The sequence below is a fragment of the Ruminococcus sp. XPD3002 genome (assembly GCA_900119535.1).
Taxonomy (GTDB): domain Bacteria; phylum Bacillota; class Clostridia; order Oscillospirales; family Ruminococcaceae; genus Ruminococcus; species Ruminococcus flavefaciens_H.
In genome coordinates, this window is the sequence record FPJT01000007.1 from 926 (window position 1) to 58596 (window position 57671).

37 protein-coding genes (1 of these 37 cut by a window edge) are annotated in these 57671 nt (G+C 45.7%); 26 read left to right on the forward strand and 11 right to left on the reverse strand.

The window, feature by feature from the left end; genetic code table 11:
* Nucleotides 1–9746, reverse strand: a 9746-nt coding sequence (locus BT127_RS07535) for a SpaA isopeptide-forming pilin-related protein (RefSeq protein WP_075424417.1), incomplete at its 3' end; no start/stop codon positions are given.
* A gap of 737 nt (nucleotides 9747–10483) precedes the next feature.
* Between BT127_RS07535 and BT127_RS07540 the strand changes: the two genes are divergently transcribed.
* From BT127_RS07540 to BT127_RS07560, 5 genes are all read left to right on the forward strand, one after another.
* Nucleotides 10484–11029 carry a cupin domain-containing protein gene (locus tag BT127_RS07540; RefSeq protein ID WP_075424418.1) on the forward strand — a complete coding sequence of 182 codons (546 nt, stop codon included), beginning with the start codon at nucleotides 10484–10486 and terminating at the stop codon, nucleotides 11027–11029.
* Between the two features lie 39 nt (nucleotides 11030–11068).
* On the forward strand, nucleotides 11069–12736 hold the full coding sequence (locus tag BT127_RS07545; RefSeq protein WP_175541933.1) for an AMP-binding protein: 1668 nt from the start codon (nucleotides 11069–11071) through the stop codon (nucleotides 12734–12736).
* 209 nt (nucleotides 12737–12945) lie between these two features.
* A complete protein-coding gene (locus BT127_RS07550) occupies nucleotides 12946–13668 on the forward strand; it encodes a sigma-70 family RNA polymerase sigma factor (RefSeq protein WP_075424420.1) in 723 nt (240 codons plus the stop codon).
* Complete coding sequence (locus BT127_RS07555) at nucleotides 13665–14762, forward strand: anti-sigma-I factor RsgI family protein (RefSeq protein WP_075424421.1); 1098 nt, start codon at nucleotides 13665–13667, stop codon at nucleotides 14760–14762. Before BT127_RS07550 ends, BT127_RS07555 begins: the two co-directional genes overlap by 4 nt.
* Before the next feature lie 148 nt (nucleotides 14763–14910).
* Complete coding sequence (locus tag BT127_RS07560) at nucleotides 14911–15849, forward strand: DMT family transporter (RefSeq protein WP_075424422.1); 939 nt, start codon at nucleotides 14911–14913, stop codon at nucleotides 15847–15849.
* Between the two features lie 59 nt (nucleotides 15850–15908).
* Here BT127_RS07560 and BT127_RS07565 read toward each other — a convergent pair whose 3' ends face one another.
* Nucleotides 15909–16688 (reverse strand): ZIP family metal transporter, encoded by a 780-nt coding sequence (locus tag BT127_RS07565; RefSeq protein ID WP_075424423.1) that lies wholly within the window; start codon nucleotides 16686–16688, stop codon nucleotides 15909–15911.
* A gap of 243 nt (nucleotides 16689–16931) precedes the next feature.
* On the opposite strand from BT127_RS07565, the gene BT127_RS07570 reads away from it, so the two are divergent.
* Complete coding sequence (locus BT127_RS07570) at nucleotides 16932–17924, forward strand: tyrosine recombinase XerC (RefSeq protein WP_075424424.1); 993 nt, start codon at nucleotides 16932–16934, stop codon at nucleotides 17922–17924.
* 43 nt (nucleotides 17925–17967) lie between these two features.
* Here the strand turns inward: BT127_RS07570 and BT127_RS07575 are convergent, their stop codons facing one another.
* Together BT127_RS07575 and BT127_RS07580 are read right to left on the reverse strand one after the other, a co-directional pair.
* A complete protein-coding gene (locus BT127_RS07575) occupies nucleotides 17968–19437 on the reverse strand; it encodes a PH domain-containing protein (RefSeq protein ID WP_075424425.1) in 1470 nt (489 codons plus the stop codon).
* Between the two features lie 3 nt (nucleotides 19438–19440).
* On the reverse strand, nucleotides 19441–19881 hold the full coding sequence (locus BT127_RS07580; RefSeq protein WP_075424426.1) for a PH domain-containing protein: 441 nt from the start codon (nucleotides 19879–19881) through the stop codon (nucleotides 19441–19443).
* Nucleotides 19882–20004: 123 nt separating this feature from the next.
* Here BT127_RS07580 and BT127_RS07585 point away from each other — a divergent pair, with 123 nt between their 5' ends.
* Nucleotides 20005–21252: an alanine/glycine:cation symporter family protein gene (locus BT127_RS07585; RefSeq protein WP_075424427.1), complete on the forward strand. Its 1248-nt coding sequence runs from the start codon at nucleotides 20005–20007 to the stop codon at nucleotides 21250–21252.
* 244 nt (nucleotides 21253–21496) lie between these two features.
* Here the strand turns inward: BT127_RS07585 and BT127_RS16775 are convergent, their stop codons facing one another.
* On the reverse strand, nucleotides 21497–21655 hold the full coding sequence (locus BT127_RS16775) for a hypothetical protein (protein ID WP_175541934.1): 159 nt from the start codon (nucleotides 21653–21655) through the stop codon (nucleotides 21497–21499).
* A gap of 168 nt (nucleotides 21656–21823) precedes the next feature.
* On the opposite strand from BT127_RS16775, the gene BT127_RS07590 reads away from it, so the two are divergent.
* From BT127_RS07590 to BT127_RS07625, 8 genes are all read left to right on the forward strand, one after another.
* Entirely contained in the window at nucleotides 21824–23674 is a 1851-nt protein-coding gene (locus BT127_RS07590; protein WP_075424428.1) for a ribonuclease J, read from the forward strand.
* A gap of 50 nt (nucleotides 23675–23724) precedes the next feature.
* Entirely contained in the window at nucleotides 23725–25701 is a 1977-nt protein-coding gene (locus BT127_RS07595; RefSeq protein WP_082334949.1) for a DHH family phosphoesterase, read from the forward strand.
* A gap of 18 nt (nucleotides 25702–25719) precedes the next feature.
* Nucleotides 25720–26166 (forward strand): 50S ribosomal protein L9, encoded by a 447-nt coding sequence (rplI, locus tag BT127_RS07600; protein WP_075424430.1) that lies wholly within the window; start codon nucleotides 25720–25722, stop codon nucleotides 26164–26166.
* Between the two features lie 7 nt (nucleotides 26167–26173).
* Nucleotides 26174–27526 carry a replicative DNA helicase gene (gene dnaB, locus BT127_RS07605; protein ID WP_075424431.1) on the forward strand — a complete coding sequence of 451 codons (1353 nt, stop codon included), beginning with the start codon at nucleotides 26174–26176 and terminating at the stop codon, nucleotides 27524–27526.
* A 3-nt stretch (nucleotides 27527–27529) separates the two neighbouring features.
* Entirely contained in the window at nucleotides 27530–28864 is a 1335-nt protein-coding gene (gene tilS, locus BT127_RS07610) for a tRNA lysidine(34) synthetase TilS (protein ID WP_075424432.1), read from the forward strand.
* Between the two features lie 23 nt (nucleotides 28865–28887).
* Nucleotides 28888–30801, forward strand: coding sequence for an ATP-dependent zinc metalloprotease FtsH (ftsH, locus tag BT127_RS07615; protein WP_075424433.1), 1914 nt, complete (start codon nucleotides 28888–28890; stop codon nucleotides 30799–30801).
* Between the two features lie 169 nt (nucleotides 30802–30970).
* On the forward strand, nucleotides 30971–31381 hold the full coding sequence (locus BT127_RS07620; RefSeq protein WP_075424434.1) for a PH domain-containing protein: 411 nt from the start codon (nucleotides 30971–30973) through the stop codon (nucleotides 31379–31381).
* Nucleotides 31382–31399: 18 nt separating this feature from the next.
* On the forward strand, nucleotides 31400–32467 hold the full coding sequence (locus BT127_RS07625) for an FkbM family methyltransferase (protein ID WP_075424435.1): 1068 nt from the start codon (nucleotides 31400–31402) through the stop codon (nucleotides 32465–32467).
* An 89-nt stretch (nucleotides 32468–32556) separates the two neighbouring features.
* On the opposite strand, the gene nadE is transcribed toward BT127_RS07625, so the two are convergent.
* Complete coding sequence (gene nadE, locus BT127_RS07630) at nucleotides 32557–33309, reverse strand: NAD(+) synthase (RefSeq protein ID WP_075424436.1); 753 nt, start codon at nucleotides 33307–33309, stop codon at nucleotides 32557–32559.
* Nucleotides 33310–33327: 18 nt separating this feature from the next.
* Nucleotides 33328–33849 carry a cysteine hydrolase family protein gene (locus BT127_RS07635; protein ID WP_075424437.1) on the reverse strand — a complete coding sequence of 174 codons (522 nt, stop codon included), beginning with the start codon at nucleotides 33847–33849 and terminating at the stop codon, nucleotides 33328–33330.
* A 399-nt stretch (nucleotides 33850–34248) separates the two neighbouring features.
* Between BT127_RS07635 and BT127_RS07640 the strand changes: the two genes are divergently transcribed.
* From BT127_RS07640 to BT127_RS07650, 3 genes are all read left to right on the forward strand, one after another.
* Entirely contained in the window at nucleotides 34249–35646 is a 1398-nt protein-coding gene (locus tag BT127_RS07640; protein ID WP_075424438.1) for an MATE family efflux transporter, read from the forward strand.
* A gap of 104 nt (nucleotides 35647–35750) precedes the next feature.
* Nucleotides 35751–36596: an amino acid ABC transporter substrate-binding protein gene (locus BT127_RS07645; RefSeq protein ID WP_075424439.1), complete on the forward strand. Its 846-nt coding sequence runs from the start codon at nucleotides 35751–35753 to the stop codon at nucleotides 36594–36596.
* A gap of 150 nt (nucleotides 36597–36746) precedes the next feature.
* Nucleotides 36747–37697: an alpha/beta fold hydrolase gene (locus BT127_RS07650; RefSeq protein ID WP_075424440.1), complete on the forward strand. Its 951-nt coding sequence runs from the start codon at nucleotides 36747–36749 to the stop codon at nucleotides 37695–37697.
* A gap of 121 nt (nucleotides 37698–37818) precedes the next feature.
* On the opposite strand, the gene BT127_RS07655 is transcribed toward BT127_RS07650, so the two are convergent.
* Nucleotides 37819–38922, reverse strand: coding sequence for a dockerin type I repeat-containing protein (locus tag BT127_RS07655; protein WP_175541935.1), 1104 nt, complete (start codon nucleotides 38920–38922; stop codon nucleotides 37819–37821).
* Nucleotides 38923–39066: 144 nt separating this feature from the next.
* Nucleotides 39067–39813: a hypothetical protein gene (locus BT127_RS07660; protein ID WP_075424441.1), complete on the reverse strand. Its 747-nt coding sequence runs from the start codon at nucleotides 39811–39813 to the stop codon at nucleotides 39067–39069.
* A 345-nt stretch (nucleotides 39814–40158) separates the two neighbouring features.
* Here BT127_RS07660 and BT127_RS07665 point away from each other — a divergent pair, with 345 nt between their 5' ends.
* From BT127_RS07665 to BT127_RS07680, 4 genes are all read left to right on the forward strand, one after another.
* The gene (locus BT127_RS07665) at nucleotides 40159–40686 is read left to right on the forward strand and encodes a nitroreductase (RefSeq protein ID WP_075424442.1); all 528 of its coding nucleotides are present in this window, start codon (nucleotides 40159–40161) and stop codon (nucleotides 40684–40686) included.
* A gap of 14 nt (nucleotides 40687–40700) precedes the next feature.
* Complete coding sequence (locus tag BT127_RS07670; RefSeq protein WP_075424443.1) at nucleotides 40701–41393, forward strand: hypothetical protein; 693 nt, start codon at nucleotides 40701–40703, stop codon at nucleotides 41391–41393.
* A gap of 12 nt (nucleotides 41394–41405) precedes the next feature.
* Nucleotides 41406–42224: a TrmH family RNA methyltransferase gene (locus BT127_RS07675; RefSeq protein ID WP_075424444.1), complete on the forward strand. Its 819-nt coding sequence runs from the start codon at nucleotides 41406–41408 to the stop codon at nucleotides 42222–42224.
* A 298-nt stretch (nucleotides 42225–42522) separates the two neighbouring features.
* Entirely contained in the window at nucleotides 42523–44928 is a 2406-nt protein-coding gene (locus BT127_RS07680) for a dockerin type I domain-containing protein (protein ID WP_075424445.1), read from the forward strand.
* Between the two features lie 267 nt (nucleotides 44929–45195).
* Here BT127_RS07680 and BT127_RS07685 read toward each other — a convergent pair whose 3' ends face one another.
* Complete coding sequence (locus tag BT127_RS07685) at nucleotides 45196–47856, reverse strand: DUF6055 domain-containing protein (RefSeq protein ID WP_075424446.1); 2661 nt, start codon at nucleotides 47854–47856, stop codon at nucleotides 45196–45198.
* 241 nt (nucleotides 47857–48097) lie between these two features.
* A complete protein-coding gene (locus BT127_RS07690; RefSeq protein WP_075424447.1) occupies nucleotides 48098–49468 on the reverse strand; it encodes an MATE family efflux transporter in 1371 nt (456 codons plus the stop codon).
* Nucleotides 49469–49608: 140 nt separating this feature from the next.
* Between BT127_RS07690 and BT127_RS07695 the strand changes: the two genes are divergently transcribed.
* The 4 genes from BT127_RS07695 to abc-f form a co-directional block, all read left to right on the forward strand.
* Entirely contained in the window at nucleotides 49609–50355 is a 747-nt protein-coding gene (locus BT127_RS07695) for an AraC family transcriptional regulator (RefSeq protein ID WP_075424448.1), read from the forward strand.
* Between the two features lie 198 nt (nucleotides 50356–50553).
* Complete coding sequence (locus BT127_RS07700) at nucleotides 50554–52365, forward strand: glycoside hydrolase family 11 protein (RefSeq protein ID WP_075424449.1); 1812 nt, start codon at nucleotides 50554–50556, stop codon at nucleotides 52363–52365.
* Nucleotides 52366–52568: 203 nt separating this feature from the next.
* On the forward strand, nucleotides 52569–55784 hold the full coding sequence (locus BT127_RS07705; RefSeq protein WP_075424450.1) for a glycoside hydrolase family 9 protein: 3216 nt from the start codon (nucleotides 52569–52571) through the stop codon (nucleotides 55782–55784).
* 377 nt (nucleotides 55785–56161) lie between these two features.
* Nucleotides 56162–57671, forward strand: partial view of a ribosomal protection-like ABC-F family protein gene (gene abc-f, locus BT127_RS07710; RefSeq protein WP_075424451.1) — the 5' portion only. The gene runs 26 nt beyond the window's last position; 1510 of the gene's 1536 nt are visible here — the first part of the coding sequence; its start codon is at nucleotides 56162–56164; its stop codon lies off the right edge, out of view.

Consider the following 57671-nt stretch of genomic DNA (forward strand, 5'->3'; position numbering starts at 1 on the left):
CTTGTTGTTGTGGACTTCGACGATGTACTTGCCTTTGTAGTAGTTGTGCTTGTTGTTGTGGACATCGACGATGTACTTGCCTTTGTAGTTGTAGTTGATGTTGTAGATGTTGTTGTGGTCGACGTTGTCGTAGTTGATGTTGTAGTTGTTGATGTGGTAGTAGTCGATGTTGTGGTTGTTGTCGATGTACTTGTTGTTGTAGTCGACGTTGTTGTTGTCGATGTGGTTGTAGTTGTCGACGTTGTTGTGGTAGTTGTTGATGTGGTAGTAGTTGCGGAAGTATCAGTTGAATCTGTTGTGTCAACTGTAGAAGTTACCGCTGTTGTACTTGTTGTTGTAGTAGAAGTTGTTGTAGTTGAGGATGTGCTTGTAGTAGAAGTAGTTGTATTAGCCTTAGCATCATTTACAACTATTTCATTCTTGGACTTATCTGCAAGATAGTAGCCTTCCTCTGAATCAGCATCTGCCGACTCCTTAAGGGCATCGCCCTCAACCCTTACAAGCTTTCCGCCCTTGATCTCGAATTCAAGATCAGATGATACTATTGTGTATCTTACCTTGCCGGACTCGAAATCATCGCCTGTCTCTCTGAGTACATATGTACCGTCGATGAGTCCCTTGACGATCTTTGCAACGTCACCAGATGTCCAGCGGATTCCCACTGTCTTGCCGTCCTCATTGATAACTCTTATCTTGTTATCGCCTTCAGCCGTATCATCTGCGTTGGCATTGACAATATCGGTCCAGTCTATATCGGGATTTCTTATTTCAAGCTTAGCGCCTGAAACTTCTGTCTTTCCTGTGATGTCTCTCTTGTCGATAGAAAGCTCACTGTAATCATCCTTAACGATGAGTCCAGTGCCGTTCTCGTTCACTGCATAGTGACCTGTTGTATCTGCTTCGATGAGAGATACCTTTCCGCCGTCTACCTTGAACTTGAACTTGCTTACAATTGTAAATCCGTTAGGAGCGGTCTTTTCTTCCAGTGTATAGACACCGTTCTTAAGACCTGAAAGTTCTGTGCTGTTGCTTGTGAATTCTGCTGTATTACCGCTTGTAACAGTGGTCTTGTTCTTGCCGTCATTAATGATAACGCCTTCAAGCGTACCCTCATCAGCAGTAAGTATGAAAGTTGCCTTTCCTGCTGCTTCGGGGATATTTCCGCCTGTAATGGTCTTCTTATCGATAGTGATGGTATCCTTCTGTCTGTCCTCTACTACCAGATGTCCTGTAACTTCATCGATGTAAGCATTGCCGTTTGTAACAGCTGTTATGCTCTCCTTATCGACCTTGCCGTTCCTGATAGTAAATTCAAACTCTGTCACTGTTTCATATCCCTCGGGAGCAGCATTCTCCTTAAGGATATATGTTCCGTTCTTAAGACCTGTGAACTCAGCGCTGTTGCCTGAGAATTCAACTGTCTTCTTGTCAGATGTAAGAGCCTCGCCATTCTTGCCGAGAACAACTCCGCCAAGGTCTGTGTCCTTTGCAGTAAGTGTGAACTGTGCCTTACCTGCTTCTTCAGGTATCTCCTTTGCACCGAGTGCCTTCTTATCAACAGTCAGTACAGATCTTGCGTCCTTTACAACGATCTTATCGCCGTCAGCAGAAACGTCACCGTCAGTTACAGCTGTTATGCTCTCCTTGACAACATGACCTTCCTTAACCTCAAACGTGAATGTAGTTACTGTTGTATAGCCGTCTGGAGCAGCAGTTTCCTCCAGTGAGTACTTACCGTCCTGAAGTCCGTTGAATACTGCCTTGTTACCGTCAAATGCAACGAATTCCTTATCGGATGCATCATCAGTTTCAGCCTTGACCTTTTCGCCCTTTACCTTTACGTCAGCGAAGGACTGACCTTCATCAGCGTAGAGCTTGAATTTAGCGATATTGCCTTCTTCAAGAGCTTCTCCGCCAAGTGTTGCCTTGTCGAACTCTACAGTTGATAATGCATCCTTTACGATGACCTTACCGTCCTTGAATTCAACACTGCCGTTTGTGATAGTTGAAACACTGCCGTCAACGAGCTTGCCGTCCTTGACCTCGAATGTGAAGGAGGATGTTACTGTCTCTCCTGCAACATTATTGATCTTTGTGCAGCCGTTAGGAGCAACTGTTTCTTCAAGTGTGTATGTACCGTTCTTAAGTCCTCTGAATACAGCATCGTTTCCTTCAAATGTAACTGAAGAAAGACCTGTTGCCGCATCCTTTTCAGCAGCTATTGCCTTTCCGTCAATAGTAACTCCGCTAAGGTCTGAACCTGTAAGTCTGAATGAAGCCTTGTTGTCCTCTGCAAGCTTCTCGCCTGCTCCGAGGAGTTCCTTGGATATTTCAACTGTAGACTTCTTATCCAGTACAGTAAGTGTCTTGCCGTCATCCGAAAGCTTTACATCGCCGTCGGTAGAAACTGTTGTGCTGTCCTTCTTGACTACACCGTTCTCTACCTCGAAACCGATATTTGTAACTGTGATGAATCCGTCAGGAGCAGCTGTTTCTGTAAGAGTGTACTTGCCGTCCTTAAGTCCTGTTATCTTTATTGAATTGCCCTCGATGTCAATGGACTTCTGACCTGCTTTGCCCTTTACATTGCCGTCACCGAACGAAACGCCCTCAAATGTTGCATCGCCTTCGGAAGTGAGTGTGAACTTTGCAGTTCCCGATGTTATCTCTTCAACCTTTGTATCGTCCGAGCCGAGGCCCTTCTTGTCGATGTTGATAACCGAGATATCATCTGTGATGGTGATAGAATCACCGCTTTCCGACTTAACGACCTTCTGTGCACCTGTAGTCGCTGCATCGACCTTGGTTACCTTATCTCCGCTCACGTTGAATGTGAATGCAGATACTACGGTATAACCGTCGGGAGCTGCTGTTTCTTCAAGTGTGTATTTGCCGTCAGTCAGACCTGTTACGTCTGTCTTTATGCCTGTGAATTCGATATACTTTCTGCCGCTTTCCGCATCAGTCTTTACCTCTGCCGAAACTCCGCCTACAGTTACCTTATCAAGTGACTGAGCCTCATCCGCATACAATCTGAATGAAGCTGCTGCATCTGAACCGTCCTCGCTGTCGGATACTACCTTCTTGTTGATAGTTATCTTCTTAGCTTCGGGTACTATAGCATCGTTGACTTCGATAGTGCTTTCGTCAGTGATGTAAGCAGTCAGGTTTTTATCGTTTGTTTCGTAGCTTCCGTCTGTAAGGGAAGTCTCACCCTTCTTGACGATAACTCCGTTGTCAATGGTGAACTTAACGTCAGATTCAATAACGTAGTATTCCTTGCCATTGATAGCAGTCTTTCCGTCTGTGCCTTTCTCGTGGAGAGTGTATTCTCCGTCAGGAAGTCCCTTGATGTGTACAGCAGTATCGCCTGAAGTCCATGTAAGACCGTTTTCGATTGCCTTTACGCCTTCTGAAGAGTTTTCAGCTATTGCAGCCCAGTCTGCGGATGAAGTTCCTGTGATAGTAAGCTCAGCACCGCTAAGCTCCTTCTTGCCGTCTGTAACATCATATTTTGTTATGCTTATGTCTGAAATATCATCTGTGATCGTGATAACATCGCCCTTTGAAGTTACCTTGTCGCCTTCTGTGGAAACAGTTACCTTTTCAAGTCCTCCGTCATCGTTGATCTCGAATGTGAATTCAGAAACCACCTTGTATCCGTCGGGAGCAGCTGTTTCCTTGAGGGAGTAAGTACCATTCTTAAGACCTGTTATATCAGATGCGTTTCCTTCAAATTCTATTGAAGTTTTATCCGTATCGCTTACAGTGTATTCCTTCTCGCCGACCTTGACTTTAACGCCGTTAAGGTCTGCATCGCTTCCTGAAGCCTTAAGAGTGAATGAAGCATTATCAACAGGAGTTCCGCCGAGTACGGTCTTGTTTATTGTGATTATCCTGCTCTTGCGGTCCTTGACGATAAGTGTCTTGCCGTCTGTTGAAAGCTCTGCTTCGCCGTTTGTGACAACTCCGAGATTTACTGCTTCGCCCTTCTGGTTGATACTGAATGTGAAATCCGATACAGCATCATATCCTGCAGGTGAAGTATCCTCATGGAACGTATATGTCTCGCCTGCTGAGAGTTTTCCTTCGATAACGTGTGACTTTCCTGCTTCGGATGTCCACTCGTCGATAATATTGCCGTTCTTGTCAAGGATCTGTATCTTGGCATCAGGTATTTCTGCACCTGTATTTATGTCTGTCTTTGATATTGTCAGTTTTGTAACTTCGTCCTTCATTTCGACAGCAGTTACTTCGTTGTTCTTATTTACTGTGAATTTAACGTCAGATGCGTAGGTATATCCTGCAGGAGCGCCTTCCTCGTGGAGAGTATAGGTCTCGCCTGCCTTAAGTACACCGTTGATCTCGTGGGATTTTCCTTCCTCGGAAGTCCATGAATCGATCACTGTACCGGTCTTGTCGATGACCTGTAACTTAGCACCGGGTATCTCCTTGCCGCTTGTTATATCGGTCTTGGATATCTTTACCTTTGTTACGTCATCCTTCATTGTTACTTCTGTAACTGAACCGTCTTTATTGACTGTGAATTCAACATCTTCAGCGTAAGCATATCCCTCAGGAGCGCCTTCCTCGTGGAGGGTATAGGTCTCGCCTGCCTTAAGTACGCCGTTAATCTCATGGGATTTTCCTTCCTCGGAAGTCCATGAATCGATAACTGTTCCGTTCTTGTCGATGACCTGTAACTCAGCACCGGGTATCTCCTTGCCGCCTGTTATGTCGGTCTTGGATATCTTTACCTTTGTTACGTCATCCTTCATAGTTACTGTTGTAACTGAACCGTCTGCATTGACTGTGAACTCAATATCTTCAGCGTAAGCATATCCGTCGGGAGCGCCTTCCTCACGGAGGATATAAGTCTCGCCAGCCTTAAGTACGCCGTTGATCTCGTGCTTCTTTCCTGCTTCCGATTTCCATGAGTCTATGACATTTCCTTCAGAATCAAGTACGCGAAGCTCTGCGTCTGCTATTTCATTATCGCCTGTGATGTCTGTCTTTGAGATAGTGACCTTTGTGGTATTGTCCTTCATTGTTACCTGTACAGGTTCAGCCGAAGCTGTAACTGTGAAAGGAACATTTTCAGCGATTACGTATCCGTCAGGAGCTTTAACCTCTATCAGAACATAATCACCGGGATCAAGATCACCGAGGGTATTTGTTTTGCCTTTTTCGGACGTCCATGCTGCAACAGCTGTCTTTCCTGCAAGTGGTTTGCCGTCAGCGCCGATATCTTCTGCCTTATATACAGCAAGCTCTGCACCGCCTATAAGTTCGCTGCTGTTGAGGCTTGTCTTGGATATCTCTGCCTTGCCTTTCTCAGCATCGTAGTCTATCATTACTACTGCGCCTGTTTCAGCATCGTAATCTCCGCCTGTAACGTCCTTGATGTTGTTGTACTTATCTAATGTGAATGTGATGTCGGAAGCCTTCTTGTAGCCTGCGGGCTCTGTATCTTCCTTAAGTCTGTAAGATGCACCTGCAATAACGCCTTCGCTTATTGTAAGCGGAGTGCTGCCGGAAGTCCAGCTCTTTACGAGAACTTCTTCTGCAAGAGGCTTGCCGTCTGCATCTGTTGTACGATAGAGAGAAAGTTCAGCATCAGGAAGTTCCTGACCGCCTGCATCTCTCTTGCTTATCTTTATGCCTACAGCATTATCCTTCATTACTACGGTAGTGTCGGATAATTCCTCACCGTTTATCTTGACTGTATGGTCATTGGTGACTGTAAACTCGATATCCTCAGCGTAAGCATATCCGTTCGGAGCGCCTGTCTCCTTAAGGATGTATGTACCTGTTTTAAGTGTGAAGGTCTTGGGAGCAGTTCCCGACTTCCATGTGATACCTGTACCGTCTTCGTTAAGTGAAACGTCAGTATCAGCTGCCAGTATATCACTCCAGTCGTAACCAGCGCATATAAGCTCTACCTGTGCCCCGGGAAGTTCATCTGTTCCTGTTGCAGCCTTCTTGCTTATAGTAACATCGGTTACCTCTGCTTCTGCGTCACATACAGTTATCTTACGGTTAGACTGATCGTACATGTAATAGCCTGAATCTGCATTGGGATCAGCAGCAGGTTTAAGTACATCAGAGCTTACCGAGCTGTCTATGAGCTTACCGTTTGAGATCTTGAAATTAAGATCACTTGTAACGATCGAGTATTCTGTTGTGCCTGATTTGAAAGCACCGCCGAATTCGCGAAGGATGTAGTCGCCACTTGAAAGATACTTTATCTCTTTATCGGTTCCGTCGGATATCCACTGGATACCTATTACCTTGCCTTCGCTGTTTGTAACAGCAGTTACATCCGAGTTTCCGTCAAGAACAGCTCCCCACTTGATATTTTCATCGTCAGAGATTATCCTGAGAGTTGCTCCCCTGACATTTTTCTGACCTGTGATATCAGTTTTGCTTACCTTTATAGTATCAGAGATGATCTTGGTGTTGGTCAGGGTGCTGTTTACAACTCCGCCTGACTTTGCTTTGATGATATCATCCGAAACTGATACGCCCTCCTTGAGATCATCGCCGCCCCATACGCTCTGATAGTCTTCAAGAGGTTTCTCGTTTATCTTATACTCATACTTGTGTATTGTCTGGCCTGCATGAACTTCATATGCAGGAAGCTTCAGTGCAAACACCCACTTGCCGTTCTGCTCAACTGCGTTATCATTGAGAGTGATAGTCTCTTCAGATATAACAGGCTCTGCAGAAGGATCTTTCAGATCCTTGCGTTCAATAACAAGTGTGATAGAATTCGGACGTCCTGTTTTGCTTGTATTATTATCGTTCCATTCCTTCTCGAAGTTGAAGATAATAAAGCCAGCCTTTGTACCTGCAGCAGATGCAGTAAAGTTGTTTTTGTATTCCGAAGAAGAAAGCTGTTCAAAGACTGAAACCGAATAGCCGTCGGAATTGCGTACTACCGCAGTATTTCCGTAACGTGCCTTTTCTTCCTGTGGGCTGAAATGTACAGAGCCCTTTACCTGATTTACTGATGCAGAATACTTGATAACATAATGTGTCTCGTCCTCAAGAGGAAGCGAGAGTTTTTTACCTGTACCTGCTCTTATGATGGCAGCACCCTCCAAGAGAGTTCCGTCATCAACAGATTCAAGGTGTGCATAGAGCTTGTCATTCTCGTTATTATCGACATCGATAAGCTTATACTGCTTATCATTGATAGTTATAGGAGAAAGAAACTCCATATCGCCGCCCAGCCAGTCATCAACGATGAGCTTGCCGTCTGTCGAGAGCTTTCTGCAATCCTTATTTACGTTTATGGTAAAGTTGCTCTTGGCACCTTCGCCCATTACGTGACTTTTTTCGATAAAGTCTTTTTTCGGATTTACATCCTGATCCTTAGATGCACTGGACTGCTTTTCACCGTTAAGGCTGAGCTCAGCGGTGTTCTTGAACTTCTTGCCGACGCCTTCAAAATCGAATTTGAAAGCCGCTTCGTCGCTCATCTTTATAGCATATCCGACAACGATCTTGTGTCCGCAATCAGAGTTAAGCTTTTCTGCTGTTTCAGCATCGATAGTGAAGCTGAAATCAACAGCATTCTGGCTTTTAGCTGCCGATGCCTTACCGAAAGTGGTAAATGCAGCATCATGACTTGTTGCGCCTTCATATTCCCATGCAAAATAACCGTTATTATCGCTATAAGCGGAATTATCCTTATCAACACCGCCATAATAAGCGCTGTCGGGAACATATTCATATCCTTCGGGAAGGATATCATGTATGCTTATTTCCTGACCTGCTTCAAAGTCCTCTTCATTCTGAATCTTGAGAAGCCAGAAAAGCGTATGATTGAAATCGGAGTTCGCATCATAATTGTATGTTCTTCCGTTATCAGCAACAATCTTTTTTATCGATAGCTTTGGCTTCTTGATAGCTTCCTGCTGATTTTGTGAAACAGTTCCCACAGGGAAATTATAGTTTACATTAACTGTATTTCCATAGATATCTGTTTCATCTCCGAGCATTTCCAGAGGAATAAGTACTGTCAGTGTCTTTCCGCGGTTTGCAGTTAAGAATTCACTGTCAGTGATATCGAAGCTGAGTGATCTTTCATTTTTCTGGATATTGTTCAACCTCGGTGTCATTTCTTCGGCAGGAATGCTTGTACCGTCAACTGAGAACTGAAGGTTTTCTATTCCGCCCTCAAAAGACATATTATTGTTTACCGAAGTTTCAAGTACATAATTGGTCTCCCATGCATCACGGACGTTGATAGAAGTAAGTTTATCAACATCAGGGATAGCAAGATTTACCTTCCACCAGATAACACCGTTCTCAACATGATCGACTTCCTTGGTGAACTTGTAATCATCGCCGATTTTTCCGCTGTTATTGATGTTGCCGGAACCTGTACCGCCCTGCAAAATAATATCGCCGAAATGCATCTCGAAGCTGTTTCCGATATTTGTGTTAACAGGTATTTCGAGTATTTCGTCAGGTATAGCAGTACTATAGGTAAGTGTATAGCTTCCGTCTGTATTCTTTGTGAAATCAGAGATGTTAACCTTTACACTGTCACCGTCTTTGACTGCGGACGGTGCTGCAGCACTGATTCCTTCCAGAACTTCATCAACTGTCAGGTTCTGTCCGGGTTTGTCAAGTATGTACCATTTAGATGTATCTCCGCCGCCGAGGACCTTCGGATCAACCGTTATCGTCCAGTTGACTACCTTGTTGGTCATATCAGTTTCGCCAGTCTTATTGAGAACAGGCTTTTCGATATTTGCATAGGCAGTATTGTCGGAGTTTGTGTTTACCTTTTCATTGTTCGCTGAACTGTAAAGCAATGCAGTGTTGTCGGAATCAACATTTGAAGTTACACTCGCAACAACTTTTTTCGGATCAAGCTTAAGAGCGTAGGTGTACTCTACGGTACTTCCTTTGAGAAGATTTTCTATCTCAGGGAATATCATAGTAACCGTGCCTGATTCATCAGCGCTGATCTTTACTGCCGAGCTGTCTATGGCAGTACCGCCGCATTTGAGATCCGAAAGGACCGATGAAGGTGATTCAGCGTTATAAGCATAGATTCCGTTTGAAGGGAAAGTATCCTTTACATAAACTTTACCCTTGTCCTTTGAAACATTGCTTATAGTCACCTTGAATTGTGCGTATTGATCACCGTCTTTTGTGATGATGCCCTCTGATGTCTTTCTTATATCGCATGTCTGTGCGGGAAGATTAAGTAATACCGTATCTCCCATATAGCCAAGCTCGAAACTATCAGCATCACCAACAGATGAAGCATCAACCTTTGCCTCAATTACGCCTGAACCTTCAAAATCGGTATCATTTCCCGGTTTAGGCGTGATGTCTATATAGACATAGCCGTCTTCAAATCTGTAAGTTGCAGTACACTGATCGTTGTTAACTACAGCAGGAGACTGTGCAGCCATGATAGCGTGGTTGAACTTAGGATCGAAGCGGATGGTGAACGGCGATTCAGATGAGAAAGATGGATCCATCTTCCAGTCAAAGCTGATATAGACGCTCTGACCGTCCGAGACCGTCGTACCGGGACTTAATGTGTTACTGCATCCCGGATCAGAGAATATCTCTGCGTTTGCTGAGAAAGCTGACGAATTATCAAAGGTAGAGCCGTCGGTGGAAATATCAGCCGAATTAATAGCCGAATAAGCTGTAATAGCACGTTCCCAAACCGTATTGGACGGCATGTACGCCATGATAATGAGCAAGCTCATCATAACGCTCAACATCCTCTTGTAGAGTTGTTTGTGTATACTCATCATACCACTCCCTTTCATAAATGCTCATATGAGTTTTATCAGGATAATTCATCCTCCGTATCATATACCATCGGATCTGATAAGAATGACAGCTTTTTCTTATCTTCTTTTCATGTATGATATGCATATTCCTCATAAAACCACCACCTGTTTATAACTAAACCTATTTGTGCATAGTATTAAAATAGTATAAAACAGTATGAGCTTTTTTGTTTTATTGTATTAATATTTGATATATTAATTTTTAATATATCATCATACAATATATCAATATTGTAACATTCATGGCGCATAATTGCAATATACCGTTTGTAAACAAATTATTTTCGGCTAACAGAATTTCACACGTTTTTTTGGTGAAAACGACTAATTTTACGCGTTTTTGCAGAAATTTACTATACCATAGGTATTATTTAGCTTCCGTATTATGTCATGTATAACAAATGTGATATTGGTTTATTCTTTTATCCATGTACCGTTTTTTAGTATTTTATAATGTCCAAAACAAATTCGCCTTTTTTGACCGCCATCCATAATGTTTTTTTCATTATCTTTCTCCTTTCCTTGACAAACACGCTCATAATGTGATATCATTATATATAGTATGTTCAGACAGCATATATCAATATGTTCTGTCCGCAGCGGGAACTTGTTCCCCCTGCACCTATTTCTAAATAACCTAAGGAGGCAGCTATATGGAAAATATCAACGAGATCACCGCTCGTATCCGCGAACTCCGTGAGATATGCGGCTATTCTTCAGAACAACTTGCCGGAGAACTCGGCATATCACCTGACGTCTACGCAGAATATGAGGAGAAAGGCGATTTTCCTATCAGCGTCATCTACGAGATCGCTCATAAGTTCAATGTCGATTTCAATGAACTTGTTACAGGCGAACCCAGCAGAATAGACACTTATCAGGTAGTACGCAGCGGAATGGGCAAAAGCATCAGCCGTTACCCCGGATACCGCTTCAGAGATCTTGCATACCGCTATGCAGACAAGATCATGCAGCCGCTGCTGGTAACTCTTGAACCATCCGACGATCCTGCAAAACTGGTATCACATTCAGGTCAGGAGTTCAACTACGTTATCGAGGGAAGCATCGCTGTTGTTTTCGACGACCGCGAGATAATCCTCAACGAAGGCGATTCTATATATTTCAACCCTACTTATCTCCACGGACAGCGCTGCGTTGGAGATAAAAAGGCAAGATTCCTTACTATGATCGCTGAATAAAAGAATAGGAACACTATTAATAAAGGAGATATCAACATCATGCTTTTAGACCGTTATCTACCGCGTATAGATTTTGATTCATATGAGGACTTCAAGGAGAATTACAGAGTAAACGTCCCCGAAAACTTCAATTTTGGCTGGGATATAGTCGATGAATGGGCAAAGCAGGAGCCTGATAAGAAGGCACTTGTATGGCTCAGCCACGATAAACAGGAACGAACATTCACTTTCAGTGAAATTTCAAAGCTCTCAAATCAGGCCTGCCACTATTTCAGAAGCCTCGGACTTCACAAGGGCGACGTAGTTCTTCTTATCCTCCGCCGCCGCTGGGAGTACTGGGTTATCTCTACCGCTCTCCACAAGCTCGGAATAATCCTCATACCCGGCAACCTCCTGTTCACCGCTCACGATATCGCTTACCGCGGCAATATGGCAGGTATATCCGCTATCATCGCATGCGACGACGAGTATATCCGCAGACAGATACAGGAAGCTGCTCCGCAGATAACAACACTCAGGAAAAAGATAGCTGTTGCCGCTCCTCAGGAGGGCTGGGACTTCTTCTCGGACGAGATAGCTAAATTCCCCGATACATTCGAGCGTCCCACAGGCGATCAGGCTACAACAGTGAACGATACTATGCTCATCTACTTCACCTCAGGTTCAACAGGTATGCCGAAGATGGTCTGTCATAACTTCGCTCATCCTCTAGGTCATATAGTAACTGCAAAGTACTGGCATCAGGTACAGGAGAACAAGCTACACATGTCCATTTCAGACTCAGGCTGGGCCAAGTTCGGCTGGGGCAAGCTCTACGGACAGTGGATCTGCGGTGCTATTCAGTTCGTTTACGACTTTACAGGCAAATTCAACGCAAAGGACATCCTTGAGGTAATAAGCCACTATAAGCTTACTACATTCTGCGCTCCGCCTACCATGTACCGCTTCATGCTCCAGGAGGACATGACAAAGTATGATCTCTCCTCCATTGAGAACTTCTGCAACGCAGGCGAACCTCTCAACCCCGAGGTATTCAACCGCATTTACGAGCTTACAGGCAAGAAGATGCGTGAGGGATTCGGTCAGACAGAGGGTACCGTACTTATCGCAAACTTCCCCTGGATCGATCCTAAGCCCGGCTCAACAGGCAAGCCTTCACCGCTTTACAATATACACCTTCTCCGTCCCGACGGAACAGAGGCTGAGGACGGTGAAGAAGGAAGCATCATGATCTGCGGCATCGATAAGAAGCAGCCTACAGGTCTCTTTATCGGATACTACAAGGATCCAAAGCTCACTCAGGCTGTTCTCGGCGGAGAGAATTACGATACAGGCGACGTTGCATGGCGTGATTCAAATGGCTACTACTGGTTCGTCGGACGTAACGACGACGTTATCAAGTGCTCAGGCTACCGTATAGGACCTTTCGAGGTTGAAAGCGCTCTCCTTACTCACCCTGCTGTAGTTGAATCAGCTATAACAGGCGCTCCCGATCCCATAAGAGGTCAGGTCGTAAAGGCTACAGTAGTTCTTGCAGAGGGTTATGAGCCTTCACCTGAGCTTACAAAGGAACTTCAGGACCACGTAAAGCGTGAGACCGCACCTTACAAGTATCCCCGTGTTATCGAATACGTCAAGGAGCTTCCTAAGACTCTCGGCGGTAAGATAAAGCGCGCAGAGATTCGCCATCACGACGAAAATCAGTAAAAGATCATAATTACATTTCTGTATACAGTTAAGAAATGTATTTCAAAGCAGAAAGCAGCAATGGTGTCAGCTAAAATGCAGTTCTCTCTTCGCATCTGCCTGTACCATAGCCGTTTTCTGCCTTTTTATTTTTTCAGGATTATTTTTTCAACTACCCCACTTTTTAAAAGTGGACTTGCGTATACTATCATCAAATGGGGGTGGCAAATATGGATCCGAACACTCATCAGATATTATCCCGTGTCTACGCGGCACAAAAAGACAGCCATGCGGCAGATGAACTTATCGCTTCATATATGCCGTTTATCCGTTCTGAAACAGCTAAATTCCTCAAAAGACCGCCTGACAGCAGCGACGACGAGCTAAGCATTGCTATGTTCGCCTTCTATGAAGCTATCAGAGGATACTCCCGACTCCGCGGTTCTTTTCTGAATTTCGCTTCTCTTCAGATCAAAAGCCGTCTTATAGACTATTATCGTAAGGAAAAAAGAAATATGGGACAGATCTCTCTGGATGCCTCAGATGACGAAAAGGCAGAACTTATCGACACTATCAGAGACGAACACGATGAATATGCAGAAAATGAACTCCGTGAAGCAACAAAACAGGAGATCGAAGAGCTTTCAGCTCAGATGCAGGATTTCGGTGTTTCGATGAATGATGTAGCCGATAATTCTCCCCGTCAGAGACGTACTCTTGAAGTCTGTCAGAAAGCCGTAAGGTACGCCCGAAACAATCCCGAGCTGCTGAAAGACTTTCTAAGGACGAAAAAGGTCCCTATTGCAAAACTTGCGGAAGGTGCCGAAGTTGAACGAAAATCCCTTGAACGTCATCGCAGATATCTCGTTGCGGTACTGCTGATATGTACAAACGGCTACGAAATAATGCGCGGACACATCATGCAGGTCCTGAAAGGTGGTGAAGTATCATGAAATACATAGTTATGGAATGTCACGAAGGCTATGCTGTTCTTATGGATGAGGAGTCTTCCTTCGTACATGCTGCAAATCTGCACTATGAGGTCGGACAGACTGTTACCGATCCTGTAATAATGGGGTCAGAAAAGAAGCAGACTGTAAATCGTAACAATATAGTAATGAAGCGTATCGCCGCTGCGGCTGCTTGTGCCATTCTTATCTGTGCAGGCGGTGTACACTATTACTCTATGAACTATAAAACTCATTCAACTATCATGATATCTTCAGAAGCCGAAATAAGCATGATACTCAATAAAAAGGGAGAGGTCATCTCTCTCGAAAGCAGCAGTCAGAAAGGCAAGGAGCTCCTTAAGGAATATAACGGCAAAAGCAAGGACAGCTCCACTGTTGCCAACGAACTGCTCGAACTTGAGATATCAAAGGGTATAATTTCAAACGGCGATACTGTTGAGCTTTTCATCTCTACAGATGATCCTTCGGACTATAATAAGTACAGCGATGAACTGAAAAAGAACCTTTCCGAACTTGATATCAAGGTGAACGTGAAGGAGAAGAGTGCAGCTATTCCTGCTATAAAGGAAACACCCCCTGTTCCTGCACCACCTGCCGAAGCGCCTGCACCCGATGTCAGCAAACCAAAGGCTGCTGATCAGCTTACTCCCGATCCAAAGGCAGATGTCAAAAAACCTGCCGCCGCAGATCCTAAATCGGATGCTGTTTCTCCACCTGCACCGAAGGAAACTCCTGCGGAGGACAAACCTGTACCGCCACCGCCGCCATCGACACCCGAGTCTGACAAAAACAGAGAAGAAAAACATGATGCCATAGAAAAAGATAAAAAGACACCACCCGATGCATCGGCTCCCGCACCGCCATCCCCCGATAATAATGGCAATCCGGAGCCGCCGCAGCCAAAGCATGAGCAAGGTCCTGCGGACAAGGCAGTTTCAGAGGAAAAGCCACCTGTTCCCCCCGAAGGTGACGCTCCTGATGCAGATCCTGAAGCTGTTGTATCCGCTGCTCCTCCTGCCCCTGCACCAATTGAAGCACCTCCGCCTGCCCCCCCTAAGGCTAAAGAGGTACTATAAGCACTTAAGCCCTGAAACAAACCGAACTGTTTCAGGGCTTTCTTTTATTCCGCTCTATTGCATGAATTCGCTTTTTGTGGTATAATCATTAAAGTCGGTCCGGTGTATGATACAGTTACCGCATAATTTTTCTTCGGAGGTTCGGAATATGTCCGAAAACAAACACATAATGACACATTGGTATACGGTTATCCCTTCAGCGATACTATGCTGTCTGCTGTGGGGAAGCGCTTTTCCGTGTATAAAAATAGGCTATAAAATGTTCGGAATCGCAGCAGATGACAATATGTCCCAGCTGCTTTTCGCAGGTGTGCGCTTCACTCTTGCAGGTATTATGGTGATAATAGTCGGAAGCATAATGCAGAGAAAACTTCTGCATCCTTCACCACGTGCATTACCTAAAGCTGCTGTGCTGTCACTTTTTCAGACAGTCCTGCAATACACATTCTTCTACCTCGGACTCGCAAGAACTACGGGTATGAAAAGCTCTATAATAACCGCATCGAACGTTTTCTTCGCCATAATCTTCTCAACTCTTATATTCAGACACGAGAAGCCGTCCCCCAAAAAGATCATCGGATGCATTATCGGTTTCGCAGGCGTAGTGATCATCAATCTCTCATCGGGAGAGGATCTCAGCTTCCGCTTATCGGGCGAGGGACTGATACTCCTTTCAGCTGCTTCCTACGGAATGTCCGCATCATTTTCAAAAAGGTTCTCGAAAACCGAAGATCCAGTTATGTTAAGCGGATACCAGTTTCTTATGGGCGGAATAGCTATGACTGCTTTCGGAGTATTCTCGGGAGGCAGCATCGGACATGCAGGACTGAGCGGTGCCGTAATGCTCGGATATCTCGCTTTCATCTCTGCCGCAGCTTTCACGGTCTGGGGCATTCTTCTGAAATACAACCCTGTATCACGTATATCTGTTTTCGGCTTCATGAACCCTGTTTTCGGAGTTATACTCTCTGCTGTTCTGCTCTCAGAAAGCAACTCCGCTTCGCCCCTCAGAATAATTATTTCACTGCTGCTTATCACAATCGGCATCATAACCGTAAATATACAGAAAAGCCACAGCACTCCATGAAAGTGCTATGGCTTTTTTTGTCCGGAAATTCGGAAAGAGTTCCGCTTTGCAGTGAACTGTCATCCAAGTGCAACATCAAGTATCATCATCGCTGTAAAACCAACTGCAAATGAGATAGTACCCGAGTTTGAGTGCTCACCTTCAGACATTTCGGGTATCAGTTCTTCAACTACAACATATATCATCGCACCTGCTGCAAAGCTGAGAAGTCCCGGCATAAGCGGTACTACAAGACCTGCCGCAAGTATGGTCAGCGCTGCTCCCACAGGCTCTGCCGCACCCGAAAGCACTCCCATTACAAATGCCTTTGTACGGCTCATACCTTCGGCTCTGAGCGGCATTGAGATAATAGCTCCCTCGGGGAAATTCTGTATCGCAATACCAAGGGCAAGGGCAAGAACTCCCGCAGATGTGATGTTGCCTGTACCGTAAAGCATTCCTGCACATACAACTCCAACCGCCATACCCTCAGGGATGTTGTGGAGCGTTACCGCAAACAGCATCATCGTATTTTTCGGAAGCTTTATCTTTATTCCCTCTGCCTTGTCACTGAACATGTGCAGATGAGGTATGATATTATCAAGCAGCAGCAGGAACATCATTCCTGCCATAAATCCAAGAGATGCAGGCAGAAATGCAAGTCGTCCCATATTTTCCGACTGGTCTATTGCAGGTATAAGCAGACTCCATACGCTTGCCGCAGTCATAACTCCCGCAGCAAACCCCGTCAGGACACGCTGCAAAGTGCGGTTCATCTGTTTCTTCATGAAGAATACACACGCCGAACCAAGGGACGTTCCCAGAAACGGGACCGTTAACCCATAGATCAATTCTTTCATATTTCTCTCCTTTCATTACTATTATATCTGCAGCATGAAATAATGTCAAACCTGTTAGCCTTAGTTACTGCAGATCAAACAGCTTAAAGCTTCTTACAAAAACTCCTCACGATAATATTCGGTAAAATAATGTATTAAACTACATTTCTGACTCAGGAGTTCATTATAAAAGGGAGCCTTTCTTGACTTTGCACATAACCGGTGATATAATTTATTCAGAAAACAGCAAAGGAAGTGATAGAGGTGAAAAACTACAACAACGAGAACAATCCCGAATTCCTCAACGACTATCTTGTACACCTCAAAGTTGTCAAGATGCTCTCGGAACGTACCGTTAACGAGTATTACCTGGATACAAGATTGTTCCTGAAATATATTTACGAGAGCTTTCACAGTACGGGCAAGAACATCGATGATGTCGATATATCGCACATGTCCGAGGACGACCTGAGAAAAATATCGATCTCGGATATCTACAATTTCATTTTCTATGCTTCCGATGACAGGCACAACGCAGAACGTGCAAGATACAGGAAGGTATCTGCTCTGCGAAGCTTTTTCAAGTACCTTACCAAGGTGATGCACATACTAAAAGAGGATCCCACTAAGGATATAGAGATACCCTCCCCCAAAAAGAGCCTTCCGAAGTTCCTTTCGCTAAGTGAAAGTATGCGTCTTCTTGAAGCCTCGGGAAGCAAGGACTCTCTCCGCGACTACTGCATGATAACCATTTTCCTTAACTGCGGAGTCCGTCTCAGCGAGCTTGTAGGCATGGATATCCGTGATATCGATTTCGCCGAACGCCGCATGAAGGTCCTGGGAAAAGGCAATAAGGAGAGAATGATATACCTTAACGATGCATGTATCGATGCCCTGAACAAGTACCTTGAAGTTCGGCGCGAAAACAAAAAAGCTGCCGAAGAGCCTGCACTGTTCATAAGTCAGATGAACAAGCGGATCTCTAAGCGCAGAGTCCAGCAGATAGTTGAGGGAACTCTAAGGGAGGCAGGTCTCAGCGGAAAAGGAATAACTACCCACAAACTCCGCCATACTGCCGCTACACTGATGTATCAGTACGGCGATGCGGACGTTCTTACGCTGAAGGAGCTTCTCGGTCACGCAAGTGTTTCAACTACCGAGATATATACCCACCTCAGTGACGACAACGTAAGAAGTGCAGTTGAAAGCAATCCTCTTGCCAACGTAAAGAACGGCAAGGAACACGACAGCGAATAACTTTCGGAAATATATAACAAAACCACCTGTTAAGGTGGTTTTGTTATCTTCGGCGTATTACCTTATGACGCATGTCGAATCCGAGCATCGATGCTATTCTCAGAGCATCCTCGAGACTTACGCTCCTTACGATATATCTTGTGGCTATCTCTCCGCAGAACCACAGATGTATACTGCATCTGCCGTTGAAAAGCTGGAATATCGACTGCTGTATGTCTATTTTGACCACGTTCCTGCGGTCGGCAACTACCGTGTGGAATGAAGTCCACTTGGAGCATCTAACCACTATCTTATCATCGTAAAGCGAGATGCCGCTGGTATAGAGTGCGACCATTTTCACGGATATCAGCCATACCGAAGGTATCTCGAGCATTATGGCGGTAAACTTCGCAAGCTCTCCGAGACTCGGAAAGAGTTTCGCAACAAGGTCAGAAAGCGGAAGAAGTATCACCGAAAGCAGAAAAGGATTAAGGATATAATTCAGGAAGCCCTGCTTTCTTGCCTTTACATCAAGCTCAACTCCGCTGAAAACGCCTATTTTTTCAAGTCCTCTGCCGAGATTCTTCTCCATTTTTATTGGAAGAAGTACAGGCAGATACTGCGAATCCGAACCGTATCCCGCACAGTTTATGCTTACCGTAACTGCTCCGAGGAGCTTCATGATAAGGTTCTGTCTCAGGTCGGTGAAGTTGATATGGTCGGAATTGATGCGGTATATCCTGCGGTTTATAACTCCGCAGGCAACATTTATACGGTCGTCGTCGCATTTTATCCTGAAACGTGAATACCTCAGCACGTTTACCATGAACGAGAGCATCCATGCAGCAATAAAAAGCATACCTGCTGCAAGTGCGGCAGTCGGTATCTTCATAAGGAACTCATTGGAGAGCCTTTCGGAAGTCTCAGTAATTCGGTTCAGCGAAGTAGTAATGAGGTCGTAGGCTATATCTCCGCCCTTGAAGAAGAATGCGGCAATATATATCGCTCCGGAAAAGCTGCTGGAGAAGAACACGGAGAAAAGCAGCACGGAAAGCGCCGTAGGTTTTGCGATGCCTTCTATCTTGCGCTTATCGTCCACATCCGGGATACGCTTTACAAGTTTTGCACAGACTTTTCCCGTTACAAGAAGTTTCATATCTGTACGCTTCAATATGCCTGCCCTTGTATCACAGCTGAAACGAAGTCCCCTGAACGGTATCAGCAGGAGCGGACGTTCAACAGTTGCAACGCTTATACTTTCAAGGGGAATGGCAGTCCTTACGCGGATGATTATGCCTTCTGTGTGGACTATAGAGGTATCAGTCAGGTAGATGCGTGACTTGTACCACTGTACATAACCCACAAGCAGGATAGCGCCGACTATCGCAAGGTCGAACCACGCACCCTTGAGCCAGCCGTAAAGACCAGCGGCATCGAAATGGATGACCGAAAGTCCGCGGAGAAGCGGAAATATCAGCAGCCACAGGCCTTTCATGGAGTATTTCAGGATACGAAGAGGGTGTTCGTGATACAATGATTACACCTCCCCTATATCAAGATGCTCGGCATGACTGAGTATCTCGGCTGCGTCCTTCTGGTCGAGGAAAGCAAGCTGCATCTGTCCTCCGTATACGAAGAACACGATGAAATTAAGTCCCGTATACTGGGAGAAAGGAGTGCTGATTATAGTTATATACTGAACAGCGGAATAGCGGACAGTCTGATGCTTTTTTATAATTACTCCGCTGTGTCGGGTTATCTCGATACCGTCCGAGGAGTAGCTCAGCGAGCGGAAATACAGCGGCAGATAGATGAATATAAAGAAAATATCCGCAGTAACGATAGCTATAGTTGTAATAAATACTATGATATCCACGGGGATGTAGTACCTTACTACTGCAAACAGGATGAGTGAAGCTAAGAATATAGCTATTCTGAGGGTTATAAGTCCGTTTCTGTCAGGTCTGTATTTCTTCATTTTCCACCTCCCGTACTGCTTTCGTATTAAAAGTTATATTTGTATTATACCACAAATATTAATGAAAGTACAGTATTTTTTTATCCGCACTGTAACAGGCGGTATTTCGGGAGTTGATGCACAATGGATACTTTCATAGCAAGGCTGCACGGTTTAGTATGGGGAGACTGGCTCGTCCTTTTCATAATAGGTACGGGACTCTTTTTCACAGTCAGGCTGAGGGGAATACAGTTCAGGTGGATGCGGTATCTTTTACGCTTTCACAGGTCGGAAAACGGCGGCAGTTCACAGCTAAGGACTGTCTGCATGTCCCTTGGAGCAGCAATGGGTACTGGAAATATAACGGGTGTTGCAGCGGCACTTGCGGCAGGAGGTGCAGGCGCTGTTTTCTGGATGTGGGTATCCGCATTCTTCGGCATGGCGGTAGTTTACGCCGAAAATGTACTTTCATGCAGGTTCAGCAAAGGCAGGTACAAAGGTCCTATGGCTTATCTTGCCCTCGGTGCGGAAAGTCCTGCGGCTGCGGCACTTTTTGCTGTATTCTGCTGTCTTGCGGCTCTCGGAATGGGAGGTATGGTACAGGTCAGCTCCTTCACCGAGGCACTTTATACCTGCACTGATGCTAACAGATACGTTACAGCGGTCATAGTCCTTGCAATTGTTTATGCCGTTATCAGCGGCGGCGCACTGCGTATCGGCAGAACTGCACAATTCCTTGTACCTGCGGCAACAGTTCTGTACATGGGTGTAAGCATAGCCGTACTTGTAAAGTTCGGGGACAGACTTCCCGCGGTTTTCCGCAGTATCATCGAAGAAGCACTTGGTTTCAGACAGGCAGCAGGCGGTATTGCAGGCTACGGTATCTCACGGGCAGTATCAGTGGGAGTCCGCAGAGGTGTTTTCTCAAACGAGGCAGGACTCGGAAGCTCTCCCCTGCTTCACAGCTCCGCCGAAAAACAGGAACCCCGATTGCAGGGCATGTGGGCTATGGCAGAGGTTTTCTTCGATACAATGGTATGCTGTACCCTGACCGCAGCCGTTATCCTATGTGCTTCCGATGACTTCACTATCGCTTCGGCTTTCAGCCATATCCTCGGGAACTGCTCAGAAGCTGCTGTAACTGCTGAACTCGGCGCATACGCCTTCTGCACTATGATAGGCTGGTATTTCTGCGGAGAGACCGCTCTGCACTGCCTTTTCCCGAAAGCCGACCGTAAAGCTGCGGCACTGGTATACGCAGTCGTTTCAGCACTGGGAGCTGTCATAACTGCCGAAAATGTATGGCTCATCTCGGATATATTCAACGGACTTATGGCTGTTCCGAACCTTATCGGTCTTATAGTTCTTTCGGGATATGTAAAGGAAGAATAGAACCGTTTTTCCCGTCAATACTCTTTTCGTGGACTGTTTTAACAGGTCACACCGCAGCATTTTGTGGTCTATTAAATAATGCATTATACGAAAAATAATTGTATAAACTGCACAAGAGGAGAAAGAACATTCTTTTTAGTATTGACAAAGCGTTAGACATTTTGTATAATAGGAAGTGTATAAATAGTCCTGAGAGTTCGTTTCTTCGGGACACCCCTATCGACTTTATTGGCGGCAAACGCCTTTAAGATATATAATGAACAGTATCGCCCTCTGCATACTGCTCAAAAGCAACGGAGTTATCATTGGAAAAAACGATATACGGTATAAATAACGTTTCTTTATACGCTATATCCATTACGATCTGAGGGAAAGCTGTCTCTGTTTGTAACAGGTACGCCATTTCAGCTTTTCTCCTTGTCTGTTTCAGCTTTTTTGCTGCACTATGATGCTGTACGCATATTTAAAGTTTAATGATATAACTTTTGTTGCTCCACATCAATGAAGCTGACGGCTCCAGAACGTACTTTTTTGCCGCAATGCTTCTAACTTCCGAAAGCGAGGTCACAAAGTGAACAACAACGAAACAATGAAAAAATCGCGCAAGGCTGCTGCGGCAGCTGAGACTTCTGCGCCCAAAAGAAGATATTACAAGAAGAAAAATGCGGATCAGTCCGCTTCATCCGCAAAACCGCAGACCGAGTCTGCTCCCGCTAAAGCAAAGACTACTCAGCCTAAAACAAGGAAACCCCGCGAGACTAAAAAGACTCCCGTAAGAATAATCCCTCTCGGCGGTCTCAACGAGATCGGTAAGAATATGACCGTTTTCGAGTGTGCAAACGATATGTTCATACTCGACTGCGGACTTGCTTTCCCTGATGCCGATATGCCGGGTGTTGATATAGTTATACCCGATTTCACCTACGTTGAGCGCAATGCGGACAAGGTGCGCGGTATCGTCATAACTCACGGCCATGAGGACCATATAGGCGGTCTTGCTTACCTCCTTAAGAAGGTAAACGTACCTGTCTATGCCACAAGACTCACTATAGGTCTTATCGAGGGCAAGCTCAAGGAACAGGGACTTCTCGGCAAGGTACAGCTCAATGTTGTCGAGCCGAAAAAGACCGTAAAAATGGGATGCATGGCTGTAGAATTCATCAAAGTCAACCACTCTATCCCCGATTCTGTAGGTATGGCTATCCATACCCCTGCAGGTATACTCGTCCACACAGGCGACTTCAAGGTAGACTATACTCCTATCGACGGCAAGATAATCGACCTTGCCCGCTTCGGCGAGCTCGGAAACCGCGGTGTTCTTGCACTTATGGCTGATTCCACAAATGCGGAGCGTCCCGGCTATACACATTCCGAAAAAACCGTAGGCGAGTCCTTCGACCGCCTTTTCAAGAAGGGTGAGGGAAAGCGTATAATCATCGCTACATTCTCATCCAATATACACCGTGTTCAGCAGATAATCAACTGCGCTGTAAGATACGGCAGAAAAGTCGCTGTATTCGGCAGAAGCATGGTAAATGTTATCAATACTGCTATGGAACTCGGCTACCTTGACGTCCCTGACGGAGTCATCATCGATATCGAAATGATGAACCGCTATGAGAACGAGAGGATAGTCCTTATCACCACAGGCAGTCAGGGCGAACCTATGTCCGCTCTTACACGTATGGCTATGAACGACCATAAGAAGGTAAATATCACTCCTATGGACTTCATAATCATCTCTGCAACTCCTATCCCAGGAAACGAAAAGTTCGTTACCCGTGTTGTAAACGAGCTTATGAAATCAGGTGCAGAGGTCGTTTACGAAGCTATGTACGAAGTACATGTTTCAGGTCACGCTTGTCAGGAGGAGCTGAAACTCATGCTCACTCTTACAAAGCCCAAGTTCTTTATACCCGTACACGGCGAATACAAGCACCTTAAAAAACATGCCGACCTCGCTCTCCAGATGGGCATACCAAAGGAGAACGTCATTATCGGCGAGATAGGCAATGTTATCGAAACAGACGGCAATTCCATCAAGGTCATATCACAGGTGCCTTCGGGACGTGTCCTCGTTGACGGTCTCGGCGTAGGTGACGTAGGCTCTATCGTTCTCCGCGACAGAAAGCATCTTGCTCAGGACGGTCTTATCATAATAGTTATCGGTATCGAAAAGGCTACCAACGAGATAGTTGCAGGTCCTGATATAATTTCACGAGGATTCGTTTACGTAAGAGAATCCGAGGAGCTTATGGACGAGGCTAAAACTATCCTCAACGGTACTCTCGCAGGCTGCTCATACGCAGAAATGAGAGAGTGGAACACGCTCAAGGGCAAGCTCCGTGATGCGCTCTCTGACTATATCTATCAGAAAACAAAGCGCAGTCCGATGATACTCCCTATCATCATGGAGACCTGATATATTCGGGTATCTCTTAAAAGTATCAGATTCGGAAAGGAGAAATGGTCTTGAAAAAGAAGCTTCCGTCAGTATTCTTCGCATTAATGATAGCCCTTCTTTTAGTATCGGCTTTCTCATCGGTAATGCTCTACAGATACAACAAGATATTCGGACTTGCAGGACTTGTATGCTCGGCTGTCCTTGTGGCAGTCATTATAGTCATGACTGTACTGTATTTCAGGAATGTCATGCGGCATATCTCAAAAATGAACGCACACCTCGAGACCTCCGCCGCCGAATATATGAATTCACTCCCTGCGCCTATAGCAGTTATCGATAACAATAACTGCTTTGTGTGGTATAATCAGATATTCTCCGAAAAGATAGGTCTCGGTTCGGACCTCTACGGTCTCAGCTTTGAAAGCTCGGTAAAAGCCGACCTTGCAGAGCTAAATGCCAACGGATACTGCTATTGCAGCATAAACGGTTCCGTTTACAGAGTGACCTCGGAGAAGTTCGACCAGAACGATATATCTTTCCTTATTATCTATTTCCACGATGAAACTGCATACAGGAACCTGAAAAAGCTTACTGATGAAACCCGTCCGACCGTAGTCATCATGACTATCGATAACTACGACGAGATAATGCAGAACGCTAAGGAAAGCGAAAAGGCTCAGGCATCGGTAGAAACGGAACAGCTCATAGAAAAATTCATGAGCAGTACCAACGGATTCATAAAGAAATCATCTTCAAATACCTTCTATGCTGTAATCGAGAACAGACATATCGAAGAAAAAATAGCAGATAAATTCAAGATACTCGATTACGCAAGAAACATAAAAATAGCAGGAAAATACCCCCTCACCTTCTCTATCGGAGTCGGTCAGGGTGCGGAAACTCTTGCTGAAAGCGAACAGATAGCAAGACAGTGCCTTGATATGGCGCTCGGACGCGGCGGAGATCAGGCTGTTGTAAAGACAGACAGCGGCTTCCGCTTCTTCGGAGGTGTCTCAAAGGGCGTTGAAAAAATGTCCCGTGCAAAGACTCGTATCATCGCAAGCGCTCTCCAGGACCTTATCATGGACTCCGACAGCGTTTTCATCATGGGACACCGATTCGGCGATCTCGACTCGGTAGGCGCTTCATGCGGTCTTGCAGGCGCTGTGAGACTTCTCGGAAAAGAGGTACATATCGCTGTTGACAGAACAAAGAACCTCGCATCCCACCTTATCGATATCGTTGAGGATCAAACTGACAGCGAACTTTTCATGACTCCTGCCGAAGCACTTGAATCTGTAGGCAATAACGACCTCGTTATCATCGTTGATACCCATAACAAGGACTTCATCGAGAGCCGTGAACTCTACGAAAGCGCAAGGGCTGTGGTAGTTATCGACCACCACAGAAAAACCGTCAACTTCATCGACGATGCAGTCATTTTCCACCACGAACCTTATGCTTCATCAGCCTGCGAAATGGTAACAGAGCTGATACAGTATTTCAGATTCGAGACGGACGAACGATTCCCCAGCTGCTATGCGGACGCTCTCCTTTCGGGCATAATGCTCGATACCAAGAACTTCGTTATGCGTACTGGTGTAAGAACTTTCGAGGCTGCGGCTTTCCTCAAAAAAATGGGCGCTGATACCGTTGCGGTAAAGCTCCTCTTCTCAAATTCTATCGACTCTTACAAGCGGAAGGCTCAGATAGTTTCCTCCGCTAAGATATATAACCGCTGCGCTATTGCCGCTGCGGATTTCAAATCGGACGATATACGTCTTGTAGCTCCGCAGGCTGCCGACGAGCTCCTGAACATCACCGATGTGGACGCTTCATTCGTTATCTACCGGACAAACAATACCGCCAATATCTCAGCCCGTTCAATGGGTGCGCTGAATGTACAGGTAATTATGGAACAGCTTGGCGGAGGAGGTCATCAGAGCATGGCTGCAACACAGCTTGAAAACACTTCTATTAGCGACGCTGAAAAACTTCTCATCGCCGCTATCGACGAGCGTATGAACGACGCTCAGCACATATAATGAAAGGATGTAATCACAATGAAGGTAATTTTCTTACAGGATGTAAAAGGCTCAGGCAAAAAAGGCGAAGTAAAGAACGTATCCGACGGATACGCAAGAAATATGCTCATCCCAAAGGGACTTGCTGTAGAGGCTAACGCTTCAAACATGAACAAGCTCCAGGGACAGCAGGCTTCTGCTCAGCACAAGATTGATGTTGAAAAGCAGGCTGCTACTGAAACAGCTGCAAAGCTCAAGGGCAAGAAGGTTGTCATCAAGGCTAAGGCAGGCGCAAATGACCGTCTTTTCGGCTCTGTAACATCTGGTCACGTTGCCGATGCTCTCAATGAACAGTTCGGCGTAAAGATCGACAAGAAGAAAATAACTCTCAGCGGCGATATCAAGAACTTCGGTTCCTACAATGCCGTTCTGAAGCTCTATACAGGCATCTCTGAGACCATTGATGTCGAGGTAGTTGAGGGCTGATCGCTCTATGGAGGATAATAATACCCTGCTGACCGACCACACCCTTCCTCACAGCATCGAAGCAGAACAATCCATAATCGGCGCACTTATCGCCGATCCTTCGATACTCCCTGTGGTGGTCGAGAAGATACGTCCCGAATATTTCTACAGCGAACAGCATAAGGAAATATACGGCATCATCCTCAGGATGTTCACAAGCGGTTCCCCCGTTGACATCGTTACGGTGCTAAACGAAGCGGAAAAGCTCCACATCTTTGAGAGCTCCGCAGAGGGCAAGCGCTATCTTCAGGAAATAGGCAATATACTCCCCTCGACCTCGAATATCGAAAGCTACTGCAAGATAGTTGCAGATAAGTATTTCATCCGCAGTCTCGGATATATCGCCAATTCTATACTCGAAGACATACGTTCGGGCGAACAGGATGCTCAGCTCCTCCTCGATTCTGCCGAACAGAAAATATATGACGTCCGTCAGGGCAGAGAGGTAAAGGGACTCGTCCCGCTGGGAGATGCAGTCCTTGAAGCCTATGACAGACTAGGACACATAACAGGTGCCGACAAGGAAAAGTACATCGGTGCCAAAACAGGCTTCACCATGCTGGACAGCATCACATCAGGCCTTAATAAATCGGACCTCATCATCATTGCTGCCCGTCCGGGTATGGGTAAGACCTCTTTTGCAATGAATATCGCCACTAACGTTGCAAGACGCAACGATAAGGACGTTGTTACATTCAACCTCGAAATGTCCAAGGAACAGCTTGCCACACGTATCCTCTCTACGGAAGCGCTTGTGGATTCAAGCTCACTCAGAAACGGAAGGATACAGGGCGATGACTGGGTACGCCTTGCAATGAGTGCAGGTTACCTCAGTACCCTTCCTCTGTATATCGACGATACCGCAAGTATGACAGTACAGCAGATGAAGGCGAAGCTCCGCCGTGTAAAGAACCTCGGACTTGTCATCATCGACTACTTACAGCTCATGGAGTCCACTTCACGCTCGGATAACCGTGTAACGGTCATCTCGGAAATAACCCGTCAGCTTAAGGTAATGGCGAAGGAACTCAACGTGCCTGTAATACTCCTTTCGCAGCTCTCCCGTGCGGTCGAGAGCCGTAATGATAAGCGCCCCATGCTTTCGGACCTCCGTGAATCTGGTTCTATCGAGCAGGATGCGGATATAGTTCTTTTCCTCTACCGCGACGCTTACTACAACAAGGAAAGCACCCGTCAGAATATCTCGGAATGTATCGTTGCAAAGAACCGTCACGGCGAAACAGGTACCGTAGAGCTTTTCTGGGATGGTCAGTACACTCGTTTCTCCAATCCCGACTACAGCACTCCTCCGGAGGGTTAAACGATGCTCGATAAGATATACAAGCATGTAAAAAGATACAATATGTTCAGTGAAGGCAGTACCGTTGTCTGCGGCCTCTCAGGAGGAGCGGACAGCGTTTGTCTTTTGTTGTGCCTTTGCAGACTCAGTGAAAAACTCGGCATAAACGTTGAAGCCGTCCACGTCAATCACTGTCTCAGGGGCATCGAGAGCGACAGGGATCAGGAATTCTGCCGACAGCTGTGCGAAAGGGAAAATGTACCATTTACGGCTGTTTCCTGCGATGTGAACACCTACGCAAAAGAGAACTCCCTTTCAACCGAGGAAGCTGCACGTATACTCCGCTATCGTGCATTTGCGGATAACTCGCAGGGAAAGCTCCTTGCAACAGCTCACAACGCCAATGATAACCTCGAAACCGCCATCTTCAACCTCGCAAGAGGTACAGCACTGAAAGGTATAGCAGGAATCCCACCTGTAAGGGACAATATAGTGCGTCCCCTGCTGACGGTATCCCGTCAGGAAATAGAGGAATACCTCCGTTCACTCGGTCAGGACTGGGTAACGGACAGCACTAACCTCTCCGATGACTATACACGTAACAAGATACGTCATCAGGTGCTTCCTGTGCTTGAAGGTCTGAACAGTTCACTTATAGCAACTTCCGTGAACACCTTCGAGGTGCTTCGCAGCGAAGATCAGCTCATTGAAGATATGACTCGTGAGGCGCTGGAAAAGTGTCGGAACGGCAACAGGCTCACAGGACTTTCGGAACTTCACCCCGTTATAAGAAGGCGATGCATAGCAAGACTTCTCTCGGATAACGGACTTTCATACTCCTACACAAGGCTCGAAGAAACGGACTCTATCGCTGTAAACGGCGGTAAAATCAACATCTCGGGCGAACTTTTCCTTGTATCGGACGGAACAACTCTTTCCCTCGAAAAAATACCACGCAAAAACGGTGAGGAGCTTCTTTCCGCAGAACTCAGGATAGGTAAAAACTCGATTTTCAGTGGGATAACACTGAACTGCGAGCTTGTGGAATGTGATAGTATGAAGAAATTTTCATATGTTAACAAAAAATTAACATTTTACATGTTAGATTATGATAAAATTATAGGAAGGGCTGTACTGCGTAACCGAAGGTTCGGCGACCGTATACAGCTTCGCGGGAGAAACTTCTCCTCATCCGTAAAAAAACTCATAAACGAAACAGTTCCCAAGGAACTTCGTGATACCCTCCACTTCATTGAGGACGACGAGGGTACTCTCTTTGCCGAACATATCGGCGTTGCTCAGCGAGTCGCTCCCGATGGAAATACAAAACGGCTGCTGAAGATCACCATTGACCGCTAATGGTCTGAATAGGAGTGAAGTAATTGACACCAAAGAAAAGCAGAGGTCTGTTTACCTACCTCATTATCATCCTTCTTGCACTGGGATGTCTCTATTACGTAAGCAATAAGGTCGTTCAGGATAACGATAAGACTGAATATGCCTCGGTAATAAACCACTTCGATAATCTTGAAGTCTCTTATTACGAGCTCGACCTCGGTACCGGAGAACTGACCTACCAGCTGATAGATGATACAACAAAGTATAACTACACTGTACCAAGCGTGCAGATCTTCTACGATGATACCAAGAATTACCGTCAGGACTACAACAAAAAGCATCCCGACGAACCGCTGGTACAGAATTTCATCAAGGTCACAGACCGAACATGGCTCTATTCGCTTATCCCTGTTCTTCTCACCGTTGTTCTTGGAATCGCTATCCTCTATTTCATGATGAAACAGAGCTCGGGCGGTGCGAAGTATTCAAACTTCGGAAAGGCTAACCTGAAAAATCAGGCAAGCTCAAGAAAGTCTACTTTCGCCGACGTTGCAGGTGCCGACGAAGAAAAACAGGAACTTGCGGAAATAGTCGACTTCCTGAAGCACCCGAACAAATACGCAGATATCGGTGCTAAGGTACCTAAGGGCGTACTTCTTCTGGGCCCTCCCGGTACAGGTAAAACTCTTCTTGCAAGAGCTGTTGCAGGCGAGGCAGGATGCCCGTTCTTCCCGATCTCGGGTTCTGATTTCGTGGAAATGTTCGTCGGTGTCGGTGCTTCCCGTGTAAGAGACCTCTTTGAACAGGCTAAGAAGCACTCCCCTGCTATCATCTTCATCGATGAGATCGATGCTGTCGGACGTCACAGAGGCGCAGGTCTCGGAGGCGGTCACGATGAGCGTGAACAGACTCTTAACCAGCTTCTCGTTGAAATGGACGGCTTTACAGGCAATGAAAACGTTATCGTTATCGCTGCTACAAACCGCCGTGATATCCTCGATCCCGCTCTCCTTCGTCCGGGAAGATTCGACAGACAGATCGTTGTCGGCTATCCCGATGTAAAGGGACGTGAAGAGATACTCAAGGTACACGCTAAAAACAAACCTCTCGGTCCCGATGTTGACCTGAGAGTAATTGCACAGACTACACAGGGCTTTACAGGTGCAGATCTTGAAAACCTTCTTAACGAAGCTGCTCTCCTTGCTGCAAGAAACGGCAAGCTCGCTATCACAGAGACCGATATCGAGGAAGCTACCATGAAGGTCATCGCAGGTCCTGAGAAAAAATCCCGTATCGTTACAGAGCACGACAGACGTGTTACCGCTTATCATGAATCAGGTCACGCGATTGCTGCTTACAACCTTCCTACACAGGATAAGGTACATCAGGTAACTATCATACAGCGCGGTATGGCGGCAGGTCTTACTGTTACCCGTCCCGATACAGACGATCAGCACGTTTCACGCAATCAGATGCGTGAGAGTATCATAATGCTCCTCGGCGGACGTGTTGCAGAGGAACTCATCCTTGACGATATCTGCACAGGCGCTTCAAACGATATCGAACGTGCTACTTCTACCGCAAGAAATATGGTAACAAGATACGGCTTCTCAAAGAAGCTCGGTACTGTTGTTTACGGTTCTGATAATGACGAGGTATTCCTCGGCAAGGACTACGGACATACAAGAAACTACAGTGAGGCAGTCGCTTCACAGATCGATGAAGAAGTCAAGGCTATCATCGAAAAGGCTTACTCCGATTGTACAGAGATACTTCGTGCAAATATCGATAAGCTCCATCTGCTCGCAAAGTACCTCCTTAAGTTCGAGAAGATCGACGGTGAGGACTTTGAAAAGCTCATGAAGGGCGAGATCACTGAGGACGTTCTTAACGATGACATCACTGATGACGAGCCTTCTGAACCTTCGATCCCTTCAGGAGATCCCGTTGAGGCATAATAAAATATCAGCAGTCCGAAAGATTTTTTCTTGCGGACTGCTTTTTTCTTTCCCCCTATTTTGACCATTGTGTGAAATTATATACTCAACTGTTGACTAATCAGCTTTTTTATGGTAAAATAAGTGTACGGTATGCACCGTTATCACCTTTCAGAGGAGGCTATGAATCATGGGAAAAAGAGAAATAAAGCATGTCTGGACAGATAAAAAACGTACACTTTTCGGTCTTCCGATCTCGTTTACAAGATACTATCTTACCGAGACCAAGCTCATTACTACAGCAGGTTTTCTGAATATCGACGAGGACGAGATAGACCTCTATAAGATAACAGATAAAAAAATACTTCGTCCGCTGGGACAGAGAATGTTCGGCTGCGGCTCTATCATGATATACAGCCGTGATACCGACACTCCTACAAAGGAGATCAAATGTATCAAGAACGTTCGCGAGGTTTCGGATATGATCGACGAATACCTCAATAAAATGCGCGATAAATACGGCATCAGAGGTCGTGACCTCATGGGTTATAACGACCACTATCACGATGACGGCTATGGCGACATGGGCGGAGAATATTAATTTCATCAGGGGGCTATAATGATCTCTTTTATTACTGAAAAGGTTTCCTGCTGGGACAAGCTCAAAGCGGAAACAAGACCGATATTCATATACGGCATGGGCGACGGCGCTCTGAAAATAATGTCCGTCTTCAGAAAGAAGGGCATTACCCTTTCAGGCATCTTCGCAAGCGACGATTTCGTTCGCGGACATTCATTTGAAGGATATAAGGTCCATAAACTATCAGAGATAGAGGAAATGATCGATGACTTCGTGGTAGTTCTTGCATTTGCGGCAGGCTATCAGGAAATTGTGGACAAGATAGAGGCTATCGCAGAAAAGCATACCCTCTATGTACCCGATGTTCCCGTTGCAGGCGGAGGGCTGTTCACCTATGAATACTGTATGCAGAACGCAAATAAGCTTCAGCAGGTCTACGATACCCTCGCTGATGACTACTCACGTAACGTCTATGCAAATATCATCAACTTCAAGATAAGCGGAAAGATACAGTATCTCTCCTGCGTTACAACTCCGAAAGCGGAAATATACAAGGACATCATCAAGCCGAATATGAACGAAGTCTATGTGGATCTCGGCGCATATAACGGCGATACTATCCGTGAGCTCCTTGAATTCACACACGGCAGATACAATACTATATTCGCCCTCGAACCCGATAGAAAGAACTTCAAGAAGCTTTCAAAGTTCGTGGACGGTATGCCCAATGTCAATGCATATCATGCTGCTGCATGGTCCGTGGACGGCGAACTTCCATTCGCTGCAAAGGCAGGACGTCAGTCCGCTATATCCGCAAGCTCCGACACTATGGTGCAGGCTTTGTCTGTGGATTCTGTCCTGGACAAAAAGACAGCTACAATTATCAAAATGGACGTTGAGGGCTTTGAAAGAGAAGCTATATGGGGCGCTTCGCGTTCTATATCAGAGGACGGTCCGAAGCTTATGGTATCTCTCTATCACAGAAATGAGGACATTTTCGAGCTTCCGCTGCTTATCAAGTCGCTGAATCCCGATTACAGACTCTATATAAGACATCAGCTCTACATCCCTGCATGGGAGACTAACCTCTACGCTACTCTTGACTAAAAGTATGCATATATAAATTCACCCCGAAGCATTTTACAGTTTGCTTCGGGGTTATTTTTGTATTCAGAAAACCTGATGATGCTTCCGCATTACGCCTCGGGAGCGTATTCAAACTTAGGCATCAGTCTGAGCTTGTGGAGATTGTTCCTGTGGAGCCTGTCGATCTTTTCCTTAAGCTCCGGCTTGTCTGAGAGGTCCGTCAGACCGCGTATGTATCTGTCAAGCTCAGCATACTTGAAGCCGAGATTATCCTCGTCAGTCTTGCCGCAGAGTCCGTCACTCGGTACCTTATGCACCAGTTCAGTGGGAAGTCCGATAAGATCGCCCACCTGAAGAACTTCTGTAACTGTAAGGTCTGCAAGTACTGAGAAGTCACCTGCACTGTCACCGAACTTTGTAGAATAGCCAACCCAGTCCTCCGAGAGGTTGCAGGTATTGACAACTCGTCCGCCTACAGATGCGGCAACTGCATACAGTGTAGTCATTCTTATACGGGGCGGAGTATTTATTGTAGCCTGACTTGTAGGTTCAAGGCTCTTGCTGAACTCATTCATGAAAGTGCTTACTGTTTCGCCGATATTTATAGTATAGCTCTTTATTCCGAGTGTATTTACCAGCAGATGACTGCATGAAATGTCGGACTGTTCTCCCTGCGGCATAAGAACTCCGATAACTCTGTCCTTGCCCAGTGCCTTTACACATACAGCTGCGGCAACTGAACTGTCCTTGCCTCCTGATATACCGATAACGGCTTTAGTCTCGGGAGAAGCGTTCTCCTCGAAATAGGTCTTAACCCAATTAACAAGGTTTTCCGTTACCTTTTCTGCATCAAATGAGTACATAGTCTCATCCTCCTTAAATCAATCTATTATCATCTGACATGATCTCATTGCATTCAGCGCATTGTTGTGGCTTTCGGGAGTAACTCCTGCACAGCAATCCGAAATAACTCTTACAGGTATCTCGGGAAATGCAGCCTTAAGTATCATGGCATTGGATATAACGCATATATCGGTACATACGCCCATTATTATGAACTCTTCAGCACCGTCAGCTATCTTCTCGGGAAGATCAATAGCTCCAAAGGTCTTTTTCTCCAGCCTGAGACAGTTCTCTCCAAGTGCCTTATCTACCTCGGGAACGAGCTTCCAGCCTTCCGAACCCTTTATACAGTGAGGTACAGGAAGATTCTTTCCCTCCTGAGTCTCCATGTAGTTTTCATAGTGAGTATCAAGTGTAGCGATGATCTGTCCATCCTTTTCCTTACTGCGGAAATCCTCTATGGCACGTACAACTTTTTCAGTTACCGCTGCTGTTTGGGGATTGCCGAGCACTCCTACAGTAAAGTCGTTCTGCATATCGATCACAATAAGAACCTTCATAGATAATACTCCTTTCGCAGATACAAATAAAACTGATAAATATATTATATCACATTCATGAGTGTTTTTCAATGCTTTTTTGCGTTTTACGTGATGCAATGGACAAAAGGACGAAACTATGATATAATGAATGCATAGCATTCATTATATTTTATTTAAATGCCCTTGCAGATACGCAGATCACAGATCTGCTCCCTGCATATCGGGCAATTATATCATATCGCTTCGCTTATATGATATAATGAATGCATAGCATTCATTATATTTTATTTAAACGCCCTTGCAGATACGCAGATCACAGATCTGCTCCCTGCATATCGGGCAATTATATCATATCGCTTCGCTTATATGATATAATAAAGGCAGCTAAGAATAATTACCGCGTCAGAAAGGATATATATGAAGCAAGGATTCAGACAAAGATTCATCGGCGACAAGACCTTCTATAAGAGCGTACTCGTTATGGTCGTACCGATGATACTCCAGATGCTTGTGACCAATTTCGTCAGCATGGTGGATAACATCATGGTGGGACAGATAGGTACTGAGCAAATGAGCGGAGTCTCTATAATCAACCAGTTTATTTTCGTATTCAACGTTACTGTTTTCGGCGCCGTATCAGGTCCGGGAATATTCGGAGCGCAGTTCTACGGCAAAGGCGACCATGAGGGACAGAAATACACTGTACGTTTCCGCCTTATCGCCTGTACAATTATAATCATCGTTGCAGCACTGCTTTTCTCGCTCTTTGATGACCAGCTTATAACACTTTTCCTGAGTAAGGACGACTCTCCCCAAAAGACTGCCGAAACTCTCGCTTACGGCAAGGATTACATGCGTATCATGCTTCTTGGACTTCTCCCCTTCGGTATCGGTCAGGCATATGCCAGCGTAGTAAGAGAGTGCGGAGAAACAAGGATTCCGATGATAGGCGCTTTTTCAGCCGTTGGCATCAATGTGCTGCTGGATTACGGACTTATCTTCGGTAAGCTCGGAATGCCTGAAATGGGCGTAAGAGGCGCAGCAATAGCTACAGTTATCTCAAAATTCATCGAAGCAATTGTTGTCATACTCTGGGCTCACACTCACCCGCAGCGAAACAAGTACATCAAGGGACTCTACAGCAGTCTCAGCATCCCCTCAGAGCTTACTGCGGATATCATCAAAAAGGGTACTCCCTTGCTTCTCAATGAGTTTCTGTGGGCTGCAGGAATGTCGATCATAGCGCAGTGCTACTCGGTTCGAGGACTGGACGTTGTAGCCGCAAGGAATATCTCCACAACGATAACCAACCTTTTCAGTGCGGTATATCTCCAGCTGGGAGCCTGTATCTCTATCATGGTCGGCAATAAACTCGGTGCAAACAAGCTCAAAGAAGCCCGTGAGCTTGATAACAAGCTGCTGTTTTTCAGTGTAGCCGCAGGCTTTACGGTAGCGGTCTGTCTTATACCTGTTGCCGCAGTCTTCCCCTCTGTTTACAAGACCGAGGAAACAGTCCGTTCACTTGCAACTTTCATGATACTGATACAGGCGGCAGCAATTCCAATGTGGTCCTATACCAACGCCTGCTATTTCACTCTGAGAAGCGGCGGTAAAACCGGAGTCACCTTCCTCTTTGATTTCGGCTTCACATGGCTTTTCAGCATCCCGCTTATGTTCATCCTATCTTACTTTACCCCTATAGATATCCACCTGCTTTTTGCTATCGGAAACCTCTCCGAGATACTAAAGGTAGTCATCGGCTATTTCATGGTAAGAAGTGACATCTGGATAAACAATATCGTCGGAGAACAGTGATATAACTGCATTAATCTATTCTTACCCCTTTACTTTTCGGAAACTTTGTGATATTATAATAATGTCAACATCTTAATATCAACATCGAAAGTGAGGAACACACCTTGAAAAAGACTTTATCTACCCGTATACTTGCTTTTGCTGCGGCATGCTCTATGCTCATGGCAGGTACTTCATGCGGAAGCAGCACACAAAACTCAGCTCAGAACGGCGGCAGTTCAGCAGTTCAGGAGGACGTATCCCTTAAGAACGTAATGGATAAGAAACAGCTCGTTCTCGGACTTGATGCAAGCTTCCCTCCAATGGGATTCACAGACGAAAACAACGAGATCATCGGTTTCGATATCGACGTTGCTCAGGAGGTCTGCGACAGAATGGGCATCGAACTGGTAAAACAGCCTATAAACTGGGATACCAAGGAACAGGATCTCAACGTCGGAAGAATAGACTGCATCTGGAACGGCATGTCCATAAACGCTTCACGTCAGGAGCAGATGAACCTCTCCGAGCCGTACATGAAGAACGAGATGATCTTCGTAGTACCTGCTGACAGCAAGGTCAAGTCAATGGACGACCTCAGCGGAAAGACTGTCGGAGTTCAGGCAGGTTCTACTGCACAGGAAATACTGGAGGGTTGGGATAAGTATCCCGAGATCACTCCAAGTCCACTTGAGGATAACGTAGAGGCTCTCCGTCAGATGGAGCTTGGCTTCTCGGATGCGGTATTCCTTGATTCTGTAGTTGCAAACTACCTTATCACATCCAATAACAAGGACTATGTTGTACTTCCAGGCAACCTCGAAGCAGAGGAATATGCTATTGGTTTCAGAAAGAACGATCAGGCACTCCGTGACGAAGTTCAGAAAACTCTCAGCGCTATGAAGGCTGACGGCAAGCTCGGCGAGATCTCTACAGAGTGGTTCGGCAGTGATGTTACAACAGTAAAGTAATATCTGCCGTTGATACAGAAATTTCAAGCCATAGTATTACTGATACAAGGTCAGAAGTACTATGGCTTTTCTATTGACTGTACATGAATGTTGTGCTATAATTGTTACTAATATAAATCGGAATTTGTTATGCTAAAGGAGCCGAATCATATGAAAAAAGCATTCAAAATAATTGGAAAAGTATTCTTCGGGCTACTGATTCTTATCGTGTTATTTGTTGTAATTATGACGATATACAATCAGATCATGCTCAAAAAGAATAAAGATCTTTATGAAACTCCGTTGGGTCAGCTTGTCGATATCGATGGTCACAATATGAGCATCTATACTGAGGGTAAGGGCGAACATAACATAGTGTTCATGTCAGGCTGGGACACTGTTTCGCCGATACTGGATTTCAAACCGCTGTACAGCAGACTGAGCGATGATTACCGATGTGTTGTTATAGAAAAGTTCGGCTACGGATTCAGCGATATTGTGGACGGCGAAAGAGATTTTGATACCATACTTCGTCAGGACAGAGAAGCACTTAAAAAAGCCGGCATTGAAGCTCCCTATGTGCTGTGTCCTCATTCGCTGTCGGGTTTTGAAGCTACACTCTGGGCGCAGAAATATCCAGATGAAGTGGAGGCGATAGTCGGGCTGGATATGTCAACGGCAAATTATCCTGAACTTGCGGAAATGAAAGACAGCTTTCCGCAGAAAGCCGCTATTTGCATAAACAAGGCATTAAGAGCAACAGGCGTCTTGAGACTTATGGACTTTGACATTTCGGGAACGCTTTCCGAGCAGGAAAAGAAGATATACACAGAGATAGCCTGTCATAAAGATACGAATGAGAACATAGTAAGCGAGAACGAGAACATCGGCGCAGTTATCTTGGAGATAAATTCTGCGGCTTTGCCCGAAACACCCACTTTGCAGTTTCTTTCCGGCGATAACAAGAATGATGAATTATGGTACTCAACTCATAAGGAATATGCCGACGCTTCAACAAGGGGCGAAATAGTTCAGTTGGAATGCGGTCACTATGTTCACGATTTTGAGTATGAAAGAATAAGCAAAGATATAAAGGAATTTATAGAAAAAGATAACGGTTAAATTCTGATTTATTTTAGTAACCGAATAAAATACAATGCCCCCGAGTGCTTTACAACGCTCGGGGGCAAAACTTCTGTATCAATGTCACGCTTTAACAGGAGTCCGTTTTATTATCTTATCGTCAACCATCATCCGCTTCGGATACCAGTTTTCTCAGGAGTACCAGGTCGAAAGCGTTCAGACGCTCATCCCTGCAAACATCGCCATTCTTCCATACAGTCAGCTCTGTTGTTTTTCCGAGAAGGAAGCTCTGAAGCTCTACTGCATCTGCGATACTTACACTGCCGTCCCCGTTGACGTCACCAACAACGTCCTTAACCACAGGCTGCTGCTTTTCCTCAACAGGTGCCATGCTCGGCTCAGTATCTCCCCACCAGTCCCAGCGGTCAGCGGTACGGTATTTCTCCATTTCTCCGCCTGCGGAAGTCCAGGTGAAAACGTTATCGTAGAGGTGCCCCTCATAGTAATAGAACTGCGCCATTGAGCAGATCTCATCCGCATATGTCTTGTATGCTCCGTCATCCTCAGCCATATAGCACCAGCCTGTATTGAATCCCTTAAGGCTGTTTCGTATTACCTGATAGCCGTGCATATTTTCTTCATTTATGCATATCTCGGCAAAGTGGAGAATCTTTCTGATTCCCATGTGGTTCGAGATGATACAGTCATAGAAATTCTGCGGGGTAAACGAATACTGGAACATCTCGGGGACATTGTCCTCGGGCATGAACTTCGGATCGCAGTCCGCAAAAGCTGTAACAGCAGTCTGAAGAGTACCGTATGCGTGGGCAGAGTTTACTCCCCAGCCGTCCTCATAGGCTGTTTCGTGGTCCGAACCTATCTTTCCTTCGCCAAGAGTTGATTCTCTGGAACCCAGTCCGAGAAAGAGTGCGTACATCTTCTCACGGTCAGGCTGTCCGAGACGTGTTGAAATAAGATCCCAGTGCTCGTCGATCTCCTTATAGAGTGCGTATTTGACCTCCTGAACGGTCATTTTGTGGTTGATAGCACGTATCTCCTCAGTCGAAGCATCCGCAGGGGTATTTCTTTCACCGAAATTCAGCGGGTTTCCTACGCCCTCTGTCTGGATATCGCGTGTAGTATCGTGAAGTGGTTCACAGGTGCTTCCTGCGAAGTACCACTCATCTGCCGAAGCCTTCATCGGAAGTAAACTTACAAACATTACTGCAGACAGGACCGCAGAAACTGCTTTCTTCAATCTCATATATATTCCTCCTGTTTCTGTTGATTTTTAGCCGAAACGGTTCTTTCATAAAAATTATAAAGGATACAGCAATTTTTGTCAAGGTAAATATTGCGAAAAAAGTCATAAAGGAAGCACTGCTGTCCTTTATGACTTTTCTGGTTTTTAGTAAAGCGGTGAGTCTTCTCCTCCGCCTGTTTCTCCTCCACCGCTGTAATCCGGAACTCCGGGATCAGGTGTGACTACACCCGGATCAGGAGTTACTACTCCGGGATCCGGCGTTACTACCCCGGGATCTGGTGTTACAACTCCCGGATCGGGTGTTACTACTCCGGGATCAGGTGTTACACCCGGATCTACATATCCGCCGTTCGGATCAACATATCCTGCATTCGGATCAGGAGTCCAACCGCCTGTCGGCTCAGGTACCCATCCTGTAGGCTCCTGTATTCCTGTAGGTGCTGAAGGCGACTCTACAGGAGCTGTAGTATTGGCATAACCGTTATCAACAGGTGTGGTATATGTCTCGTAATTGCCCGGCATTATAGCTGTAGGTATTCTTCCGTTCCACAAGAATCCCGAACCTGTAGTTACGTTTATCTTGTAGTTAGTCCTTGTAGTTGAAGCTGTGGACTTGGTAGATACCTTGCTTGTAGCTACTGTGCTTGTTGCGGCTGTACCCGATATAGTAGTTACAACTCCGGGAACCGCAGTTACCGCACCGCCTGAACCGTTATCCCTGAAAATGCTTTCACGTCCGATATTGGACATTATCTTTTCAGAAGGGGTTATAGGGAATAAAACAAAGAACACAGTTATCAGCAGTGTAAGCAATACAAGACATGCACACGACAGCATAGTGATCTTTGTTGATCGTTTTAGATTACCGAAAAAGTCAGCGACTCTGCTCATTTTAACACTCTCCAGTTTAACTTTCTGAGGTTTCAGCCTATCCGACTGATAAACAGTCAACGAGATTATTATATACCATTTGCAAAGAAAAGTCAAGGAAAAAACCGATATTATCACAATTTTTTCACCTTTAGCTGAGAATATGCACTGATAAAGAAAAAGCAACTTTCAATGAATAAAAAACATTTTTTGACTTGACATCACAAACTACAGCAGTTATAATAAATGTGGATATAGCCGATCTGAAGTTGTTTGGCAGACATTAATAAATGTGTACTCAATGACCGTATTCTGACAATATATGATCGGCGGATCAAAAGTATCTTTTTATAAAGGAGAATCATTATGGATGAACTTGAAAAAATCATTACCGAAAGAAGAAGTATCCGCAGCTTTAAGGATACTCCCGTCCCACGCGAGCTTATCGACAAGATCATAAATGCAGGGCTCTTTGCCGCATCGGGCAGAGGACTTCAGGTACCTAAGATCATTGCCGTTACAAACAAGGAGCTCAGGGACGCTGTTTCCGATGAAAACCGCAGGATCGGAGGCTGGAACGAGGGTTTCGATCCCTTTTACGGCGCACCTGTTATCCTTATCGTAGTTGCAGACAGCACTGTTCCTACTGCTGTGTATGACGGTTCGCTCACTATGGGAAATATGATGCTCATGGCTCATGATCTCGGACTCGGCAGTATCTGGATCCACCGTGCAAAGGAAGAATTCGATTCCGAATTCGGAAAAAACCTGCTCCGCAAAGCAGGTATCGAAGGAGACTTCGAGGGTATAGCTCACCTTGCGGTAGGTTACACTAAAGGTGACTATCCCGCAGTTATCCCAAGAAACGACGGACGAGTTTTCTATCTGGACTAATAAGGAGAAATAATATGGACGATTTCAATACATATAAAAAGCCTGATCCCAAGGATCTTCCCTTCGATCCCAGCAGGCGAAACGAAAACGACTTTCCCGAGTCCGCACACGAAACAGTCTACTCCTCATCGGACCTTTCATTCGAGGGATCATTTGAAGAGGATAACCGCGTACTCGAGATAGGCAAGGGCGTCATCGGCGCACTTATCGGCTCTATACCCGGTATTATCATATGGATACTCATAGGAAGGTTCGGTATCATTGCTTCGCTCAGCGGTGCTATACTTGCAGGCGGTGTAGTCATGGGCTATAAATTCACACAGAAAAACGAAGTTCTCTCAAAGCGAACAGGCATCATCATCTGCGTACTCGTCATCATTTTTGCTATACATATTTCCCAGAAGATATCATGGTGCATGCAGCTTTCAGACTTCTATGCACGTTATGTTGATGACCTGAAGGATTCTCTTTACGCTCTCGGTGAACTCGGAAACATGAGCAAAGATGAGATAGACAAGATGTACCGTGATACCATCTATGAGACATTCGGCTTCTATGAAGGTACATTCGGCGATTTCTATGATAATTTCTACAGGGTACTTTCAGCTGTCGGCGCAGTCGGAAAATACATAGGTTCACTTATCATGTCCATATGCTTCGCAGCAGCAGGTTCTTTTGCTATGTGGAGAAGAAACTTTTACTTATGATACGGAGTTTGAATGGCTGAGATAATAGAGATAACCGACCTTTCCGCTATCGCACTCGTACCCTATACCAATACCTCGGAAGCCGAACTGAAAAAATGGCAGGGTACAGACTGCGGTGTATTCGTCGCAGAAAGTCCGAAAGTGATACGAACTGCTGTTGAAGAAGGATTCATGCCGATATCCTTCCTTTGCGAGCGTAAATATATAACAGGTCAGGCAAGGGATATCCTTGCTGCTTTCGATGATGTACCCGTTTATACTGCGGACAGCGAGGTGCTTACCGAACTTACGGGTTTCAGAATGACTCAGGGTATACTATGTACGATGAAGCGCAGACCGCTTCCCACTCCCTCGGAAATCCTTTCAGGCGCAAGCCGTATCGCTGTACTCGAAAACATCATGAATCAGACAAACATCGGCGCTATATTCCGTTCCGCAGCTGCACTCGGATTCGATGCGGTGTTGCTTACACCGTCATGCAGCGATCCCTTATACCGCCGTTCAGTCAGAGTCAGCATGGGTACCGTATTCAGCATACCGTGGACTTATCTCGAATCCTCCCCTCCCGACTATGTAAAGGAACTTGCAGGATACGGATTCCGGACTGCGGCAATGGCACTGAGAAACGATACCATAAGTATCGAGGATGAGGCGCTGCAAAGTACCGACAAATTAGCCGTCCTTTTCGGCACAGAGGGTACAGGTCTCTGCGAGGAGACTATCAACGCCTGCGACTATACTATTAAGATACCTATGTATCACGGAGTCGATTCGCTTAACGTTGCGGCAGCAAGTGCAGTGGCATTCTGGCAGCTCCGCAAAAAAAATTAAAACAGCAATATCGGGGGACTTTTCCGAAGAAAGGTCCCCCATTTTTTTATCGTCTACTGTTTTCGGTATGCGATAGTAGTTTTCTGCTGTGCAGTTCACAACTGAGTTTTTTTATGTAAAATCATAGCATAATTGTGTCGGAATTGCAAGACAATATTACACCCATTTCTTGAAACCAGAAAAAAATGTAGTGAAAAAGCATGATATTCAATTGACTTATACGCATACGAATTGTACAATATAGATAGATGATCGTGTAATTTCCGTGTTTTCAATGTCAAAACAGGAGGAGATATTTATGGGATACAAAAACAGGATAACAGCTGCTTTATTTGCCTCTGCTATGGCAATAACTGCAATGACTGCTGATCTTCCGAACTTTTCAGCACCTGTCACTCTCAGTGCATATGCTGAGAGCATAAGCGACATGCCGTCTGATTTTCAGTATGCCGCCGACTGGATATGGAAGAACCGCATAGAGCGTGAGCAGTCCACAGTCCGCCGCAATACTATATTCGACCAGATAGTTGCAGGGAAAGGCAGTATCAACTACGTTGTGAAATGGCAGTCCTACCGGACCGTCACATACGAACAGCGTCAGCAGTTCGAGCAAATGCTCTCGGATTGCATAAATGCGTGGAACGACTGGCTTGCAGGCTATGAAAACTGGCCATACGAGCATATCGATGTAAAGGTAGTCGGCTGGGCAGTGATCGATAAAAGCTGTCTGCTTGACCTTCATGACGATGAGGTGGTTTATACCGATACAAGGTACTATGATGCACAATACGATACCTCAAACGGCAGGGATACTATCCCCGATAAAGAACCCTTTGCTCCTTCCGAGCTTTCACGCTTCGACCACTTTACGGAAAAGGGCTATGAGTATCCGGGAGGTCTTGATAACCGATTCGATATGTATATGTGGGCTACTCAGGGATTCCCGGACATCGGAGGATGCGGCGGAGACTGGGGACAGCGTCTGTCGGATACCGCTTATCTCAGCATGATACGGCACGGAAGTCTGCACGTACTCGAACATGAAATAGGTCACGGATTCGGTATGACGGATTTCTACGGCGGCGAAGGCGAATCGGACGGTTTCCCTCCGGGAGGATTCCCGGGCGGTGAAAACTCCATAATGATGGCAGGCTCTGCCGCAAAGATAACCGATTTCGACGGCTGGATGCTCCGCTATATGTGGACTAAAATAAAGGACGATAAAGACAGATTCGACCTTGCTAATGCTCTGCCTTCACCTCCACAGCAAACCGATGCGCCCTCATATGAAGGCGAAATCATTACTGGCGACATTGACGCTAATGGCAAGGTAGAGATAGCGGATGCGGTTCTTTTACAGAAATGGCTTCTCAGAATGCCCGATACCTATCTCCCTTACTGGAATGCAGCAGACATCTGTCAGGACAACAAGCTGGATGCTTTTGACCTTTGCCAACTCAGGCGTATGCTGGTATACGGTTCGGAACCAACTGCGGACAGCAGTCCGCTGATTCCTGCTACAGTATCGAAATTCGGCAAAATGACTCCCTCAACGGGCGATTGTAAAATGCTTTCGGTATTTGTGGAATTTGCAGATCAGAAATACAGTCGGCCGCTTTCAGCAGAAACAGTCAAGGAAAAGTTCTTCGGTCACGGCAATAAAAATTATCCCGATGACAGTATCAGCGATTGGTACGAAAGAGCTTCCTACGGAAATCTTCATATCGACGGCGACGTTTACTATTACACACTGCCCCGCAATATGTCCGACTATATGAACGATGACCGCTCGTTTGAGGATTTTGCTATGGAAGTTCTCTCAGGTCTCGACAGTCAGATAAACTATGCTGATTACGATGCAAATAATGACGGCATTATCGACTGCCTCTCTCTCGGAGTTCCCCTTGACAACGCTGATGAATCGCTGAAAGAGTACTGGTGGGGCTGTACCGCTGTATGGTGGGATAATCCGTACTTCTCCCTTGACGGAAAGAAGCTCAATAAGTACATCATCCTCGATGTTTCGCCTTATTCGGATACGATAGGTGAAGCCAAATCAGTACTCGAACACGAAATGGGACACTCACTCGGACTCCCTGACTATTACCTCTATGAAGCAGGTGACGACTGGGAAGGATATAAAGGTGCCGCAGGCTTTGAACGCATGGACGATTCCATCGGCGATTTTTCAAGCTTTTCAAAGCTGATGTACGGCTGGCTCCGTGATGATGAGGTACAGTGGTTCAGCGGCGGAACTCAGAGTTTCAGACTGAAGGACAGTTCCGCTCAGGGCAGTTGTCTTATAGTACCTATTACTTCTGAGGTCGGCGATATAACATCTGAGTACTTCCTCGTTGAATATGTGACTCAGAAAAACAACAACACAGAAGCTTCATGGTACACCAGAGACTCAGGAGTCCGCATCTTCCATATCAATGCTGAGCTTCAGCGTGATGAATGGTCGGGACTTAAGGATTTCAAGTACGGCGGCTACAGCGAGTATTATCTCGGCAACGACCGTTTCCGCGTGACACGTCTTGTAAATGAGGGACACGGTTTCTACCATACAGGGGACATCTGCTCATACGGTACCAAAAATTTTGCAGGCTATGACAGCAACGGATACCAGACTATAGATACAGGTATTACTATCGAGATCGGTGAACTGAAAAACGGTGAGTATACCGTTACCGTAAGAAAGTAATTCCTGTGCCGCTAAAAATATTGCTCCACCAATTAACTCTTGAAGAAATATTGCGACGGACTGGCAGAGAAAGGCAAGGAAGAAAGTCGCAGGAATGCTGTCGCATTTCAAGACTTTCTGACGCAGTATTTCGCTGTCAGGACAAGCAAGAAAATTCAGGAGTTAGTTGGGGGAGCAATAATATAAAAGTCTCCGCTGTATATCGCAGAAATGATATACAGCGGAGTTTTTCGTTTATGGTATTTTCTTTTGCTGTGATAACCGTCTTTACCTGACCATAAGTTTTCTCATAAGGCAGAGATCAAAGGTATCAAGTTTGTTGTTTCCGTCAAGGTCGCCTGCCTTCCAGTCAGCAAGAGTCGTATCTTTAGTTCCGAGAAGCCACTTGTTGAGCAGTAACAGATCGGCTACACCTGTTTCACCGTCGGCATTGACATCTCCGAGAATCGACTCTACTGCTTCTTCACGTCCCGAATAGGTCACATTCGGTTCATCTGTCTTCTTGTATGTGAATCCGATGTAATCCAGCGCACCGTTGAATCCGTTGCCTACGATACAGCTGTCAGTCTCGGAAGCGCTGAGGACTGCCTTCGGTGTAAGGGTGAAGTTTCCCCTTGCAGCAGTCTGACCGTTTATCAGCAATTCAGCCTGACCGCCTATGATACGTACTGTGACCTTGCTCCACTCGCCTTTCGTCAGCGGACTTGAAGCTGTAAGCTTTTCAGTCCTGTTTCCGTCTGTGAAAACAAGTTCCGCACTGCCCTGACTGTTGGAAGGAGTAAAGCTCATGTATGCCTTATCATCGCCGAATCTGAACAGCTCCTGACCTGCGGCTCCGCCCTTCCAGAGAACACCGAAACTGATCTGTATATCATCTGTACGAAGCAGAGAATCCTCCATCACCGCATAACCGCCCGATCTATCGAAGGATAATACACCCTTTGCGGAAGTACGTTCGGATTCTGCAACAGCACCCTTTATCATCATATCTGTTGCAGCATACTTGTCTTTAGTCCAGTTAGTACCTGCATCACTGAAATCGTATGAAGCGATATATCCGTCGGAGGTATTTTTCCAGCCGTTATCGTCGAGCCAGCCATAGCCTACGCCGCTGTCCTTAGTCTGTTCGTTGCAGTAATCACCGTCCAGTATTGCCGTACCCGAAAAGCTGCTCTTGCCATAAACGTAAGCCATTCCCTTGACAACAGCATTGTCCGAAACTGATACCGCATCTGCAAGATACGCCTTCTGAAGTACCTTTGCGTTATCCGATACGGTACAGGAATTAGTAACTACCGCGCTGTCACCGATAACTGCGTTGCCGCTGAGTACGACCGAACCGTATTTCCAGTCGTTATCGTAAACCCAGCCGCCGCCGTCCACGATTGCGTGACCGCTTATTACTGCATTGCCCGAAGCCTTGACTCCGTTCGCCACAACTGCGTGATCCTCAACACGTACATTACCCGTTAGCTCGGCATTTCCGCTTACTGTGGCATTCTTTCCGACGTATACCGAGTCCGATACTTTCGCAGAATCCGATACCCAGCCGCCGCCGTTGGGATGAGCGTGTCCGCTTCCCTTGCGATAGGTGTTTACGTAGTTTATCTCAGCTCCCGAAAGGCTTATAGTGTAGGGATAGCGTCTGCGTTCATTGCCCGTCTTATAGGGAGATTCCTTCTCCTTATGGAAGGCGTTGACCTTGTAAAGCTCCTTCGGCATTGCGGCAACAGTGAGATAAGCAGATGCCGCACCTGCTGCGGAAACCGTCATGGTATCTCCGCTTCCGAAGAGGTCCGAATATGTTTCTTTTCCCGACGAGTCGACCGTAACTATACATGCCTGCCATGCGGCATTTGGATCGTCCGAGATGCCGTTGAAACTGATCGTTATATCTCCGCCTGTGACAGTAAGTGGGATAATATTGATACCTGCCTGCATGGGAGCTTCCTCCTGCGGCACTGTATAGACGGTATTATCCGCCGCATCAGCTTCGGGATAGGTGTAGTAAAGGTTGCTGTAGAAAGGCTGCTCCTTCATCTTCTTGTTGAATTCTTCCTGATACGCCTGCTTTGCACCAAAATCAAATGTCGCCATTCGCTTTGAATAGTGACCGAAAACCGTCTGTGCATCGGTACCGAAAAGGCGTGTTATCGTATCGAAGGGATACTCTCCCGGCTTTGCTTCGGAAATGATGCGCTTTATGCAGTCGATACCAAGTCCGGGGAGGTTATCGGGATTGTAGGAGAGATACACAAGGAAGGGCCATACTTCATAGTAATTGCGTCCGTGAGGGAGTGTAAGGCTGAGATTGCGTATATACGGCTCGAACCAGCAGGTCTTTACGTTACCCGTATAGTAGGGACTGCTGATATACATTTCACGGAACCAGTTTGCCAGAGGTTCCCACCATGCGCCTGTTATATCCTGATCCACCCATGCCTTCTGCTGCATTGTAACAACGTGTCCGAACTCGTAAGCGATAGTCAGATCATCCAGCATAGCATCGGGACTGATTATCTCTATGCCATAGCCGTCCTCGGCACTCATGAACGCCCAGCCTTCCTGAAATTCAGGAAGTCCCGTACAGGTCAGATAAACATTGGTCTTGTATTTCTGACTGCTCCTGCCGTTGACATCAACATTCATGTTCTCCATTCCGAGGTACTCGCTGTAGCACTTCCACAGCTTCTCATAGTCCTCCAGATTTCGCCTCAGAAACTCGGCATTTACGTGTCCCGTAGTGTCATTATTTCCGTAGAAAATGACAAAATGATCTGATTCCACATAGTTCGCTGATTTGCAGTATCCCCATTTGTCGCGTACAAGATACTCGTCATCTGCCGCCTCTGCAGCTGAAGGTATCATGGGGAATGCTGATGCTGTAACAAGTACAGCAGTCAGTGCAGCTTTGATACGCTTGTTCATAAATATACCACCCTTTGCATAAGATTTCCGTTATGCGATAAAACCGCACATTGGTCTGCCTAAGGACACAATGGCGGTCTTATCTTCCGTATATTCATTATAACATAACATTTTGTGAGTTGCACTGATTTATTGAGCCTTTTTGGCGAAATACAGGGGATTTCTCTGTTTTTTACAAATCGGCGGAGCTGTCTTTGGGCATATCACAGATTAAACCCGTATATCTGCTTAAAGGATGATTTCATCTGCACGCACTGCACACATTTTTCTCTGTATCAGCGGCTTTTCCGTTCACACTTCTCCTTATGTTCACCTGATATGCTATAAAGTTTGTGAGAAGTGCTCCGCTCCATGCAGATACCTCTGCAAGTGCAGTTGCTCTGAAACCGAGAACAGGGATGAATATTATTATCACGGATATCCTGAGGAACATTTCAAGTATTCCCGAACACATCGGTACAAATGGATATCCCATGCCCTGTACGCATTGTCTGAAAACGAACAGAAGGTCAACTGCAAAGAGCATTACTCCGCAGATAGGAAGGAACTCGGAAGCAAGTGCGATAGAGTCGTCACCGCTGAGTATTATACCTGCCAGTACAGACGGGAAAAAGAACATTACCGAACCCAGAATAAGATACGAACCGAAGGCTATCTCCGCACAGACCTTTACGCCTTCATGTATGCGCTGGTATTCTCCTGCACCGTAATTCTGGCTTGTAAAGGAAGAGATAGTGTAGCCTGCTGTAACTCCGGGGAGCATGAACATGTTGATGTATTTGCTGCATGCTGAATATGCTGATGTGTAGGCAACTCCGAGTCCGTTTACAAAGTACTGCACCACTATGCAGCCAACAGCGGTTATAGAGTTCATACATGCCATTGGAAGTCCGTTTTTCAGAAGCTGCATGTACATCCTGCCGTCGTATGCGAAATCCTCACGGCTGAGATGTATCATCTCTATTTTCCTGAGTCTGCTGAAGCATATGGATGCGGATATGACCTGTGCCGCAATAGTTGCTGCTGCCGCACCTTCAACTCCAGTACCGAGTACGAATATGCATACGCAGTCAAGGACTATATTAACAATGGTTGATACGATTATTGCAATGAAAGGAGTTCTGCTGTCGCCAAGAGCACGGAGTATGGCTGCACACATGTTATATGCGATAGTTGCTGCAAGTCCGCCGAATATGATATAGCCGTATGTAAGGCTCTCGTGAAGTATGCTCTCGGGAGTCTGCATCACTTTCATAATGGTGTGCAGGAAGCTTATGCTCACCGCTGTGAGAAAGAGCGCTATAACTGCTGAAAGCTTAACTGACGCTGCAATAGCTTTCCTGAGCTGTTTTGCATCCCCTGCACCGTAGCTCTGCGCAATGAGAATAGAAAATCCGTTGGTCATGCCCATTGAAAAGCCTATTATCAGGAAGGTCAGCGAGGACATGTTTCCTACCGCAGCAAGAGAAGCGTCACCAAGTCCCTTGCCGACTATTGCCGTATCGGCAAAGGAATATATCTGCTGCATAAGATTAGTAAAAAGAAGCGGCATAAAGAATGTGAAGATGATTTTCTTTACATTTCCGCTCGTCAAATTTCTGGTATGCGTCATACCGATCACCTCGTCAGAGATTATACAGCAATTACAAAACAAATTATATCATAAATGTTGTTTTTATATCAGTTTTGTGGTATAATAGTAATGGCTTTCCAAACTAATTCTTCGGAAAGAAATAAAAAGGAGGCGTATCCATGAATACCGACCGTGAACTTAATTACCGCATATATGTACAGAAAATGAGCGGCTTTACAAGACTGCCATTCAGCAGCGAAATGGAGCGATATATCTCCGTCCAGCAGGGCGACGTCGAAGCAGTCAGAGAGAGCTTCAAAAAGGTCAGAAAAAACTTTCCAGAAGGTAAGGGACAGCTCTCGGATGATCCCGTAAGGAATATCCGATATCACATGATAGTGTCGGTCGCTATCATAGCCAGAGTATGCGTCGAAGCAGGTATGGGACACGATGAAGCCTATACCCTCGGAGACATCTACATCCGAAGAGCCGATAAATGCAGCGACTATGAGGGCATCCTCGACCTTTTCGAGCAGATGCGCATAGACTACGCCGAACGTATGCACCAGCTCAAAAAGAACAACGTCATTTCCATTCACATCAGGAAATGTATCGACTATATCTACGATCACCTCCATGAAGATCTCTCGGTAAACAAGCTTGCCGAGGTCGTGGGACTTGAAAGGACCTATCTTTCCAAGCTTTTCTCAAAAGAAACAGGTACTACCATAAAGAACTTCATCAACAGCGCCAAAATAGATACCGCACAGAACCTGCTGAAATACAGCGAGTATCCAAGCTCGGAGATATCGTTTGCACTTGGTTTTTCCTCACAGAGCGCCTTTATCAGTGTTTTTAAAAAGTACAGCGGTATGACTCCGAAGAAGTACCGTGAAATGTACTATTCCCAGACTCAGATAGTATAGTCCAGCAGCGTCAGCCTGTGAAAAGCATTGCACCGCATTTTTTGAACACATTCCTCCAGAATCGCAATTTTTGCAAAAAAGCGTGCCTTTTTATCGTGTTTTTGCACAATATTTCACTTGAATTATTTATAATTTAATAGTATAATATTTATAAGCCTATGAAAAAGGCTTAAAATTTATAACAGGAGGAAAAAAATAATGAGCAAATTATTCAAGCGCATGCTTACAGCTGCACTCACTGCATCTCTCTGCATTTCGGGAAGTGCTATCCCCTATGCAAACGCCGTAGATACAGAACCATCCGCATCACAGCTCCTTAATGCTGACGAAACCCTTCTGAACGGTGCCGTAGAAGAATCCGGTACTCATGGTCTTTATCAATACCAATACTATAATAAGGATCAGGGAAGCATCAGCGTTGAATTTCAGAACAGACGCGGTTATGACTTCAGCTGGAATGATGCCGACGATTGCATGTGCATGACAGGCGAGGTCTTTGACAGGATCGAATGGGATGAAAATATGAACAAGGTCACTGTCAGAACACCTTTATACGGTAAACCGATGATCGAGTACAGAGCTATCTCCGAAGGTGACGGAAATTATTTATTCGGTGCATACGGCTGGCTCGGAGATAATGATGCCGAGTTCTTCATTATCGATGACTGGGGCGCTGAAAAGCCTGATTATTCCACAGCAGGTGAATCTCTCGGTGAAGTTGAATCCGACGGCGCAGTTTACAACATCTACAAGGTACAGCATCCTTTCATGAAGGATTCAGACACCTATACATACTGCTATTATATCGTAAGAAGTGAGAAGAAGTCCGCTGACGGAAATATGATAACAGGAACTATAAACGTTGCAAATCACTTCAAGGCACTGAATGATCTCGGCGTTGATACTTCTTCACCATTCGATATAATGCTCGCTACCGAGGGATATGGTTCCAGCGGAGCTATGCACGTAACCAAAAACGACCTCTACTATCTCCCTGAGATCGAAGAAGATTACCCTGATGTTGAGTATATCCCTGATGAAGAGGATATCAACAACTATACAGGTACTGTTTTCAACGGTCTCGTTAATAACGAGAGAGACGGCTATTACTTCAACACATTTTATGACACTGTTCTTGCTGATCCCGAAGATGCTAACGAGATCAGACTCGAGCTCATCGAGAACGGCGGTTTCAAGTGCGACTGGAAGGAAGTTTACGAAGCAGAGTTTGAGAAAGGTCTCAAATACTACCAGGCTGAAGATCAGACTATCTTCCCGCTGAGAGAATACAACGGCGAGGAGCTGACTGTTGAATACAGTGCCGACCTTAAGGAAGGCAAGGCATTCGCAGGCGGTCACGGCTGGCTCAACGGCGGAAGTGTTGAGTACATGATAGTTGACGCTTACAGAGGCTGGGATCCTCAGGAAAACGATAACGAATTCACGAAAACAGAGCTTCTCGGTACAGAAACTATCGACGGTGCTGAGTATGATATCTACTACAGCGACCACTTCTTCTACAAGCTGTATTTAAGCGTTCGCAAGGAAAACAAGCTTACAGAGGACAATACCGAGATCGAAGGCGTTATCAACATCAACGATCACCTTGATGCTTTCAAGAAGCACGGCCTTGCTGTTGCTGATCCTGAGATAGCTACTTTCCAGGTTACAGGCGTTAAAGGCAGCGGTTCTGCTGTTGTAACAAAGGATATCGTAAAGATAGACGGCGAGGATATCTACATTCCTTCACCTGCTGCCGAAGAGATACTCGAAAAGGTATTCCACTACATCCCCGGTGATCTTAACGACGATAAGAAGGTAAACAGCTTTGATATGGTCATTGCACGTACTGAGCTTCTCAAGTCCTTCAACGGCGAGGAGTGCCTCGAAGCAGCGGATATCGACTGCAGCGGTGAAACACATATCAATGATGTGGTTCTGCTGAACAAGCTTATCCTCGGCGAGGATATCAAGGTTCCTACAGTACGTCCCGAGCACAAGACAAAATAAAGTATTACTAATAAGCATAAAAAACGATTGTGACGCAGTATCCCGACTGCGTCACAATTGTAATAGGTCTTTACAATTATTGGAAAATTATTACGGGGATATGTTATAAAACAGGACTTTTCTGCGAGTGTATATTATAGACCTATCATCTATAACACATGTCCTGTTGGGCGGAAAGATCTATTGTCAAAGGAGAGATTTTAATGAAAAAACGAATCACACGCTCGATCATCAGCAGCCTTGTATCAGCTTCTATGCTGGCTGCGACTGCTTCACCACTGATCGCACCACTATGCGTCAACGCTCAGGAAAGCGATGCACCTGTTCTCGGCGCTGCAAATGAAACAGCTGAGGGCTATAATATGCTCGGTCAGAACAACTTCGATAACGGGATTGGATTTCCGTGGAATGTAGTTCAGATTCTGCCTGCACAGCAGTCCTTCGATATCTCGGACGGCACTTATAATGTACGTATAATCAACAACCAGGGTCTTGATTCAATATGGGATCTTCAGTTACGCCACAGAGACCTTTCTATAACTGCCGGACACAGGTATAAGGTCGCTTTCGATATTAATTCAACATCCGATGGTAATATCTGTACTCAGATCGCTGACTATAAAGCAGATGATCCCGTATGGATGAACTGCCTGCCGGGCACCGATGCATGGAACTTCAGCGGTCGTACCGACGAAAATGGCTATGAACACTCACTCAGCTTGGGAAACCTCGTTGTCAAAGAGGGACTTAACCACTTCGAGAGCGAATTCACCGCACAACACTCCATTGATAGCGCTGAGTGGATCTTCTATTACGGCGGCAAAGGCATGCACGCAGATGAAGACTGCTTCCCGGACGGTACTGTACTTAAGTTCGATAACATGGTCCTCACAGACCTGGACGAAAAAAATGTTCCCAACCCCAAATACAGCATAGATAACCTTTACACCTTACCCCACAGCAATGTAATGGTCAATCAGATCGGTTACTATCCTACGCTTAATAAGTCGGCTTCATATGTGACCGATGCTTTCAAACCGCTCCCCTTTGAGATAAGGGACGCTAACGGAACTGCTGTATACAGCGGCATGACCAAGGTATTCGGTGAAGATGAAGACTCAGGCAGCAGCTACACAAAGGATTCAGGTCAATTCATCCACATCATAAATTTCTCCGATTTCCAGGCACCTGGTACCTACACTATTTTCGTCAAGGACGAAACAGGCGTATCAGATACTTCCTTCAACGGCATTGAGGGATTCTTTGATACCGTAAAAGACGGAGATAAGCTCACATGGAGCACCAAGGAACCCGGCGCTGAAACATACATTATGAATCAGAGTCCTGAATTCAGCATTTCAAGCTTTCTTTATGAAGACAGTATAGTGAAGGATGCCTTCAACTACTTCTATCAGAACCGTTCGGGAATAGCAATAGAACCCGAATATATCACATCGGGTAATAAGGAGCTGCTCGGACATAAGGCTGCACATCTGTCGGATAAAGCTTACGTTCAGAGCGAATGGAGACAGAGCTACGCATATGACCTCGAAGGTGCCGATAAGGATTATCTGATCGATGTAACAGGCGGCTGGTACACCGAAGGAAACTACTACAAGCAGGTAACCGACGGAGCTTCCGCTGTATGGACTCTCCAGAACGCTTACGAGTTCTCTAAGGCTCAGGACGGCACAGATAAATGGGCATCAGAGAATATAGCTCTCCCTGAAGAGGGCGATGCTCCCGCTATACTCAAAGAGGCAAGATACGAGCTTGAATGGATGATGAAGATGATCGTCAAGGAGGATGATCCTTACTGGGGCGAACATGCAGGCATGGTCTACAGCGGAGTACGTGACTACATGTGGCTTCCTATGCCAAGCCTTGAATGGAATGAATACGACGAAACCCCCGGGCGTATCGTCTCTCCGCCTTCATATACGGCAACTCTCGATTTCGCAGCTTGTGCAGCTCAGGCAGCACGTCTCTGGAAGGACTACGACTCCGATTTCGCTGCAAAGTGCCTTGATGCCGCTAAGAAGGCTTATGACGCAGTTGACACCTCCGCACTCATTTACCAGCATAATCCTGATATTAAGTTCTTCTTCGAGCCAAGCGATAAGGGCGTAGGTACTTCACTTGTAACCGATTACTCAGCAGAGGACGAATACTACTGGGCAGGCTGTGAGCTGTTCATATCTACAGGTGATAATTCATACTATGACAACATACAGAAACATGACAGCCGTAATAACGGCAAAGCTTTCTCTCTGGCAGATCGGATTTCTCCCGATGGAGGTTCCATAGCATATACATCTTTTGACGCAGGAAACACATCGGGATACGGTACCCTTTCACTCTTCCTCTCTCCTGAAGGTCTGAGCGATGATGAAAAGAAATCAATACGTGATTCTATCATCAAAGCAGGTAAAAAATACATTGATTACCAGGAAAAACAGGGTATGCATATTCCGTACAATAAGTCATATTTTCCTGATAACACAGGCATTGGACTTGGTATTGTCAGAAATGGCTACCCATATGGTTCAAACGAAAACATAATCAATAACGCACTTGTACTGGGTTATGCATACTATGCTACTGAAGATACATCATACCTCAGCGCAGCAGCTGAATCTATGGACTATATCTTCGGACGCAATGCCCTCGGATTCTCATATGTTTCAGGCTACGGTGAAAACTCTATGAAGAACCCATACCACAGATACTGGGCAAACGGTCTGAACTCAAACCTTCCAAAGACTCCTGACGGTGTTCTTTCTCCGGGTGCTAACTCAGGATTATACGATCCATATGTTAAAAGTCTTGGTTTTAAAGACGGTATAGTGGATCCTAATAGATTTGTAAAGGTTTGTAAGTATGCTCCCCAGAGATGCTACGTTGACGCAAATGAAGCTTACTGTGTAAATGAAGTTAATGTTTGCGCTAATGCTTCACTGGTATCCATGCTATCGTTCTTACAGGATGCTACCAACAAGCTTCCAAAGGCTATGCCGCATGTAACAATTCCGAAGGATCAGGAACCTACAACCGCACCTGTTGCTACAACTGCCGCTGTAATCACAACAACAAAACCTGTACAGACAACTGCGATTGATCCTACTGCTGCACCTGCAACTTCACCTGCTGATACAGATTCAAAGATCAGCGGCGATGCTAACGGCGACTACGATGTTTCACTTGCAGACTCCCTGCTGATACTCCAGAACATCGCAAACAGCAAGAAGTACCCACTCGGCGTTCAGGCTACGGATAATGCAGACTGCGTCGATAACGGCAAGGGACTTACTCCTATGGACGCTCTCGCAGTTCAGATGGTAGATGCTAAGCTCATCAAAGCAGGAGACCTGCCGATAAAGGGCGAAACAATGGAAAAACTGACATCAGATAAAAAGTAATTCAACAAGGCAAGGGAAAGTTATAGATATATAAAAAGGACGTCCTTCGGGACGTCCTTTCTGTTTGTATGACCTCATTTTTGCTTGACATAAGATTAAAAGTATGCTATAATGAAAAAAACTGCAAAAGAGGTGTGAGGATGAAAAGATAATCTGCTTTTGAACACATGAATAATTAATCTGACAGTGTGGAAAACGCATACTGTCTTATCATGTTGCCAAAAGTGGATTATGTTATCATAACCTCTCTTTTTTGTGCATTTATATTTCTACAGGCGATCTGCGGTATCGTCTGCTTTCGTGAGGATATGATACTTATCGGGACTGTTTGGCAGCAAGCGGTCCCGATTTTTTTCGGTCCGCGGAAGGAGGAATCTATGTCACAGATCAGCGTAAAAAACCTTACTTTCTGCTATGAAGGCAGCTTTGATAACATCTTTGAAAACGTTTCTTTCTCTGTCGATACAAACTGGAAACTCGGATTCATCGGCAGAAACGGCAAGGGAAAAACTACCTTTCTGAAGCTCCTTACAGGCGAGTATCAATACAGCGGAAGTATCGATTCATCCGTAGCTTTCGGCTACTTTCCATACGTACTCAGCGATGAGCAGATGCAGCTTTCTGCCGCCGAACTTCTCGACGAAATGAAAAGCGGCTGCGAACTATGGCGTGTTATATGCGAACTATCCCTGCTTCGTGAGGAATCAGATATACTGTTCCGCCCATTCGTTTCACTAAGTCCCGGAGAACGTACAAAGGTAATGTTAGCGGTACTGTTTTCGGGTGAAAATGATTTTCTGCTCATCGACGAACCAACAAACCATCTGGACAATAACGCCCGTGAAGCTGTTCGTGATTACCTATCTGACAAAAAGGGTTTCATACTTGTTTCCCATGACCGTGAACTCCTCGATGCATGTACGGATCATGTACTTGTGCTGAACCGCAAGTCCGTTGAGGTTCAGAACGGAAATTTCAGCGTGTGGTGGGAGAAGAAAGAAAAGCGTGACCACTTCGCAGCAGCTGAAAATGAAAAGCACAAAAAGGAAATAAAAAAACTGAAACAAGCAGCAAAGCGAGTTTCAGACTGGGCAGATAAGAATGAAAGCACAAAAATCGGCTTCGATCCTGTAAAGGAGCATGACAGGTGCATAAGTACACGTTCTTTTATAGGTGCGAAAACGAAGAAAATGCAAAGTCATGTAAAACAGATGGAAAAGCGCATTTCCCGTGAAATCGAGGAGAAAGAGGGACTTCTTAATGACATTGAACGCGCTCCCGAACTGAAGATACAGCAGCTTCAGCACCACAGGAGTACACTGGTGGAGGTAAGGGACTACTGTGTTCAGTACGAAACAGCTGACACTCCCCTATTCACAGGACTGACCTTCACTGTAAAAAAAGGAGACCGAATAGCCCTTCACGGTGGAAACGGATGCGGTAAATCGACACTAATTAAATGTCTTCTGGACAAAGCCGGTTACAACATCGCTCCGCTGCCGATAAAAGAAACGGGACTTTGCGAAACTGCATCAGGCCTCATCATCTCCTATGTTTCACAGAATACGGACGGACTTAACGGCAGTTTACAGGATTTCTGCATGTCAAAAGAAGTTGAACAGAGCCTGTTCTTCTCGGTACTCCGTCAGCTGGACTTTGAACGAACACAGTTCACAAAAGATATACGTGATCTGTCAGCCGGACAGAAAAAGAAAGTCCTTATCGCGGCAAGTCTGCTTAGTCCATCACACTTGTTTATCTGGGACGAGCCGCTGAATTACATCGATGTCTTCTCACGGATGCAGATAGAAAAACTGATCTCCACATATCAGCCGACCATGATATTTGTGGAACATGACACTCGTTTCCGTGAAAAAATCGCAACAT

What these genes read in the sequence shown, in the direction of transcription:
- BT127_RS07690 (WP_075424447.1), bottom strand. Translation starts at nt 49,468, where the DNA reads ATGACGCATACCAGAAATTTGACGAGCGGAAATGTAAAGAAAATCATC.
- BT127_RS07660 (WP_075424441.1), bottom strand. Translation starts at nt 39,813, where the DNA reads ATGAGCAGAGTCGCTGACTTTTTCGGTAATCTAAAACGATCAACAAAG.
- BT127_RS07625 (WP_075424435.1), top strand. Translation starts at nt 31,400, where the DNA reads ATGATCTCTTTTATTACTGAAAAGGTTTCCTGCTGGGACAAGCTCAAA.
- dnaB (WP_075424431.1), top strand. Translation starts at nt 26,174, where the DNA reads ATGGAGGATAATAATACCCTGCTGACCGACCACACCCTTCCTCACAGC.
- BT127_RS07550 (WP_075424420.1), top strand. Translation starts at nt 12,946, where the DNA reads ATGGATCCGAACACTCATCAGATATTATCCCGTGTCTACGCGGCACAA.
- BT127_RS07675 (WP_075424444.1), top strand. Translation starts at nt 41,406, where the DNA reads ATGGCTGAGATAATAGAGATAACCGACCTTTCCGCTATCGCACTCGTA.
- BT127_RS07580 (WP_075424426.1), bottom strand. Translation starts at nt 19,881, where the DNA reads ATGAAGAAATACAGACCTGACAGAAACGGACTTATAACCCTCAGAATA.
- BT127_RS07585 (WP_075424427.1), top strand. Translation starts at nt 20,005, where the DNA reads ATGGATACTTTCATAGCAAGGCTGCACGGTTTAGTATGGGGAGACTGG.
- BT127_RS07705 (WP_075424450.1), top strand. Translation starts at nt 52,569, where the DNA reads ATGAAAAAACGAATCACACGCTCGATCATCAGCAGCCTTGTATCAGCT.
- BT127_RS07565 (WP_075424423.1), bottom strand. Translation starts at nt 16,688, where the DNA reads ATGAAAGAATTGATCTATGGGTTAACGGTCCCGTTTCTGGGAACGTCC.
- BT127_RS07640 (WP_075424438.1), top strand. Translation starts at nt 34,249, where the DNA reads ATGAAGCAAGGATTCAGACAAAGATTCATCGGCGACAAGACCTTCTAT.
- BT127_RS07540 (WP_075424418.1), top strand. Translation starts at nt 10,484, where the DNA reads ATGGAAAATATCAACGAGATCACCGCTCGTATCCGCGAACTCCGTGAG.
- BT127_RS07670 (WP_075424443.1), top strand. Translation starts at nt 40,701, where the DNA reads ATGGACGATTTCAATACATATAAAAAGCCTGATCCCAAGGATCTTCCC.
- BT127_RS07665 (WP_075424442.1), top strand. Translation starts at nt 40,159, where the DNA reads ATGGATGAACTTGAAAAAATCATTACCGAAAGAAGAAGTATCCGCAGC.
- BT127_RS07650 (WP_075424440.1), top strand. Translation starts at nt 36,747, where the DNA reads ATGAAAAAAGCATTCAAAATAATTGGAAAAGTATTCTTCGGGCTACTG.
- BT127_RS07545 (WP_175541933.1), top strand. Translation starts at nt 11,069, where the DNA reads ATGCTTTTAGACCGTTATCTACCGCGTATAGATTTTGATTCATATGAG.
- nadE (WP_075424436.1), bottom strand. Translation starts at nt 33,309, where the DNA reads ATGTACTCATTTGATGCAGAAAAGGTAACGGAAAACCTTGTTAATTGG.
- rplI (WP_075424430.1), top strand. Translation starts at nt 25,720, where the DNA reads ATGAAGGTAATTTTCTTACAGGATGTAAAAGGCTCAGGCAAAAAAGGC.
- BT127_RS07655 (WP_175541935.1), bottom strand. Translation starts at nt 38,922, where the DNA reads ATGAGATTGAAGAAAGCAGTTTCTGCGGTCCTGTCTGCAGTAATGTTT.
- BT127_RS07695 (WP_075424448.1), top strand. Translation starts at nt 49,609, where the DNA reads ATGAATACCGACCGTGAACTTAATTACCGCATATATGTACAGAAAATG.
- BT127_RS07635 (WP_075424437.1), bottom strand. Translation starts at nt 33,849, where the DNA reads ATGAAGGTTCTTATTGTGATCGATATGCAGAACGACTTTACTGTAGGA.
- BT127_RS16775 (WP_175541934.1), bottom strand. Translation starts at nt 21,655, where the DNA reads ATGGCGTACCTGTTACAAACAGAGACAGCTTTCCCTCAGATCGTAATG.
- BT127_RS07680 (WP_075424445.1), top strand. Translation starts at nt 42,523, where the DNA reads ATGGGATACAAAAACAGGATAACAGCTGCTTTATTTGCCTCTGCTATG.
- BT127_RS07560 (WP_075424422.1), top strand. Translation starts at nt 14,911, where the DNA reads ATGTCCGAAAACAAACACATAATGACACATTGGTATACGGTTATCCCT.
- BT127_RS07555 (WP_075424421.1), top strand. Translation starts at nt 13,665, where the DNA reads ATGAAATACATAGTTATGGAATGTCACGAAGGCTATGCTGTTCTTATG.
- BT127_RS07700 (WP_075424449.1), top strand. Translation starts at nt 50,554, where the DNA reads ATGAGCAAATTATTCAAGCGCATGCTTACAGCTGCACTCACTGCATCT.
- BT127_RS07685 (WP_075424446.1), bottom strand. Translation starts at nt 47,856, where the DNA reads ATGAACAAGCGTATCAAAGCTGCACTGACTGCTGTACTTGTTACAGCA.
- BT127_RS07620 (WP_075424434.1), top strand. Translation starts at nt 30,971, where the DNA reads ATGGGAAAAAGAGAAATAAAGCATGTCTGGACAGATAAAAAACGTACA.
- tilS (WP_075424432.1), top strand. Translation starts at nt 27,530, where the DNA reads ATGCTCGATAAGATATACAAGCATGTAAAAAGATACAATATGTTCAGT.